The 56,362-nt window shown below is 64.0% G+C and carries 53 protein-coding genes (1 of these 53 cut by a window edge); 32 read left to right on the top strand and 21 right to left on the bottom strand.

What is annotated here, in order from left to right:
- A protein-coding gene (locus KBI52_RS20260) for an SCO family protein (RefSeq protein ID WP_173947788.1) crosses the window boundary here: on the top strand, positions 1-390 show its 3' portion. It extends 210 nt beyond the left edge of the window; 390 of the gene's 600 nt are visible here — the last part of the coding sequence; its start codon lies off the left edge, out of view; its stop codon occupies positions 388-390.
- A gap of 192 nt (positions 391-582) precedes the next feature.
- Here the strand turns inward: KBI52_RS20260 and KBI52_RS20255 are convergent, their stop codons facing one another.
- The 3 genes from KBI52_RS20255 to tesB all read right to left on the bottom strand — a co-directional run bounded on the left by KBI52_RS20255 (position 583) and on the right by tesB (position 3,370).
- Positions 583-1,926 (bottom strand): ammonium transporter, encoded by a 1,344-nt coding sequence (locus tag KBI52_RS20255; RefSeq protein ID WP_247654522.1) that lies wholly within the window; start codon positions 1,924-1,926, stop codon positions 583-585.
- 37 nt (positions 1,927-1,963) lie between these two features.
- Positions 1,964-2,302, bottom strand: a complete 339-nt coding sequence (locus KBI52_RS20250) for a P-II family nitrogen regulator (RefSeq protein ID WP_173947786.1) — start codon at positions 2,300-2,302, stop codon at positions 1,964-1,966.
- Between the two features lie 207 nt (positions 2,303-2,509).
- Positions 2,510-3,370, bottom strand: a complete 861-nt coding sequence (tesB, locus tag KBI52_RS20245; RefSeq protein WP_173947785.1) for an acyl-CoA thioesterase II — start codon at positions 3,368-3,370, stop codon at positions 2,510-2,512.
- A 125-nt stretch (positions 3,371-3,495) separates the two neighbouring features.
- Between tesB and KBI52_RS20240 the strand changes: the two genes are divergently transcribed.
- Positions 3,496-4,758, top strand: a complete 1,263-nt coding sequence (locus KBI52_RS20240; protein WP_210810981.1) for a ubiquinone biosynthesis hydroxylase — start codon at positions 3,496-3,498, stop codon at positions 4,756-4,758.
- Between the two features lie 25 nt (positions 4,759-4,783).
- On the opposite strand, the gene KBI52_RS20235 is transcribed toward KBI52_RS20240, so the two are convergent.
- A complete protein-coding gene (locus KBI52_RS20235; protein WP_173947783.1) occupies positions 4,784-5,215 on the bottom strand; it encodes a helix-turn-helix domain-containing protein in 432 nt (143 codons plus the stop codon).
- 68 nt (positions 5,216-5,283) lie between these two features.
- On the opposite strand from KBI52_RS20235, the gene KBI52_RS20230 reads away from it, so the two are divergent.
- Together KBI52_RS20230 and KBI52_RS34230 are read left to right on the top strand one after the other, a co-directional pair.
- Positions 5,284-6,027, top strand: a complete 744-nt coding sequence (locus KBI52_RS20230; RefSeq protein WP_210810975.1) for a cation transporter — start codon at positions 5,284-5,286, stop codon at positions 6,025-6,027.
- Positions 6,028-6,146: 119 nt separating this feature from the next.
- Positions 6,147-8,342 (top strand): M10 family metallopeptidase C-terminal domain-containing protein, encoded by a 2,196-nt coding sequence (locus tag KBI52_RS34230; protein WP_210810972.1) that lies wholly within the window; start codon positions 6,147-6,149, stop codon positions 8,340-8,342.
- Between the two features lie 84 nt (positions 8,343-8,426).
- Here the strand turns inward: KBI52_RS34230 and ppa are convergent, their stop codons facing one another.
- Both ppa and KBI52_RS20215 read right to left on the bottom strand, forming a co-directional pair.
- The gene (ppa, locus tag KBI52_RS20220) at positions 8,427-8,966 is read right to left on the bottom strand and encodes an inorganic diphosphatase (RefSeq protein ID WP_173947780.1); all 540 of its coding nucleotides are present in this window, start codon (positions 8,964-8,966) and stop codon (positions 8,427-8,429) included.
- 282 nt (positions 8,967-9,248) lie between these two features.
- A complete protein-coding gene (locus KBI52_RS20215; protein WP_210810969.1) occupies positions 9,249-9,755 on the bottom strand; it encodes a GNAT family N-acetyltransferase in 507 nt (168 codons plus the stop codon).
- A gap of 1,343 nt (positions 9,756-11,098) precedes the next feature.
- Here KBI52_RS20215 and KBI52_RS33080 point away from each other — a divergent pair.
- Positions 11,099-13,891, top strand: coding sequence for a calcium-binding protein (locus KBI52_RS33080; RefSeq protein WP_247654521.1), 2,793 nt, complete (start codon positions 11,099-11,101; stop codon positions 13,889-13,891).
- A 108-nt stretch (positions 13,892-13,999) separates the two neighbouring features.
- Entirely contained in the window at positions 14,000-15,751 is a 1,752-nt protein-coding gene (locus KBI52_RS20195; RefSeq protein ID WP_210810967.1) for a hypothetical protein, read from the top strand.
- A 128-nt stretch (positions 15,752-15,879) separates the two neighbouring features.
- Here KBI52_RS20195 and acnA read toward each other — a convergent pair whose 3' ends face one another.
- Positions 15,880-18,585: an aconitate hydratase AcnA gene (acnA, locus tag KBI52_RS20190; protein ID WP_173947776.1), complete on the bottom strand. Its 2,706-nt coding sequence runs from the start codon at positions 18,583-18,585 to the stop codon at positions 15,880-15,882.
- Between the two features lie 220 nt (positions 18,586-18,805).
- Between acnA and ccmA the strand changes: the two genes are divergently transcribed.
- Genes ccmA through KBI52_RS20175 form a run of 3 tightly spaced genes read left to right on the top strand, consistent with a single transcriptional unit; the run spans position 18,806 to position 20,603 of the window.
- Complete coding sequence (gene ccmA / locus KBI52_RS20185; RefSeq protein ID WP_173947775.1) at positions 18,806-19,441, top strand: heme ABC exporter ATP-binding protein CcmA; 636 nt, start codon at positions 18,806-18,808, stop codon at positions 19,439-19,441.
- On the top strand, positions 19,438-20,106 hold the full coding sequence (gene ccmB / locus KBI52_RS20180) for a heme exporter protein CcmB (RefSeq protein WP_173947774.1): 669 nt from the start codon (positions 19,438-19,440) through the stop codon (positions 20,104-20,106). Before ccmA ends, ccmB begins: the two co-directional genes overlap by 4 nt.
- Before the next feature lie 8 nt (positions 20,107-20,114).
- Positions 20,115-20,603: a GNAT family N-acetyltransferase gene (locus tag KBI52_RS20175; RefSeq protein ID WP_210810961.1), complete on the top strand. Its 489-nt coding sequence runs from the start codon at positions 20,115-20,117 to the stop codon at positions 20,601-20,603.
- Between the two features lie 3 nt (positions 20,604-20,606).
- On the opposite strand, the gene KBI52_RS20170 is transcribed toward KBI52_RS20175, so the two are convergent.
- On the bottom strand, positions 20,607-21,308 hold the full coding sequence (locus tag KBI52_RS20170) for a helix-turn-helix transcriptional regulator (protein ID WP_210810958.1): 702 nt from the start codon (positions 21,306-21,308) through the stop codon (positions 20,607-20,609).
- Positions 21,309-21,387: 79 nt separating this feature from the next.
- Here KBI52_RS20170 and KBI52_RS20165 point away from each other — a divergent pair, with 79 nt between their 5' ends.
- Together KBI52_RS20165 and KBI52_RS20160 are read left to right on the top strand one after the other, a co-directional pair.
- Positions 21,388-21,717 carry an NIPSNAP family protein gene (locus tag KBI52_RS20165; protein ID WP_173947771.1) on the top strand — a complete coding sequence of 110 codons (330 nt, stop codon included), beginning with the start codon at positions 21,388-21,390 and terminating at the stop codon, positions 21,715-21,717.
- Positions 21,714-22,079, top strand: coding sequence for an antibiotic biosynthesis monooxygenase (locus tag KBI52_RS20160; protein ID WP_173947770.1), 366 nt, complete (start codon positions 21,714-21,716; stop codon positions 22,077-22,079). The genes KBI52_RS20165 and KBI52_RS20160 overlap by 4 nt, the downstream gene beginning before the upstream one ends.
- Here the strand turns inward: KBI52_RS20160 and KBI52_RS20155 are convergent.
- The gene (locus KBI52_RS20155; protein ID WP_210810956.1) at positions 22,063-23,049 is read right to left on the bottom strand and encodes a M23 family metallopeptidase; all 987 of its coding nucleotides are present in this window, start codon (positions 23,047-23,049) and stop codon (positions 22,063-22,065) included. The genes KBI52_RS20160 and KBI52_RS20155 overlap by 17 nt on opposite strands.
- A gap of 255 nt (positions 23,050-23,304) precedes the next feature.
- Between KBI52_RS20155 and KBI52_RS20150 the strand changes: the two genes are divergently transcribed.
- From KBI52_RS20150 to KBI52_RS20140, 3 genes are read left to right on the top strand one after another with little or no spacing between them, the layout of a single operon-like run.
- The gene (locus tag KBI52_RS20150) at positions 23,305-24,045 is read left to right on the top strand and encodes a heme ABC transporter permease (protein ID WP_173947768.1); all 741 of its coding nucleotides are present in this window, start codon (positions 23,305-23,307) and stop codon (positions 24,043-24,045) included.
- Between the two features lie 5 nt (positions 24,046-24,050).
- Complete coding sequence (ccmD, locus tag KBI52_RS20145; protein WP_210810955.1) at positions 24,051-24,206, top strand: heme exporter protein CcmD; 156 nt, start codon at positions 24,051-24,053, stop codon at positions 24,204-24,206.
- The gene (locus tag KBI52_RS20140) at positions 24,199-24,777 is read left to right on the top strand and encodes a DsbE family thiol:disulfide interchange protein (RefSeq protein ID WP_210810948.1); all 579 of its coding nucleotides are present in this window, start codon (positions 24,199-24,201) and stop codon (positions 24,775-24,777) included. The genes ccmD and KBI52_RS20140 overlap by 8 nt, the downstream gene beginning before the upstream one ends.
- On the opposite strand, the gene KBI52_RS20135 is transcribed toward KBI52_RS20140, so the two are convergent.
- Positions 24,743-25,231 (bottom strand): YaiI/YqxD family protein, encoded by a 489-nt coding sequence (locus KBI52_RS20135; protein WP_173947765.1) that lies wholly within the window; start codon positions 25,229-25,231, stop codon positions 24,743-24,745. The genes KBI52_RS20140 and KBI52_RS20135 overlap by 35 nt on opposite strands.
- 136 nt (positions 25,232-25,367) lie before the next feature.
- On the opposite strand from KBI52_RS20135, the gene KBI52_RS34225 reads away from it, so the two are divergent.
- Entirely contained in the window at positions 25,368-26,711 is a 1,344-nt protein-coding gene (locus tag KBI52_RS34225) for an adenylate/guanylate cyclase domain-containing protein (RefSeq protein ID WP_173947764.1), read from the top strand.
- A 117-nt stretch (positions 26,712-26,828) separates the two neighbouring features.
- Here the strand turns inward: KBI52_RS34225 and KBI52_RS20125 are convergent, their stop codons facing one another.
- Together KBI52_RS20125 and ftsY are read right to left on the bottom strand one after the other, a co-directional pair.
- Positions 26,829-27,425 carry a septation protein A gene (locus tag KBI52_RS20125; protein WP_173947763.1) on the bottom strand — a complete coding sequence of 199 codons (597 nt, stop codon included), beginning with the start codon at positions 27,423-27,425 and terminating at the stop codon, positions 26,829-26,831.
- The gene (gene ftsY / locus KBI52_RS20120) at positions 27,422-28,786 is read right to left on the bottom strand and encodes a signal recognition particle-docking protein FtsY (RefSeq protein ID WP_210810945.1); all 1,365 of its coding nucleotides are present in this window, start codon (positions 28,784-28,786) and stop codon (positions 27,422-27,424) included. Before ftsY ends, KBI52_RS20125 begins: the two co-directional genes overlap by 4 nt.
- 181 nt (positions 28,787-28,967) lie before the next feature.
- On the opposite strand from ftsY, the gene KBI52_RS20115 reads away from it, so the two are divergent.
- Positions 28,968-29,666 (top strand): RluA family pseudouridine synthase, encoded by a 699-nt coding sequence (locus tag KBI52_RS20115; RefSeq protein WP_210810944.1) that lies wholly within the window; start codon positions 28,968-28,970, stop codon positions 29,664-29,666.
- A 124-nt stretch (positions 29,667-29,790) separates the two neighbouring features.
- Here the strand turns inward: KBI52_RS20115 and mtaB are convergent, their stop codons facing one another.
- The 3 genes from mtaB to KBI52_RS20100 form a co-directional block, all read right to left on the bottom strand.
- A complete protein-coding gene (gene mtaB / locus KBI52_RS20110; RefSeq protein ID WP_173947760.1) occupies positions 29,791-31,044 on the bottom strand; it encodes a tRNA (N(6)-L-threonylcarbamoyladenosine(37)-C(2))-methylthiotransferase MtaB in 1,254 nt (417 codons plus the stop codon).
- Positions 31,044-31,928 carry a diaminopimelate epimerase gene (gene dapF / locus KBI52_RS20105; RefSeq protein WP_173947759.1) on the bottom strand — a complete coding sequence of 295 codons (885 nt, stop codon included), beginning with the start codon at positions 31,926-31,928 and terminating at the stop codon, positions 31,044-31,046. Before dapF ends, mtaB begins: the two co-directional genes overlap by 1 nt.
- A 77-nt stretch (positions 31,929-32,005) precedes the next feature.
- Positions 32,006-32,743 (bottom strand): sulfite exporter TauE/SafE family protein, encoded by a 738-nt coding sequence (locus KBI52_RS20100; protein ID WP_173947758.1) that lies wholly within the window; start codon positions 32,741-32,743, stop codon positions 32,006-32,008.
- Positions 32,744-32,976: 233 nt separating this feature from the next.
- On the opposite strand from KBI52_RS20100, the gene KBI52_RS20095 reads away from it, so the two are divergent.
- Together KBI52_RS20095 and KBI52_RS20090 are read left to right on the top strand one after the other, a co-directional pair.
- A complete protein-coding gene (locus KBI52_RS20095; RefSeq protein ID WP_210810942.1) occupies positions 32,977-33,693 on the top strand; it encodes a GyrI-like domain-containing protein in 717 nt (238 codons plus the stop codon).
- The gene (locus tag KBI52_RS20090; RefSeq protein ID WP_210810937.1) at positions 33,690-34,361 is read left to right on the top strand and encodes an HAD family hydrolase; all 672 of its coding nucleotides are present in this window, start codon (positions 33,690-33,692) and stop codon (positions 34,359-34,361) included. The genes KBI52_RS20095 and KBI52_RS20090 overlap by 4 nt, the downstream gene beginning before the upstream one ends.
- Here KBI52_RS20090 and KBI52_RS20085 read toward each other — a convergent pair.
- On the bottom strand, positions 34,318-35,382 hold the full coding sequence (locus tag KBI52_RS20085; RefSeq protein WP_210810934.1) for an MBL fold metallo-hydrolase: 1,065 nt from the start codon (positions 35,380-35,382) through the stop codon (positions 34,318-34,320). The genes KBI52_RS20090 and KBI52_RS20085 overlap by 44 nt on opposite strands.
- 390 nt (positions 35,383-35,772) lie before the next feature.
- On the opposite strand from KBI52_RS20085, the gene KBI52_RS20080 reads away from it, so the two are divergent.
- The 7 genes from KBI52_RS20080 to KBI52_RS20050 all read left to right on the top strand — a co-directional run bounded on the left by KBI52_RS20080 (position 35,773) and on the right by KBI52_RS20050 (position 40,388).
- Positions 35,773-35,988 (top strand): glutathione S-transferase, encoded by a 216-nt coding sequence (locus KBI52_RS20080; protein ID WP_173947754.1) that lies wholly within the window; start codon positions 35,773-35,775, stop codon positions 35,986-35,988.
- 2 nt (positions 35,989-35,990) lie between these two features.
- Positions 35,991-37,538 (top strand): signal recognition particle protein, encoded by a 1,548-nt coding sequence (gene ffh / locus KBI52_RS20075; RefSeq protein WP_173947753.1) that lies wholly within the window; start codon positions 35,991-35,993, stop codon positions 37,536-37,538.
- A gap of 73 nt (positions 37,539-37,611) precedes the next feature.
- Complete coding sequence (rpsP, locus tag KBI52_RS20070; RefSeq protein WP_173947752.1) at positions 37,612-37,971, top strand: 30S ribosomal protein S16; 360 nt, start codon at positions 37,612-37,614, stop codon at positions 37,969-37,971.
- Between the two features lie 5 nt (positions 37,972-37,976).
- Entirely contained in the window at positions 37,977-38,681 is a 705-nt protein-coding gene (rimM, locus tag KBI52_RS20065; protein ID WP_173947751.1) for a ribosome maturation factor RimM, read from the top strand.
- Entirely contained in the window at positions 38,678-39,361 is a 684-nt protein-coding gene (trmD, locus tag KBI52_RS20060; protein WP_210810932.1) for a tRNA (guanosine(37)-N1)-methyltransferase TrmD, read from the top strand. Before rimM ends, trmD begins: the two co-directional genes overlap by 4 nt.
- A gap of 165 nt (positions 39,362-39,526) precedes the next feature.
- Complete coding sequence (locus KBI52_RS20055; protein ID WP_210810930.1) at positions 39,527-39,871, top strand: hypothetical protein; 345 nt, start codon at positions 39,527-39,529, stop codon at positions 39,869-39,871.
- A gap of 118 nt (positions 39,872-39,989) precedes the next feature.
- Complete coding sequence (locus tag KBI52_RS20050; protein ID WP_173947748.1) at positions 39,990-40,388, top strand: VOC family protein; 399 nt, start codon at positions 39,990-39,992, stop codon at positions 40,386-40,388.
- Positions 40,389-40,400: 12 nt separating this feature from the next.
- Here the strand turns inward: KBI52_RS20050 and KBI52_RS20045 are convergent, their stop codons facing one another.
- Positions 40,401-41,348 (bottom strand): PLP-dependent cysteine synthase family protein, encoded by a 948-nt coding sequence (locus KBI52_RS20045; protein WP_210810929.1) that lies wholly within the window; start codon positions 41,346-41,348, stop codon positions 40,401-40,403.
- A gap of 104 nt (positions 41,349-41,452) precedes the next feature.
- Here KBI52_RS20045 and KBI52_RS20040 point away from each other — a divergent pair, with 104 nt between their 5' ends.
- The 3 genes from KBI52_RS20040 (at position 41,453) to leuC (ending at position 44,410) form a co-directional block, all read left to right on the top strand.
- On the top strand, positions 41,453-42,124 hold the full coding sequence (locus KBI52_RS20040) for a helix-turn-helix domain-containing protein (protein ID WP_173947746.1): 672 nt from the start codon (positions 41,453-41,455) through the stop codon (positions 42,122-42,124).
- A 267-nt stretch (positions 42,125-42,391) separates the two neighbouring features.
- Entirely contained in the window at positions 42,392-42,775 is a 384-nt protein-coding gene (gene rplS / locus KBI52_RS20035) for a 50S ribosomal protein L19 (RefSeq protein WP_173947745.1), read from the top strand.
- A gap of 228 nt (positions 42,776-43,003) precedes the next feature.
- A complete protein-coding gene (leuC, locus tag KBI52_RS20030) occupies positions 43,004-44,410 on the top strand; it encodes a 3-isopropylmalate dehydratase large subunit (protein ID WP_210810926.1) in 1,407 nt (468 codons plus the stop codon).
- Positions 44,411-44,486: 76 nt separating this feature from the next.
- On the opposite strand, the gene KBI52_RS20025 is transcribed toward leuC, so the two are convergent.
- Positions 44,487-44,792: a hypothetical protein gene (locus KBI52_RS20025; protein WP_210810922.1), complete on the bottom strand. Its 306-nt coding sequence runs from the start codon at positions 44,790-44,792 to the stop codon at positions 44,487-44,489.
- Positions 44,793-44,915: 123 nt separating this feature from the next.
- On the opposite strand from KBI52_RS20025, the gene KBI52_RS20020 reads away from it, so the two are divergent.
- Complete coding sequence (locus tag KBI52_RS20020) at positions 44,916-45,191, top strand: hypothetical protein (RefSeq protein ID WP_210810919.1); 276 nt, start codon at positions 44,916-44,918, stop codon at positions 45,189-45,191.
- A gap of 3 nt (positions 45,192-45,194) precedes the next feature.
- Positions 45,195-45,602 (top strand): metallopeptidase family protein, encoded by a 408-nt coding sequence (locus KBI52_RS20015; RefSeq protein WP_173947741.1) that lies wholly within the window; start codon positions 45,195-45,197, stop codon positions 45,600-45,602.
- Between the two features lie 1,367 nt (positions 45,603-46,969).
- Here the strand turns inward: KBI52_RS20015 and KBI52_RS20010 are convergent.
- Complete coding sequence (locus KBI52_RS20010) at positions 46,970-47,299, bottom strand: hypothetical protein (protein WP_210810915.1); 330 nt, start codon at positions 47,297-47,299, stop codon at positions 46,970-46,972.
- 80 nt (positions 47,300-47,379) lie between these two features.
- Positions 47,380-47,460 (bottom strand): hypothetical protein, encoded by an 81-nt coding sequence (locus KBI52_RS34220; RefSeq protein WP_371823194.1) that lies wholly within the window; start codon positions 47,458-47,460, stop codon positions 47,380-47,382.
- Between the two features lie 550 nt (positions 47,461-48,010).
- Here KBI52_RS34220 and KBI52_RS20000 point away from each other — a divergent pair.
- Both KBI52_RS20000 and KBI52_RS33070 read left to right on the top strand, forming a co-directional pair.
- A complete protein-coding gene (locus KBI52_RS20000; RefSeq protein ID WP_210810911.1) occupies positions 48,011-48,643 on the top strand; it encodes a hypothetical protein in 633 nt (210 codons plus the stop codon).
- A gap of 20 nt (positions 48,644-48,663) precedes the next feature.
- Positions 48,664-55,611 (top strand): calcium-binding protein, encoded by a 6,948-nt coding sequence (locus KBI52_RS33070; protein ID WP_247654520.1) that lies wholly within the window; start codon positions 48,664-48,666, stop codon positions 55,609-55,611.
- Positions 55,612-55,886: 275 nt separating this feature from the next.
- Here KBI52_RS33070 and KBI52_RS19960 read toward each other — a convergent pair.
- Positions 55,887-56,362 (bottom strand): hypothetical protein (locus KBI52_RS19960; protein ID WP_210810907.1); only part of this gene is annotated, 476 nt, incomplete at its 5' end.

Raw genomic sequence — 56,362 nt, 5'->3', positions numbered from 1 at the left:
GGCTTCACCCATTGCCCGGAGGTCTGCCCGACCACGCTCTACGATCTCACCCAGGACATGGCGGCGCTCGGCCCGGATGCCGACAGGCTCCAGGCCGCCTTCATCACGGTCGATCCGGCCCGCGACACGCCGGAGCTGATGAAAACCTATCTCTCGTCCTTCGATCCGCGCATCGTCGGCCTGTCGGGAACCGAGGAGGAGATCGCGGCCGCGGCGCGCGCCTACAAGATCTATTACCGCAAGGTCCCGACCGATGACGGCTACACCATGGACCACTCGGCCACCCTGTTCCTGATGGACAGCAAGGGCGAGTTCTACGGCACGTCGAACTTCCAGGAGCCCGAGGAGACCCGCCGCGCCAAGCTGCGGCAGCTGATCAAGAACGGGTGAGGCGCATCCACGCTCCCTGCCATGGCATTCACCGGCCTCGTGCCGGTGATCTCGATCGGAAAAGCGCCGCGCTTCACATGATCCGGATGGCCGGGACAAGCCCGGCCATGACGCGGTGAGATCCTTTGACCGCGCATAAAAAAGCCCCGGCCTTTCGGTCCGGGGCTTTTCCGTTCGAGCGAGTGGCTCGTTTCAGTAGTTGTAGGCGCGCTCGCCGTGGTCCGCGAGGTCGAGGCCTTCGCGCTCCTGGTCCTGCGTGACGCGCAGGCCGACGATCATGTCGGTGATCTTGTACAGCACCACGGAGCCGATGCCGGTCCAGACCAGGGTGACCACCACGGCGATGATCTGGGTCCAGACCTGGCCGCCGATCGAGTACTCGCCGACCCCGTAACCGCCCAGCGACGGGGCCGCCACGACGCCGGTGCCGATGGCCCCGATGATGCCGCCGACGCCGTGGATGCCGAAGACGTCAAGGGCGTCGTCATAGCCGAGGGCGTTCTTCACGCTGGTCACGGCGAAGTAGCAGGCCGCGCCGGCCACCAGGCCGAGCACGATGGCCCCCATGGGGCCGGACAGGCCGGCGGCCGGCGTGATGGCCACGAGGCCGGCGACCGCGCCCGACGCGATGCCCAGCAGCGAGGCCTTGCCCTTCCCAAGAGCCTCCACGGTCATCCAGGCGAGACCGGCGGCGGCCGGAGCCAGGATGGTGTTGATCAGCGCGAGGGCCGCGCCGCCCGTCGCTTCCAGGTTCGAGCCGGCGTTGAAGCCGAACCAGCCGACCCACAGAAGGCACGCGCCCACGAAGGTGAGCGTCAGCGAGTGCGGGGCGAGCAGGTCGCGTCCGTAGCCGATGCGCTTGCCGATCAGCAGGGCGCCGACGAGGCCCGCCACGCCCGAATTGATGTGAACCACCGTGCCGCCCGCGAAGTCGAGGGCGCCGAGGCCGAACAGGTAGCCTTCCGAGAACCACACCATGTGGGCGATCGGGAGATACACGAAGGTCAGCCACAGGCCGGTGAACAGCATCACGGCGGAGAACTTGATGCGCTCGGCGAAGGCGCCGACGATCAGGGCCGGGGTGATGCACGCGAAGGTGAGCTGGAAGGCCGCGAACGTGAATTCAGGAATCGCCACGCCCTTGGTGAAGGTGTCGGCGGTGGAATCCGTGGTCACGCCGGCCAGGAACGCCTTGGAGAAGCCGCCGATGAACGCGCCGATGCCCTCGCCGCCGGACGTGAAGGCGAGCGAGTAGCCGTAGAAGGCCCACAGGATGGACACGAGGCTGAACACCGCGAAGACCTGCATGAGCACCGAGAGCATGTTCTTGGTGCGCACGAGGCCGCCATAGAACAGGGCGAGGCCCGGGATCGTCATGAGGATCACGAGGATGGTGGAGACGAGCATCCAGCTCGTGTCACCCTTGTTGACCGTGGGGGCGGCCGCGGCGGCGTCCTGCGCCAGGGCGGGATCGAGGGCCGCAAGGCCCAGTCCGAGCGCGGCGAGCGCCGGAAGGAGGAGAGGACGGAACTTCATCGGATCTGAACTCCGGAAAATCATTGAATGAATGGGATCAAAGGGCGTCGATGTCGGTCTCGCCCGTGCGGATGCGGACCGCCTTCTCGAGCGAGGTGACGAAGATCTTGCCGTCGCCGATCTGGCCCGTGCGGGCGGCCGCCGTGATCGCGTCGATCACCTGGCCGACCAGCTCGGTCGCCACCGCGACCTCGATCTTCAGCTTGGGCAGGAAGCTCACCGCGTATTCGGCCCCGCGATAGATCTCGGTATGGCCCTTCTGCCGTCCGTATCCCTTCACCTCGGTCACGGTGAGGCCGTGCACGCCGAGAGCGGTGAGCGCGTCGCGCACCTCTTCCAGCTTGAACGGCTTGATGACCGCCATCACGATTTTCATGGGTCTGGCCCCCTTTTTGAGACGTCTGCCCGACCAACCAGGCAGCGGTTTCCAATCGAACCCGGCCTGTCGGACGGGTGTCGGGGGCATCTACGCAAGAAACATGCCATGCTTTGTCGCCAGAGGCGCACGGGCGCTGCCTCTTTCCTAGGCAGGCTCAGCTGGGCTATAAAACGATCTTATTGATCAAATTTTAGGCAGAACTGGTCAGGTCCGACGTTCGCGGATGAGCCCTTCCTGGGCAACGGACGCGACCAGGGTGCCGTCCTGCTTAAAAATGAGTCCGCGCGAGAAGCCGCGCGCCCCGCCGGCGCTGGGGGTGTCCTGCGCGTAGAGCAGCCATTCGTCGGCCCGGAACGGCCGGTGGAACCACATGGCGTGGTCGAGGCTCGCCGGCTGGATCGCCGGGTCGAACACGGACCGGCCGTGCGGAAAGAGCGACGTGTCGAGGAGCGTCATGTCCGACGCATAGGCGAGGACGCATTGGTGGATCGCCGGATCGTCCGGCAGCCGGCCGGTGGTCTTGATCCAGACATGGAACCGCGGCTCTCCCGGCTCGCGGGAGGTGTAGCGCTTGATCTCCACGGGACGGATCTCGAGCGGCCGCTCGCGCTCGTAATAGGTGCGCATGGGTTCGGGCATCTGCAGGAGAAGCCGGCCCTTCACGTCCTCCTCGCTCGGGAGCTCGTCGGGTCCGGGCACCTTCGGCATCTCGGCCTGGTGCTCGAAGCCCTCCTCCTCGCGGTGGAACGAGGCCGACATGGCGAAGATCGCCTGCCCGTGCTGGATCGCGAGCACGCGCCGGGTGCTGAAGCTCTTGCCGTCGCGGATGCGCTCCACCTCGTAGATGATCGGGATCCTGGGATCGCCCGGCAGCATGAAGTAGCAGTGGAGCGAATGGGGCGGACGCCCGTCGACCGTGCGGGTCGCGGCCACCAGCGCCTGGCCGATCACCTGCCCGCCGAACACGCGCTGCCATCCGCTCTTCGGGCTCTGCCCGCGGAACAGGTTCACCTCGAGGGGTTCGAGGTCGAGAATGGACAGGAGATCGGAAACGGCACGGGACATGGGGTTCAAGGTCCTTCGATCGGCAACAGCCATCCATCGGTGAGAGGCGCAGGAAGGTCAAGCTTGACGCTGGTCGATGGATCGCTGACACCCACCTATAACGTCGAAGGCATGGAGAAAGACCGATGAGCGCAGCAACCGGGATGGAGCGACCGCGCATCGTCATCGCGGGCGGAGGACTCGCCGGGCTGTCCCTGGCCCTGGCGCTGAAGCGGGCGCTCGCCGAGGGAATCGACGTGGTCATGTGCGATCCGGCCCTCCGGCGCGATCCCCATGGCGACAAGCGCTCCTACGCCATCGCGGCGGCGGCGCGCCGGATGCTGGAGGCGCTCGGAATCTGGGCCGGGATCGCCGACAGGGCGCAGCCCATTCTCGACATGGTGATCACCGACAGCCGCCTGCAGGACCCGGTGCGCCCGACCTTCCTGACCTTCGCGGGCGAGGTCGACGGCCATGAGCCCTTCGCCCACATGGTCACGGCGGGCGATCTGACCGCCACCCTGCTGGAGGCCTGCCGCGACAGCGGCGTCGACCTGCGCGCCGAGGGCGTGAGGGGCTTTGCCGTTCAGGGCGCACGCACGGATGTCGCGCTGGCGGAGGGGGGCAGCCTGGCGGCCTCGCTCCTCGTCGCGGCCGACGGGGCACGCTCGCGCCTGCGCGAGCAGGCGGGCATCGGCTGGATCTCCTGGCCCTACCGCCAGTCCGGCATCGTCGCGACGATCGTCCATGAGCGTGACCACGAGGGCAGGGCGGTCGAGCACTTCCTGCCCTCCGGGCCCTTCGCGATCCTGCCGCTCAAACCGGAGCCGCAGGCCGATGGTTCGTTCCGGCACCGCTCCTCGATCGTCTGGACCGAGCGTGCGCAAAACGTGCCCGCCTTGCTCGAGTCGCACCCGGAAGACCTGCTCATCGAGCTCGAACGCCGCTTCGGCCTCCAGCTCGGCAAGCTCGCCTTCGAGACCCGGCCCCAGGCCTTTCCCCTGTCCTTCGGCGTGGCCCGGTCCTTCGTGGCCGAGCGCCTCGCGCTCTTAGGGGACGCCGCCCATGTGATCCATCCCATCGCCGGCCAGGGGCTCAATCTCGGCCTGCACGACGCGGCCGCACTGGCCGAGATCGTCACCGACGCCATGCGCCTCGGCATGGATCCGGGGGCGGCCGACGTGCTCGACCGGTACGAGCGGGCGCGCCGCGCCGACATCACCGCCATGGGCATGATGACCGACGGCCTCAACCGGCTGTTCTCCAACGACGCCCTGCCCGTGCGCCTGATCCGCGACCTGGGGCTGGGCCTCGTCGACCGGATGCCGGGCCTGAAGCGCTTCTTCATCCGCGAGGCGGCCGGCGTCAGCGAACGGCAGCCCAGGCTGCTGCGGGGCGAGGCGCTGTAGGACGGCGCCCGCCCTTACCCCGCCCTTACCCCGTCCTGCCGTGATCGTTCCGGCACAGGTCGTGATCGGCCAGTACCTGGATGATCCGGCACTCGCCCACCTGACCGTGCTGGCAATCGTCCAGCATGTGCCGCAGCTCGGACCGGAGCAGCTCGAGCTGGGCGATGCGGCGCTCGACGCCCTCCAGATGCCGGATGACGATCCGGTCCGCCGGCTCGCAGGGCTGCTCCGGCCTGGCGCTCAGGCTCAGGAGCTCGCGGATGGCCTCGACCTCGAAGCCGAGCTCCCGCGCATGCCGGATGAAGCCGAGCCGCGCCACGTGATCGGACCCGTAGCGGCGCTGCCGTCCCTCCGTGCGTGGCGGGGCCGGGAGAAGGCCGATCTGCTCGTAATAGCGGATGGTCGGTACTTTTACCGCGACCCGGCGCGCCAGTTCCCCGATCGACAGATCCGTCATTTTTCCCCTTGAACCTCTAGTCGCTAGAGATTGTACGGCTCTCCCGATCAGACGAAAAGGAGATTCGGATGAGCGATCGTCACGACCATCACGGAGCCTGCTGCTCCTCTCATGAGCACCATGAGCAAGAGTCCGCCGCTCATCCGGCGCGGGCGCACGAACATGCGGAGGCCGCCTGCGGCTGCCATGGCGGCGTGCCGGTCTTCGACGGGGTCGACCCCCGCTACAAGCGGATCCTCTGGACCGTGATCGCGATCAACGCCGCATTGTTCGTCACGGAGATCGTGGCCGGCCACCTCGCCCGTTCCCAGGCCCTGCAGGCCGACGCCCTCGACTTCCTCGGCGACACGGTCACCTATGGCCTGAGTCTCGCGGTCATCGGCGCGTCCCTGCGGGTTCGCGCCACCGCGGCCCTGTTCAAGGGGATGAGCCTGTCGCTCATGGGCGCCTGGGTGTTGGGCTCCACGATCTACCATGTGCTGATTCTTGGCCTTCCCCGGGCCGAGATCATGGGCGGGATCGGGATTCTGGCGCTCGCCGCGAACCTCGCCAGCGTGCTCCTGCTGATGCGCTACAAGGACGGGGACGCCAATGTGCGCTCGGTCTGGCTGTGCTCGCGCAACGATGCCATCGGCAATGGGGTGGTCATGGCGGCCGCCCTCGCGGTCTGGGGCACCGCGAGCGCCTGGCCCGATCTGATCGTGGCCGGCCTCATGGCCGGCCTGTTCCTGTCCTCGGCGGTGCAGATCCTGCGCCAAGCCTGGGCCGAGTACCGGGATGCCGGCGCGGTCGCCCCGGCTCCGGCCGAGTGAAATGAGGAGGGCCGGGCAGGCGGTCAGCGGAAGGCCACGGGACACCGGCCTTCCTTTTTTATACGTAATAACATAAACATATGCTCCAGGCCGCCATTTCAGACCGCCGGGGCACATTCATGACCAATCACATTTACGACTCGATCGACGATCTGCCGACACCTGGCACCGACGCGCTGATCCAGCTGACGGATACGATCACCGGGAGCACGATCATCGACATGACGCTCGAGGCCGTCACCGGAACCATCTTCCAGGCCGCGAGCAAGCAGCGCGTCACCATCGGGAGCAACGGCTCCATCCGCGGAGACATTTACGGCCTGAACCTCCAGGGGCTCGGCAGCACGGTGATCAACGACGGGGTGATCGGCCAGATCGCCACCCCGACAAGCGATTTCACGACCGATGTCGGCATCCGGTTTTCCGGCGCCGGACCGGGCTCGGTCACCAACCTCCAGGTCATCAAGGGCGCCATCGGCATCGAGATCGCTTCGACATCGACTGCGGCCAAGCTGGAGCTGATCAATTCCGGCATGATCGAGACAACGGGGCTTGCCGTTGTCGGCGGCCACGGAGGCGACCGGATCGTCAACACCGGCACCCTCAGGACCACCGCCACGAATGGGATCGCCCTTGACCTGGGAGCCGGCGATGACCTCTATGACGGCCGGTCCGGAACGGTGGGTGGGATCGTCAAGCTGGGAGACGACAACGACGTTGCCTATGGCGGGGCCGGAAACGAGACGATTTCCGGCGGAAAAGGAAGCAATGTCGTCGACGGTGGCGACGGTAACGACAGCTTTATCGTCGGGGACGGATACAACACCATCAATGGCGCCAGCGGCACAGACACGGTCGATTATTCGAACGCGACGTCGACCACGACTCCGCAGAGCGGCTTCACCATCAATCTGACGTCCGGTTCGTCCTACGGCAACGGGACTTCCGACGTGCTCAGCAGCATCGAGAATGTCATTGGAAGCGCTTTCGCCGACACGATCACGGGCAATTTTCTCGCCAACAGCATCATCGGGGGCAATGGCGACGATACGCTGGACGGAGGGACCGGCGACGATACCCTGGACGGCGGTGACGGCAACAACACCCTCCGGTTCACGGGGTCGACCGCGGTGACTGCAGACCTCTCGAAAGTGGATCCGCAGAATACTGGATACGGCAACGACAAGCTGATCAACATCCGAAACCTGGAAGGCGCCTCGGGCGGCGATCAGCTCACGGGCGACCAGCATGCCAACCGGCTCGACGGCAAAAGCGGCAACGATACGCTCGCGGGCAGGGAGGGCAACGACACGCTCCTGGGCGAAGCCGGCAACGACACGCTCGAGGGCGGCGCAGGCAACGACACGCTCGACGGCGGCAGCGGCACGGATACGGCGCAATTCTCCGGCGCAAGGGCCAGTTACAGCATCGTAACCGGCCCCGAAGGGGTCATAATCACCGACACGACCGGACAGGACGGTGCCGACCTCCTCAAGGACATCCGGTTCGCCAAGTTCGGTGACCAGACGGTTGCGCTCGTCAATGGCAGCCCGACGAGCATCTCGCCTTCCAGTGCCAGCGTCTCCGAAAGCGCTGTCATTGGCGCAACGGTGGCGACTTTGTTCGGCTCGGATCCAGACGGTGACAGCCTGACCTTCACCCTGTTGGCGGATGCAGGAGGCCTGTTCGGCATCAGCGACGGCAAGCTCGTCGTCAGAAATGCCCTCGACTACGAGACCGCGACGCAGCACGTCGTCACCGTCAAGGCTTCCGATGCCTGGGGCGGCGAGTTCACCAGGAGCCTGACGATTTCCGTCAGGAACAACACGACCGAGACGATGCCGATCACCAGGTCAGGTACGGCGGCAGCGGACCAGCTGACGGGAGAATCGGGCAACGATCGGCTCTCGGGCCTGGCGGGCAACGATACGCTCTTCGGCGAAATCGGCGCCGACACGCTCATCGGCGGCGCGGGCAACGACACCCTCGTCGGCGGAGACGGGAACGACGTCTTCCTGTTCGACAAGAAGCCGAACGTGAAGTCGAACCTCGACTACATCCAGGATTTCGTGCCGAAGGACGACGTCATTCACCTGTCGCGGCACGCCTTCTCCAAGATCTCCAAAGGCACCCTGTCGAAGAAGGCCTTTGTCGTCGGGGATCACTTCAAGGACAAGGACGACCGGGTCCTGTACCTCAAGAGCGCCGGCGCGCTCTTCTACGATCCGGACGGGTCGGGTCCCGCGAAGGCGGTTCAGTTCGCCACCATCACGAGGAAGATCTCGATCTCCCACAAGGATTTCTTCATCGTCTGAGGGCTGGCGACGAAAAAGCCCGGCTCACCCTGTGAGCCGGGCCCGATGCCTCACGACCGACGAAAGGGCCGGCGCTTGCGTGGATCAGCGCTTCGCGTCCGCCTTTGCGCGCTCGATTCCCTCGATGATCAGGCGGCGGGCCTCTTCGGCATCGCCCCAGCGGATGATCTTGGCCCATTTGCCGGGCTCGAGATCCTTGTAGTGCTCGAAGAAGTGCTCGATCTGCTTGATGGTGATCTCCGGCAGGTCCGTGTAGGTGGCCACCCGGTCGTAGCGCTGAGTCAGCTTGCTCGACGGAACCGCGATGATCTTCTCGTCCTGGCCGCCGTCGTCCTCCATCACGAGAACCCCCACGGGCCGCACGTTCATGACGGCGCCCGGCGCGATCGCGCGGGTGTTGGCGACGAGCACGTCGCAGGGGTCGCCGTCGCCCGAGAGCGTGTGGGGGATGAAGCCGTAATTCCCGGGATACCGCATCGACGTGTAGAGGAAGCGGTCGACGAAGAGCGTGCCGGATTCCTTGTCCATCTCGTACTTGATGGGTTCGCCGCCGAGCGGCACTTCGATCACGACGTTCACGTCGTCCGGCGGGTTCTTTCCAATCTTGATCGCATCAAGGCGCATAGAGCTGTTCTCCGGAACAAGGCTTGAAGCATCGTCCCGGTCGAGGCTCTCTCCCGGGGGAGGAGGCCGTCACGCCGGAACAACGCGGCAGAAGATCGTCTCGAGAGCGGCTTGAACCGATAGGCCGGACGACCGCTTTCTGGAGCCTGGATGCCTCACTAGAGCATTGGGTTCAAAAGGGGAACCCATTTTCAGGCGCGACGGGACGCGCCGCCTATCGCGGAACCAGGACTGGCCCTGAGATCCTGAAACAGAGTATCGGGACGGCGGCTTCGGACGTCGTCAGCGAAAGAGATACGCGACCTTGGCGAGCGGCTTTTGGCCGATGCGCTCCTCGACGCGGGCAACCGAGCGTCCGCCCATGCTCTCGTAGAACGCGCAGGCGCGCTCGTTGTCCTCGAGCGCCCAGACGACGACCCGGTCCAACCCCCGATCCTTGAGATCGTTGCGCACCGCGTTGAACAGGCGCCGGCCGAAGCCGATGCCCTGGTATTCGGGCAGCAGATAGAGCTCGTCGATCTCGCCGTTCGCCGGCAGCGACCGGTCGCGGCAGCGGCCGTAGGACGCGTAGCCCACCGCGCCATCGCCGATGTCGAGCACCACGAGCGGGCGCCCGCGCGACACGGTGGAACGCCACCAGCGCGGGCTGCGCCGGGAGAACATCTTGTCGAGCGTCACGCCCGGAATGATCCCGAGATAGGCCTCCCGCCAGGCCGCATCGAAGACCCGCGAGAGGGCCGGGGCGTCATCGGGCTTGGCGTGACGGATACTGACGAGAAGGTCGCTCATGGACACGAAGGCGGCGAGAGGAAGGTCGGGACCGAGTGTCCGCCCGGCAGGGTTAACGGGGCCTTAACGGCGGCTCCCGTCTGGCTACGAAACCTTGGCTTTATAGGCGATTGGCCGATTGTCTCGGGTAGGCAAAAGGACGCAAGGGGCCGGATTACGATAGGAAAGGTTTGCGCCCTTTATGAATCTTGAATATGGGTACTGCAACGTTATAAAGAATCCAAACATCGGATAGAGATAGGTTCTGGTGTGAAAAGCGTCTCCGCAACTATGTTTCGAAAAGTGTGCGGCCACACCGCGCCTGAGCCAACCAACCAGTAACACAAATACATTCTCATGTGAGGAGTGAGTTGATGACCTTTCCGGATTCGTGGGGCGAAACGCGCAATATCGCCAATATTACGAACATCCCTGAAGCGTTTGTCTCGAACCCAATAGTTCTGCGGGACGGATGGATTGTCCAGGTATGGCTACAACCGGCTTCCTCCACGAACCCTAGCAGGATCATGGGCCGCGTTCTTAACGCCGACGGGAGCGATGTTGGTTCTTATTTCTACGTCGGTGAACCCGGAGAAGCGGGTGGGGATCGTCCTTCCGTCGCCGCCACAGCCGACGGACGATTCATGGTCGTCTGGACCAAGTCTACCCCATCAGGATCGACACTCGTTCAGGAAACGTATGATGTTTTTAGCGGGCGTGTTGATACGAATCCGATAGCATCTACTTCTACTACTGGGTACAGATTTAAACCAGCCATCGACACCTTCGATGACGGTTCGTTTTATATTACTTATGAACGTTCGGGCGTATCATATTTCAAATACAATGGTGGAACCGCTAGTAGTGGAATACTGGATTCTACTTCAAATATTCAGCAGCTTGGGAAAATAGCGGCAAACCAAGATCACATTGCAAACCTACAATATGACGATGGCCATCTATACCTAGGCCTATCTGAACTCAATGGAACCGGACTGAATCGTGTTCCTATTGTAGTAGCTGGTTTCACAAGGTCGCTGACAAGTAGTATATCCACGCTCGAGAACGGAAATTTCGTCGTTTTACATCAAAACTACGATCCTGACGCTCGAAATCAACTATTGATAGCGAAAATTTACTCGCCTCAGGGGGCCATTCTTCAAACAATCGAGCTCTACAGGGGCAGTGCTACGGTAGGAAGCACGTCAGTCACATCCATATCCGGCTCCGACTTTGCGTTTGCAGTTCAGATCGGTGCTTCTTTCGAGCTCGGGACCTACCGTGATGGTGCAGTGGAGATGCAACAAATATCTGCGGACCGTCCGAGTAACATCAATCTAAAGACTCTCAAGGACGGGCGGTTCATGCTTGAGTGGACCGAGATGAGCGGTGCCACCAGCAACGGGATCATCCGCGCTCGGATATATGATTCACGCACAAATGCCATCGACTGGCATGGCGGCGATATCGGACAGCAATATGCGGGTACGAAATTCGGCGATGGCCTTCATGGCGGAGCCGGAAATGACACGTTGTTCGGCGGTGCCGGCGACGATGTTCTGGACGGCAATGGCGGCGCCGACATACTCGACGGCGGTGCGGGCTGGGACTTGGCTCGCTACATCGACACCCCCGAGGCGCAGGGCGGAGTGACCATCGATCTATCGAACTATAGAAATAACCGCGGCGCGGCCGCCGGCGACAAGCTGACCGACATCGAAAGCGTCCAAGGCACCAACCAAGGCGACACGCTCATTGCCGCCTCGGGTTCGACGGGCAATGGGTCGGAACTGCACGGCGCCGGCGGGAGTGATAGCCTCAAGGGCCAGAACGGCGGCGACCGGTTGTACGGCGAAGCCGGCAACGACGTTCTCGAAGGCGGCGCCGGCGGCGACACCCTGGACGGCGGCGACGATTGGGACGTCGCCACTTACATCAACGTCACCGGCCAGGGCGTGACGGTCGATCTGTCGAACAAGGATAACAATGCCGGCGGCGCGCAGGGCGACACCCTAGCCAACATCGAAGTGGTGCAGGGCACCAACCAGGCCGATACGCTGATCAGCATCGACCATGGTGGCGGCACCGGGGCCGAGCTGCACGGGGCAGGCGGCAACGATACCCTCGTCGGCAAGGGCGGCGGCGACCTGCTCTATGGCGAGGCGGGCAACGATATTCTCGAAGGCGGTGCCGGCGGCGACATCCTCGACGGCGGCGCCGATTGGGATATCGCCACCTATATCCACACCACCGGCCATGGCGTGACCGTCAACCTCTCCAACAGCGCCGACAACGCGGGCGGGGCGCTTGGCGACACGCTGTCCAACATCGAGGGGGTGCAGGGCTCGAACCAGGCGGACACTCTTACCGGCAGGGCCGGCGACGACCGGCTCTTCGGTGAATCGGGCGACGACATCCTGCGCGGCGCCGGCGGCGGCGACGTGCTCGACGGCGGCGCCGGCAGCGACACGGCCGTGTTCTCTGGCCAGCGGAGCGCCTACACGATCACCGACAACCGCGACGGCACCTTCACGGTCACGGGGATCGACGGCGCCGATTTGCTCACGAATATCGAGTTCGTGCAGTTCGACGACGTCACCGAGACCCTCACGGCCGGCACCGAGAACCATGATCCGGACCGTCTCAGCTTCCTGGACGACAGCACCACGGCGAGCGTCGACGCGGACGCCATAGCCCCGGTGCTCGGAGAGCTGAAGGGGCACGACCCGGATACCGGCCAGACCCTGACCTTCGCGATCGATCTGTCCGACGCGAACCAGGGCAGGTTCACGATCACGAACGGCAACAGGCTGTCGGTCGCCTCGGGCACGCTGGACGCCGGCACCTACACGGTGAAGGTGCGGGTGTCCGACGGCCACGGCGGCGCGCTGGTGAAGGATTTCACCATCGTCAGCAATCCCGTGGTGAACGGCAACCATGCCCCGTCGACGCTTCGCCTCAACGGCGGCACGGATGTTTCGATCAACGAGAACGCAGCCTTTGCCGGCACCTTGTCGGCGCAGGATTCGGACGGCGACAATCTGACCTGGAGCTTCGTCGACGGCATCGTCGGCAACGCCAACGGCCTGTTCGAGATCGACAACACGGGCACCGGCAACAAGCTTCTCAAACTGAAGGCCGGGATCGACTACGAGGCTCTGCCGGCCGGCCAGAAATACCTCATGGTCTACCTGAACGCGTCCGACGGCAAGCCGGGCGGGACCAGCGCCCTGCAAGGCTTCAAGATCGCCGTCGCCGATCTGGACGAGACGCCGCCGAACCAGGCGCCGACCGGCGTGACGCTGTCCGGACGCTCGGCTGCCGAATACGCCCCGGCCGGTCGCGAGGTCGGCACCCTGTCGGCCACGGACGCCAACGGCGATCGGGTGTCCTATGCGCTGATCGACGATGCCGGCGGCCGCTTCATGCTCTCCGGCAACCGGATCCTGGTGGCCGACGGGTTCCGGCTCGATTGGGAACAGGCTCGCTCGCACACGATCGCCGTGCAGGCATCGGACGGCCGGGGCGGCGTCGCGAGCCAAGCCTTCACCATCGAGGTCGGCAACGTCGATCCGGAATTCACCGCCGGCACGGCGCGCGACGACGTGTTCCACGGCGGTGCGTTGAACGACGTTCTGCTCGGCAATGCCGGCCACGACCGTCTGTTCGGCGGGGCGGGCAACGACACGCTCAAGGGCGAGGCCGGCAACGACACGATCGGGGGCGGCGCGGGGCTCGACAAGCTCACTGGCACGAAGGGCTCAGGCAGCCGGGACGCCTTTGTGTTCGATACCCGGCTCACCAGCAAGGGCGTGGCCGCCAGGAACAAGGACACGATCGTCGATTTCGGGCCGAAATACGATTCGATCTATCTCGACGATGCGGCCTTCTCCAACCGGACGATCGCCAATTACCTGAAAGGAAAAGGCGCGGCGCTCGACCATGCCTTCAAGATGAAGAGCAGCTTCTTCCGCGTCGGCGACAAGGCTCTCGACCGGGACGACTTCTTCATCGCCAAGAAGATCAAATCGACCGAATATAAGCTGTACTGGGATGCGGACGGTTCCGGCTCGAAGGCCATGCTGGAGATCGGCACCGTGAAGCTCCAGAAGGGCGAGGGCACCGCACTCACCTACAAGGACTTCTTCTTCATTTGAGCGAAGGAGACGTTCGCCGGGCCCTCATCCCGAGAAGCCGGCGATCTCCCCTTCGCCCGAACAAGGACGTGTCGAGGAAAAGCCCGCCCCCTCGCAGGGGCGGGCTCATTGGTTCGCGGTCGCTTACGGTGCTTCAAACTACAGCCCATGCAGGATCTAAAAGTGGTCCCCCATCATTTCCTGATCTCCAGCCTTGATCCGATGCCGCAGCATTATCTGCATGGGACCTGCTGGCAGGACGAGGATTTCATCCTCGCCGACGGCGGATACGCGCAGTACCGCGCTGTCAGGAACGCCACGATTCAGGCGGGCCAGGACGGCGCCTACATCGTCGCCAACAGCACGGAACGCGAGACCGTCATAGGGACCGACTTCAGCGGCTATCACAAGCTCTTTCTCTACCAGCATGCCGGCCATTGGATTCTCTCCAACTCGCTCATCGAAACGGCACGCTTCGCCGCAGCCAAAGGGTTGCCGGTCACCATCGACGAAAGCCATCTGGCCAGCTTCTTCATTAAGGGAGCGTTCGGAAATCAACTCACGTCCCTGCGCACCAGCGTGAAGGAAATCCGGCTGGTTCCCGCGACGATGGAAGTTGTCGTCCCTCGGGTCTCCCTCAAGAGCAACCCGACTGTGCGGCTAACGCCCGCCGCCCGGATGGCGCAAGGAGAGACCCGCTACGGTGCGGCGTTGCGCGAGTATCTAAGATTGTGGGTCGGCCGCATGGCCACGGTGCTCCAATCGGATTTGTCCATGAGCAGTGAACTGACGGGAGGCCAGGATTCACGGGCCGTACTGGCCCTGATGCTCGCGGCGGCCCGGCTGGTCGGGGTCGATTCGATCCGGCGGATCAATTTCACGAGCAACGAAGGTCAAACGAACGATTTTGCGGTCGCGCGCGAGATTGCGGAAAGATTTCACCTGCGCTTCATGACGTGGAGCGACGACCGGCGCAGCCCCCCACTGCTCGGACTCGTCGAAGCCTACGAAAAATGGAAGTCGCTCTGCCTCGGAGTCTATGCGCCTAGCTATTTCCCGCGAAGGCGCCCGGTTCCGACCTCAATCGTCTTCGGGGGCTCCGGCGGCGAGGGGCACCGGCGCTTTTACCCCGACATCGGATTGGACAGGTTCCTCGCGCTTCACCGAAACCATATTCCTTCCGCTGCTCATTTCAGGACGCTGAAGAACGCCATCGCGGAGGATCTCGCGTTCCTGCAACAAGGACCTGAGGTTTCTGTCGATCCCCTGGTCCTGCACTACCGGCATTTTCGGGATCGATGTCATGGCGGTCGCACGCCGCAATACACGAACCTGCTTTCGCCTCTCTCCAGCGCCTCCTTGAGGAGAGCGTCGTCCTTATGCACCCCTGATCAGCTCGACCGCAGACAGGTCGTCGCCGATATCCTCATCAATGCGAGCCGCGAACTCGCATCCATGCCTTTCGACACTCCGAAAAAGTCCTTCGTTGCGAGTCATTTTGACGAGGTGATCGACGCCTCGGATGCCATCGGCTCTGCCCGCACGAGCGGGCGGGTCTTCGCAGCGGCGTCAGAGCATGCGGCCAGTGGGGATTTCACGAAACAGAAAGCACTCCACCTGCTTCGGGATGATTTTCTCTCGCATTACGACACCATGGGCAGAACAGGCTTCTTTCCAAGAAGCTATCTGGAAGAGGCCAAGGCTGTCGTGGAAGAAGCGGCGCGGAAGGGGCGCTTCTCCCATCCTGTCGAAGGTTGCTCCGTATCGCACGTGATCCTTGCGGGGGAGCTGTCAGGCCTCGCTCGAGAGGATATCCGTCGACCATCCACCTTAGAGGCTTTCAGATCGGCCATTCTGCGGCGCCTGCCCGGGCGTATATGAGGGCGTCACCCCCGGGTTGTACCGATGCGCTTTCCCTGCACGGCGTGACGGATCTCTCTGGGACAGTCAGTAATGAAAAAGGCGCCCGCTCCTCATCCGAAGAGCGGGCGCCTTTTTCGTCGCGTATCTTACGCCGCGAGCTGGCGCAGGACGTAGTGCAGGATGCCGCCGTTGCGGAAGTACTCGACCTCCTCGAGCGTATCGATGCGGCAATGCACCGGCACCTTGCGCACCGAGCCGTCGGCCGAGGTGACTTCCATCTCCATGCGCTGGCGCGGCTTCAGCTCGCCGGCGAGACCCTTGATCGTGATGGTCTCGTCGCCCTTCAGGCCGAGCGTCTCCCAGGACGTGCCCTGCTCGAACACGAACGGGGCCACGCCCATGCCGACCAGGTTCGAGCGGTGGATGCGCTCGAAGCTCTCGGCGATCACCGCGCGCACGCCGAGCAGGACCGTGCCCTTGGCCGCCCAGTCGCGGGACGAGCCGGTGCCGTATTCCTTGCCGGCCAGAACGACGAGCGGAACGCCCTCGTCCTTGTAGCGCATGGCGGCGTCGTAGATGAACATCCGCTCGCCCGAGGGCTGGTGGATGGTGTAGCCGCCCTCGACCACGTGGCCGCTCTCGTCCTTCACCATCTGGTTCTTGATGCGGATGTTGGCGAAGGTGCCGCGCATCATGACTTCGTGGTTGCCGCGACGGGTGCCGTACTGGTTGAAGTCGGCGACGCGCACCTGGTGCGACTGCAGGTATTCACCGGCCGGCGAGGCCGCCCGGATGTTGCCCGCGGGCGAGATGTGGTCGGTGGTGATCGAGTCCTGGAAGAGGCCGAGGATGCGCGCGTTCACGATGTCCGTGACCGGCTTCGGATCCTTGGTCATGCCCTCGAAATAGGGCGGGTTCTGCACGTAGGTGGATCCCGCAGGCCACTCGTAGGTGAGGCCCGGCTCGAAGGTGACCTTCTTCCAGTTCTCGTCGCCCGAGAACACGTCGGCGTAGCGCGACTTGAACAGCTCGCTCGTGATCGTGCGGTCGATGAAATCCTGCACCTCGGCCGAGGAGGGCCAGATGTCCTTGAGGTAGACCGGCTGGCCGTCCGAACCCGTGCCGAGCGGATCCGTGGTGAGATCCACCAGCATGGAGCCGGCGAGAGCGTAGGCCACCACCAGCGGGGGCGAGGCGAGATAGTTCGCGCGCACGTCCGGGTTCACGCGGCCTTCGAAGTTACGGTTGCCCGAGAGCACCGACACGGCCACGAGGTCGTTGTCGTTGATCGCCTTCGAGACGTTCTCCGGCAGAGGGCCCGAATTGCCGATGCAGGTGGTGCAGCCGAAGCCGACGAGGTTGAAGCCCAGCGCATCGAGGTCGCCCTGGAGGCCGGCTTTCCTGAAGTATTCCTCGACGATCTGCGATCCGGGCGCGAGCGAGGTCTTCACCCATGGCTTGGAGGTCAGGCCCTTGGCGACCGCGTTGCGGGCGAGGAGGCCAGCGCCGATCATCACGCTCGGGTTCGAGGTGTTGGTGCAGGAGGTGATCGCCGCAATCACCACGTCGCCATGGCCGAGATCGTAGTTGGCGTCCTCCACCTTCACGCGCTTGCCGATCTCGCCGGCCTTGCGGAACTCCTTCTCCATGGCGCCGAGGAACTCGGTCTTGGAGGTGTCGAGCGTCACGCGGTCCTGCGGGCGCTTCGGGCCGGCCAGCGAGGGAACCACGTCGTTCAGGTCGAGCTCGAGGCTGTCGGTGAAGACCGGGTCCGGCGTCTCGGCCGTGCGCCACATGCCCTGCGCCTTGGCGTAGGCCTCGACGAGGGCGACGCGCTCGTCCGTGCGGCTGGTGGTGCGCAGATACGCGATGGTCTTGTCGTCGATCGGGAAGAACCCGCAGGTCGCGCCGTATTCGGGCGCCATGTTGCCGATGGTGGCGCGGTCGGCGACCGACATGTCGTTGAGGCCGGGGCCGTAGAATTCCACGAACTTGCCGACCACGCCCTTCTTGCGCAGCATCTGGGTGACCGTGAGCACCAGGTCGGTGGCGGTCACGCCTTCCTTGAGCCTGCCGGTGAGCTTGAAGCCGATCACCTCGGGGATCAGCATGGAGACCGGCTGGCCCAGCATGGCGGCCTCCGCCTCGATGCCGCCCACGCCCCAGCCCAGGACCGCGAGGCCGTTGACCATGGTGGTGTGCGAATCGGTGCCCACCAGGGTGTCCGGATAGGCGGTCTCCTCGCCGGTCGCCGTGTCCTTGCGGGTCCAGACGGCCTGCGACAGGAATTCCAGGTTCACCTGGTGGCAGATGCCGGTACCCGGGGGCACGACGGAGAAGTTCTCGAAGGCGGTCTGGCCCCACTTGAGGAAGCGGTAGCGCTCGCCGTTGCGCTGGTATTCCAGCTCCACGTTGCGGTCGAAGGCCTTCGGGGTGCCGAACTCGTCCACGATCACCGAATGGTCGATGACCAGGTCGACGGGCACGAGCGGGTTGATCTTGCGCGGGTCGCCGCCGAGGTTCTTCATGGCGTCGCGCATGGCGGCGAGATCCACCACGGCCGGAACGCCGGTGAAGTCCTGCATCAGGACGCGGGCCGGGCGGTAGGCGATTTCCTTCTCGTCCTTGCCCCGGTTGTCGAGCCAGGCGGCCACGGCCTCGATATCGGCCTTGGTGACCGTGCGGCCGTCCTCGTAGCGGAGCAGGTTCTCGAGCAGCACCTTCATGGAGAAGGGCAGCTTCGAGGCGCCCGTGAGGCCGTTCTTCTCGGCCTCCACGAGGGAGTAATAGGTGTAGGACTTGTCACCGACTTTGAGGGTCTGGCGAGCATTGAAGCTGTTGTTGAGCGTCACGGCGAATCCTCGCGTGCATTTGGGTTACGAACATGTGTTCGGCCGAAAGCGCGATAAGCGCGCGCCGCTCCGGGGGCGCCCGGACAGGGGAGAAAGCGCGCGAGGCGGATTGGACGCCTTGGCGCGCGGCGCAGCCAGGGGTGCTATAGATCATTTCGAACCATCCCGCTACACGGATTAGAACCATTCCGGGGTGCAATCAGGGCAGAGGTCTTCGGGTTTGCGTCTGAGCGTTAACAATTTGGCCTGCGAGCGGGGGGAGCGCCGGATCTTCGAGGGCGTCTCGTTCACCCTGCGGGCCGGCGAGGCCCTGGTGATCACCGGCCGCAACGGGGCCGGCAAGTCCTCGCTCCTCGAGATCCTGGCCGGCCGCCTGCGTCCGGCCGCCGGGGTGATTCTCCTCGAGCAGGCGGGCGAGCGGACCTTGGCCGAATGCCTGCACTACGTGGGGCATCGCGATGCCCTCAAGGCGGCGCTCACGGCCCAGGAGAACCTCGCCTTCGCCCGCGACTTTCTCGGCAGTCCCGCGATGAAGCCCCCCGAGGCCCTGGAGGCCGTGGGCCTCGCCCATGCGGCCCGCCTGCCGGTGGCCTATCTCTCGGCCGGGCAGCGCCGCCGGGTGGCGCTTGCCCGCCTCCTGGTGGCGCACCGGCCTCTCTGGCTCCTCGACGAGCCGACCTCGGCCCTCGACACCGCCTCCCAGGACATTCTGCGCCTCCTCCTCGAGCAGCATCGGGGAAGCGGCGGCATGATCGCGGCCACGACCCACTCGCCCCTGTTCCTGACGGATTCCAAGGAGATCCGGATCGAGCGCAGGTCTCCGCGCGTTGAAGAACTGGACGAGGAGCCCGCATGATTCGCTCCTTCCGCGCCCTCCTGGTCCGCGACCTGAAGCTCGCCGCGCGCGTGGGCGGGTCGGGCGTCATGGGCCTCATCTTCTTCCTGATGATCGTGACGCTCATCCCCTTCGCGCTCGGGCCCGATCTCAACCTGCTCTCGCGCATCGGCCCGGCGATTCTCTGGATCGCCGCCCTGCTCGCCACCCTGATCGGCCTCGACCGCCTGTTCCAGGCCGATCAGGAGGACGGATCCCTCGATCTCCTGCGCCTGTCGCATGCGCCCATGGAGGTGGTCGTGCTGGCGAAGGTCGTGGCCTATTGGCTCGTCACCGGCCTGCCGCTCGCGGTCGCCGCGCCCTTCCTCGGTCTCCTGGTCGCGCTCTCGCCGGAGGGTATGCTCGCCATGGTGGCGACCCTGCTGGTGGGGACGCCCGCGCTCACCTTCATCGGAGCGGTCGGTGCGGCTCTGACCGCCTCGTTGCGGCGCGGCGGCCTGATCCTGGCGATCCTGGTCGTGCCCTTCATGATCCCGACCCTCATCTTCGGGGTTTCGGCCGCCAATGCGGCGCTGGGCGGGACGATTCCCTTCGCGACCCCATTCCTGATCCTGATCGCCCTGTCGCTGATCGCGGCTGTCGTCGGCACGGTCGGGGCCGCCGCCGCCCTGCGCTCGGGGGAGTAGGCAGGCCGATGGGAGACCGTCTCGTCCTGCGCCTGCGCCGCGCTCTGACCGGGCCCCTGCCGGAGCCTGTCTGGCCGGCCGGGATCCGGCCGGTTCCGTTCGAGCCGGACCGTCATGCGAGGCAGGTTCACGCGCTGCTCGTGGAAGCCTATTCCCGCGGGGGCGGCTATGTGGAGCCCTTCACGATCTGGTGGCCGAGCCTGCGAGACGATTCCGAATACGATCCGGCCCTGGTCGTCGTCGCGGTGAACGCGCAGGACGAGATCGTCGGCGTGGCGCAGTGCTGGACGAGCGCTTTCGTGAAGGACCTCGCGGTCGCGCCGGCCATGCGCCGGCAGGGCCTGGGATCAGCCCTGCTGCGCCAGGCCTTCCGAGCCCTGCAGGGTCGCGGAGCCGCCTTCGTGGATCTCAAGGTCGACGCCGACAACCCCTCCGGGGCCCTGCGGCTTTACCGCTCGCTCGGGTTCGACGAAGTCGAGGCCTATCGGCTCTCCTGACCGTCAGGCAGCCCGTGTGTCCTCGTCGGGGACCCGCCCGAACAGGGCGTCGAACCCCTCGGCGCCCTCGCAGGTGAAGGTGAGGACGCGGCCCGCATCCCGCCGGACCCATTGCTTCTCGATCAGCCGGTCGAGGATTGCGGCGCCGAGCGCACCGCCGAGATGGCTGTGCCGCTCGCTCCAGTCGAGGCAGGCCCGGCACACGGGGCGGCGGCCTTTTTCCAGCTTGGTCAGATCGATGCCGAAATCCGCGAAGAAGGTGCGGCCCTTGTCCGTGAGCGCGAGATCCTGCCCGCCCGCGATCAGGCCCTGCCGCCGGGCACCATTCAGCAGCGCGACGCCGCGCTCGCCGGCGAGATGGTCGTAGCAGATCCGGGCCGAGCGCAAGGCCGCATCCTTCGGGCCGGTTCTGACCCGGGTCGCTCCCGTGCGCTGGGCCAGGCCCATCAGGGCTTCCAGGACCTGCGCCACATCGGGCCCCGAAAGCCGGAAATAGCGGTGCCGTCCCTGCTTTTCGGCGATCAGAAGGTTAGCCGCGTCGAGCTTGGCGAGATGGCCGCTCGCGGTCTGGAGGGTGACGCCGGCGGCTTGCGCGAGCTCGCTCACGGTCAATGCCCGGCCGTCCATCAGGGCGGTGAGGATGTTGGCACGGGCCGGATCGCCCAGCAGGGCGGCCACGGACGCGATGACGGGACCTTCTTTCATACTTCGATCATAGCCGAACCATTGGTGTCGATCAATCGGCTAAGAAGGACGGGTCTTCGGCAACAGGACGGCTGCAACCATGATCACCTGCTTCATCCGCTACGAGATCGATCCCTTCAGGAAGGAGGCGTTCAACGAATATGCCCGCAACTGGGGCCAGGCCATCCCCCGCTGCGGGGCGGATCTCATCGGCTACTACGCCCCGCACGAGGGCTCCGCCACCACGGCCTATGGGGTCTACACCATTCGGAGCCTCGCCGAATACGAGGCCTATCGCGAGCGCCTGCGCGATGATCCAATGGGACGGGCCAATTACGAGTTTGCGAAACGGGAACAATTCATCCGCCGGGAAGACCGGATCTTTCTCCGGTTGGCCTCGGCCCCTCACGCGGAGCTGATCAAGCCATGATTGCGGTGATCTTCGAGGTCTGGCCGGACGGAGAGGATGGACGGCAGCATTACCTCGGCCTTGCGGCCGCCCTGCGCTCCGACCTCACGGCCATGGACGGCTTCATCTCGGTCGAGCGCTTCCAGAGCCTGACCGAGCCGGGCAAGATGCTGTCGCTGTCGTTCTGGCGCGACGAGGAGGCGGTGCGGGCCTGGCGCAACCTGCCGTCCCATCGGGCGACTCAAGAGGCCGGCCGCGCCGGCACCTTCAGGGACTACCGCCTGCGCGTCGCCGCGGTGATCCGCGATTATGGCCTGAACGAACGCGCCGAGGCGCCGACGGACAGCCGCGCGGTTCATGACGGGCTCACGGCCGAAGGCTGATCCCGAAGGCCTGCTCGATGGCCGGCTTGCCGTCCCGCTCGACCCGGTAGACGGCGCGGTAGAGGCCCGGCCGGAAGCCGCCGGGCGGCTGCTTCACGCCCGAGAAGGCCATCCACTGGGCCTTGTCGCGGTCGAGGGGCGGCGCCTTGTTCTGGGCGAGCGGCTTGCCGTCGGGATCGAACAGGGTGAGGGTCTGGACATCGCCGCCTTTCAACCCGATGGCCCGCACATAGGCCACGAGCGCCGGCGACCGGGTCGTGGGCGTGTCCTGGTCGGCGGCGCCGGATTCGATCGCCTCCATGGTCACCGGCCCCGGGGCGAAGCCCTTGTTGAGGACGCTGCCGCCCTGATAGGCGAGCGCGCGCTGGAGCGAGGCCTCCCACAGCGACGTGCCGCCGCCGCAGGATTTCTCCGGCGCCCCGTACGCGAAGGGATCGACCGGCTTGCCGTCCTTGATCAGCGTGAAATGCAGATGCGGGAATTCGGTCAGTCCGGACAGGCCGATCCGGCCGATCCTGTCGCCGGCCTTCACCTCCTGGCCCGAGCGCACCGTGACGCTGCCTTTCGCCATGTGGCAATAGGCCGTGCGCCAGCCGTTGCCGTGATCGATCACCACCGCGTTGCCGCAGCCGATCCGGCTGATCGCCTCGCGGGTCTGCGGGGTCACGGCCACGTCGGCAACGCCCTCGCGGGTGCTGGCCACCTTTCCGTCGGCGGCCGCGACCACGTCGATCCCGGCCTTCTGCGCCGCCATGGTCGGCACGCGGATGTCGGTCCCGTCATGGGTGTCGTAGGTGAGGGTGCCGCATTGGTAGTCGCTCGCGGCCGGCGAGGGGTCCCGATCCACGTAATGCTGGATGAAGCAGGTACGTCCGATCTCGCAGGCGACCGGCAGGCGCAAGCTGATCTCCTGCGCGGCGGCGGGAAGAGCCAGGGCGAGGCCGACGAGGCTTGAAGGTCCCAGACGCATGATCGCTCCGCAACATCGATGCCGGGATATAGGTCGCCATGAAGGCTGATGAAGGGCGACAGGATCTCACGCTCACGTCATCACCGGCACGAGCCGGTAATGACGCCTAGGGACGATAATGCCAAGCTCCTACGCATATTTCCGGAATGGCGATGGAGCGCGAAGCCTCTAAAAGCCTGGTTCTGGCGAAAACGTTATGCGGCTTGCGGCGATGTCTCCGTTGCAGGCGCAGCCCTGGACCGCTAAATCGACACCATGATCCGAGACCTTGCCAATCCGACCCGCTTCATGAGCCTCAGCGGCACGCTGCTGCCGTGGGTGGGCGGTCTCACGGCGCTTCTCATGGCGGCCGGGCTCTACATGGTCTGGTTCACGGCGCCCGCCGATTACCAGCAGGGCGAGACGGTCAAGATCATGTACATCCATGTCCCGGCGGCCTGGCTGTCCCTGTTCTTCTACATGATCATGGCGTCCTCGGCGCTCGGCACGCTCGTCTGGCGCCATCCGCTGGCGGACGTGTCGCAGAAGGCGGCCGCGCCCATCGGGGCGGCGTTCACGCTGATCTGCCTCGTCACCGGGTCGCTCTGGGGCAAGCCCATGTGGGGCACCTACTGGCAATGGGACGCGCGGCTGACCTCCATGCTGGTGATGCTGCTGATCTATCTCGGCATTCTCGCGCTCTGGCGCGCCATCGAGGAGCCCAACCGGGCGGCCCGCGCGGTGTCGATCCTGACCCTGGTAGGGGCCGTGAACGTGCCGATCGTGAAATTCTCCGTCGACTGGTGGAACACCCTGCACCAGCCGGCCTCCGTGTTCCGCCTCGGCGGGCCGACGATCCATTCCTCCATGCTCGTGCCGCTCCTGGTCATGGCCGCGGCCTTCACCCTGCTGGGAATCGCCCTGCACCTGTCGGGCATGCGCACGGAGATCCTGCGCCGCCGGGTGCGCACGCTCACCATCCTCGAGGCCGAGCGCCTCGACGCACAGGCGGCCTGACGCCCATGTCGCACACGTTCTTCATCGCGTTCTCCTACATCCTGACGGCCCTCGTGGTGATCGGCCTGATCCTGCGCGCGGTCATCGATCACCGCATCCAGGTCCGCGCGCTGGCCGAGCTCGAAGCCCGCGGCATCGGCCGGAGGTCCCGCCGTGGCTGAAGCCGCCGAACGCCCGCGCTCCCGCTTCCTCTTCCTGCTGCCCGCCCTCATCTTCGTCGCCCTGGTGGGGCTGTTCGGTGTGCAGCTGATCTCCGGCCGCAACCCGGCCGAGGTTCCCTCGGTCCTGATCGACAAGCCCGTCCCGATTTTCGATCTGGCGCCGCTCGAAGGCCTTCAGGCCAATGGTCGGCCGGTACCCGGCTTCTCGAACCAGGATCTGAAGGGCCGCGTCACGGTGGTGAACGTCTGGGCGTCCTGGTGCGCGCCCTGCCGGCAGGAGCACCCGCTGCTGGTAGAGCTGGCGAAGGATCCCTCGGTCCGGGTGGTCGGGATCAACCAGAAGGACAATCCGGACAACGCCCGCCGCTTCCTCGGGGCGCTCGGCAACCCCTACGCGGCCGTGGGCGTCGATCCGAACGGCCGCGCCTCCATCGACTGGGGCGTCTACGGCGTTCCCGAGACCTTCATCGTCGGACCCGACGGCACCATCCGGTACAAGCATATCGGGCCGCTGACGCCCGAGAATTTTTCCGCCTTCAAGGAGCGCCTGGCACAAATCCCGCGCGCTTGAGCCGGTTGATCGCCACGTCGAGCGCCGACAGGAAGGCCGAGCGGTCCTTCTGCGAAAACGGCCTCGGCCCGCCCGTGACCTCGCCCATGGCGCGCAGATCCTCCATCAGGTTGCGGGTGGCGAGCGCCATGCCGACCGAGGACTCCGTGAAGGGTTTTCCGGTCGGGCCGATCACCTCGGCGCCGGCCTTGACGCAGCGGCTCGCCAGCGGGATGTCGGCCGTGATCACGATGGCGCCGCGCCCGGCGCGCTCGGCGATCCAGTTGTCGGCCGCGTCGAACCCGGCGCTCACCACGACCCGCTCGATCAGGGGATCCTGGGGGACCTGCAGGAAGGCGTTCGACACCACGAAGACCCTGACCCCGTGGCGCCCGGCGACCCGGTAGATCTCCGGCTTCACCGGGCAGGCATCCGCATCCACGTAGAGGATGATCGGTTGGAACGTCTCGCTCATGGTCCCTATATTCCTGTGGGATGCGGGGATGCCGCCGGGTCCTCCCGGCAGGCCGTGACGGCGTAACCATTTGGTCATCGGCGTTGAGGCACGTGTCGGCCTGCAAGATCAACCCCTCCGGGAGCAAAAAGAACCCGTGACCCCTCGATCCCGCATCCGTGCCGCCCTGGGCCTGATCGACTCCCTCCGCACGACCCCGGTGCTGAGCGATGCCACGCACCGGCTGATCCGCGAAGCCGATACCGGCGCCCTGCAACGGGCCGGGCTCGCGCGCATGGTCACGGCCGGGCTGCTGCTCATGGCCGTCCTGGTCACCACGGCGAGCGTCGAGCTCGCCAACCCGATGGCGCTCAAGCAGATCTGGGCCGCGGAGCTGACCCTGGTGCTGTTCGGCGCTCTCGGCTGGACCGGCGCCTGGCTCGCCTCGAAGCGCATCGCCATCGAGAGGCTGCCGGTCATCACGGCCATCCTCGATGCCTGCCTGGTTCTCGGAAACCTGGCCTACACCCATTGGGGCCTGGGGATCCCCGGCAGCCTCTTCTCGGTCTTTCCGGTCGCCTGGGTGGTGCCCATCACCATGGCGGCGGCGGCAATCCACTACCAGCCGCGGCTCCAGGCCTTCGTGGCTGCCATCTATGTGATCGGCCTGTCGCTCCTCGCCTTCGGCAGCGGATACTTGAGCCCCGCCGAGCGCCAGCAGGACCTGTCCGAGATCATCGGCGTGTTCTCCGCCCAGGCCAACATGGTCCGCCTCGTCATGGTCTTTGCCGCCGCCCTGATCCTGATCCTGGTGGCGCGCCAGGGACGGCTGATGCTGGAGCGGGCGGTGCGCGAGACCACCCTGCGGGTGACGCTGACCCGCTACCTGCCGCGCGAGCTCGCGCCAATCCTCACCGACCAGGCCTTCGCGTCCCTGCGCCAGGGACGGCGCATCCCCGTGACGCTGCTCTTCGTCGACATCCGCGCCTCGACCACCTTCGGCGAGACCATGGAGCCGGCGCAGCTCGCGGTCTTCATCACGTCGTTCCGGCGGCGGGTCCTGAGGGCGGCGAGCCGCCATGGCGGCGTCATCGACAAGTTCACCGGCGACGGAGCGCTCATCCTCTTCGGGGTGCCGGGCGCGCGCCCGGACGATGCCGGCCGGGCGCTCGCCTGCGGGCGCACGCTTCTCACCCTGATCGAGCGCTGGAACGCCAAGCGCGGCTTCAACCCGCCGGTGCGCCTGGGCATCGGCATCCATACGGGCGACGTGTTCTGCGGCGTGGTGGGCGACGAGAGCCGGCTCGAATTCACCGTGGTGGGCGAGACGGTCAACATCGCGTCCCGCATCGAGCAGGCGACGAAAGGCGCCGGCTGCGAGCTCCTGGCCTCGCAGGAAACCGTCACGGCGGCCGGCGAGGACGACAACTGGACCGAGGTCGCGTGCGATCCGCTGCCGGGCGTCACGCGCAAGATGGTGCTGATGAAGCCGGCCGGGTGAGGGGCGGCGGCACCTTGTCATCACCGGCCTTGGGCCGGTGATCGCGATTGGCGAGGCATGGCGCTTGAAGGCATTGGATGGCCGGGACAAGCCCGGCCATAACGGAAGAGCGTAGCGTTAGACCTCTTCCGCCTTCTTGATCTCGTGCCGCAGCAGCAGCGGCGTCTGCGCCAGCGCGAACGCGATGGTGAGCGGCATGATGCCGAAGACCTTGAAGCTGACCCAGAAATCCGTGGTCTGGGTGCGCCAGACGATCTCGTTCAGCGCGGCGAGCGCGAAGAAGAACAGGGCCCAGCGGAGCGTCAGCTTGCGCCAGCCCTCCTCGTCGAGCTCGAACACGCTGTCGAGCACGATCTGCAGCAGGGGCTTGCGGAAATAGAGGCCGCCGAGGAGCACCAGCCCGAACATGGTGTTCACGATCGTGGGCTTGAGCTTGATGAAGGTCTCGTCCTGCAGGAACAGGGTGAGCCCGCCGAACACCACCACGACGATGCCCGACACCATCGGCATGATCGGCAGCTTGCGGGTGAGCCCGTAGCTGATGCCGAGCGCGATCACGGTCGCCACGATGAAGACCCCCGTGGCGGCGAAGATGCGGTGGTCTTCCGGGAAGCCGAACCGGTCCCCATAGGCGTTGCCGAGGAAGAACAGGGCGAGCGGGCCGAGCTCGAGGGCGAGCTTGAGCAGGGGCGGGAGGCGCTTGTCGTCGGTCATGAGGTTGCTTCTAACCCGGCAATGGCTTTTGCGAAATCCCGTGCGGTGAAAGGCTCCAGGTCCTCGACTCCTTCGCCCACGCCGATGAAGTGGACGGGGAGGCGGAATTTTTCGGCGAGCGCCACCAGGATGCCGCCGCGGGCCGTGCCGTCGAGCTTGGTCATGACGAGGCCCGTCACGCCGGCCGCCTTCTGGAACAGCTCGACCTGGCTGATGGCGTTCTGGCCCACCGTCGCGTCGAGCACCAGGAGGGTGGCGTGGGGGGCGGTCGGGTCGAACTTCTTGACCACGCGAACGATCTTTTCCAGCTCCGCCATCAGCCCGGCCTTGTTCTGCAGGCGGCCCGCCGTGTCGATGAGGAGCACGTCGGAGCCGTTCGCCTTCGCCTCCTGCAGGGCGTCATAGGCAAGGCCCGCCGCATCGGCGCCCTGCGCGCGGGCAAGAACCGGCGCGCCGACCCGCTCGCCCCAGACCTTGAGCTGCTCGATGGCGGCGGCCCGGAAGGTGTCGCCGGCGGCGAGCATCACCTTGAGGCCCTGCTGGCGGAACTTCTGGCTCAGCTTGCCGATGGTCGTGGTCTTGCCCGCCCCGTTCACGCCGATCATGAGGATCACGAAGGGCTTCTTCGTCCGGTCGATGGCGAGCGCCTGGGCGACCGGCTGGAGCGCCTTCTCGACCTCGCCGGCGAGAATCGCCTTCACCTCCCCGGGCGAGATCTCCTTGTTGTAGCGGCCCGATGCGATCGCCGCCGTAATGCGCATGGCGGCCGGAACGCCGAGATCCGCCTGGACCAGGGCATCCTCGAGCTCCTCGAGGGTCGCGTCGTCGAGCTTGCGCTTGGTGAAGAGGCCGGTGACGCTGTCCGACAGGGACGAGGAGGTGCGGCGCATGCCGTCCGTCAGGCGCTGCCACCAGCCGCGCGGTGCTGCCGGCATAGCGTCGGGGACCGGATCAGGGAGCACCTCGGCGGGCGCCGGCTCGGGGGCCGGCAGGTCCGCGGCCGTGATGTCGGGCCGCAATTCGGGGCCCGTCTCGGTCAGGATGCGCGGCAGCGGCTCCTGCGGGTTGGTGCCTTCGGGATCGAGACCCTCCACGGGCTGGAGGTCCGCCCCGGCCAGTTCCGGCGCCGCCTTGGCCTCCTCGGGCGTATCAGGGGAGGCCTCCGTCACGGTCGGAGGAGCGGCCGTCAGGTCGTCCGCCGCGTTCGCCGGCGGGGAGGGCATCGTCTCGGGATGGCCTCCGGCCTGCGGCGTCTCCGGCGCCGGCTGCTGCGTCTCCGGCTGGGCCGCCGCAGGGGTTTCGGCCTTGCGCCCGAACAGACGGGAGAGGAATCCGGGCTTGTCGGGCTTGGTGTCAGCCATGGGTGCTGCTGTGCCTTTTCGTTCTTGTGCTTGATTGAGCGCTGCCGCCTCGATAGCGCATCGTGCGGAAAAGTGGAAAACGGTTTTCCGCACCAAACGATGCGTCTGCATGAAGCGTAAGCATCGGATCAATGCCAAAAGCGGGTTCCACTTTTGGAACCGATGCTCTAGTCGAGGCCTCATGAATGCGGAAGAGATAGTAAGCCGATTGCTGTATCGCGATGCCCTGATGCTCGTGATCGACAAGCCTGCCGGCCTGCCGGTGCATCCCGGGCCCAAGGGCGGCGAAACCCTGTTCCATCACCTCGACGCCCTCCGCTTCGGTCTGCCGCGCCGCCCGGAGGCCGCGCACCGCCTCGACAAGGACACATCGGGCTGCCTGGTGCTCGGCCGCCACCCCAAGGCCATCGCCCGCCTCAACGAGCTTTTCCGCATGAACGAGGTCGACAAGGTGTACTGGGCCGTGGTCGAGGGCGGACCGCACGACGAGGGCGAGATCGACCTGGCGCTCGCACCGAAATCGCCGGACCGCGGCTGGTGGATGAAGGTGGACCCCAAGGGCCAGCCCTCGCTGACCCGGTGGCGGGTGCTGGGGCGGGGCGAGGGCTTGGCTCTCCTGGAGCTGCGACCCGTCACCGGCCGGACCCATCAGCTGCGGGTCCATTGCGCGGCCATGAACTTCCCGATCCTGGGCGATCCCATCTACGGCTCTGCCCCGCGCTTCGGCGGCCCGGGCCTGCATTTGCACGCCCGCAGCGTGAGCGTGCCGCTCTATCCGAAGAAGACGCCGATCACCGTCGAGGCGCGGGTGCCGGAGCATATGCGGGAGCGGGTGGAGGCTTGCGGCATCTTGGTCGGCGGCGCGGGCCGTCCGACCTGACATCCTCCACGTGTCATCACCGGCCTCGTGCCGGTGATCCCGATGCGGTGAGACGCCCCGCTTCGAGCGATCGGGATGGCCGGGACAGGCCCGACCATGACGACGATCGGTCTGAACGGGAACCCTAGGCCGCCAGCAGGTCCTTGCCGTCGTGGCCGGCGATCGTGGTCGGCACGATCGCGCCCGGCGTCACGGGCCTGTCGAAGCGCACCAGGGTGAACCCTTCCGTGCGGCCGAGCTGGTTGGTCTCGATCAGCACGTTGCGGCGCGCCCCGATCTCGCTGCCGAGATGCCTCAGCAGGGCGGCCTCGCCCTTCTCGCGCAGGCGCCGTGCCCGGTCCTTCACCACGTCGCGCGCCACCTGCGGCATGCGTGCGGCCGGGGTGCCGGGACGGGGCGAGAACGGAAAGACGTGGAGGTGGGTGAGACCGCATTCGTCCACGATGGAGAGGGAGCGCGAGAACATCTCCTCGGTCTCGGTCGGGAACCCCGCGATGATGTCGGCGCCGAACACCATGTCGGGCCGAAGGCGCTTCACCTGTTCGCAGAACGCGATGGCGTCGTTGCGCAGATGGCGGCGCTTCATGCGCTTGAGCACCATGTCGTCGCCGGCCTGAAGCGACAGATGCAGATGCGGCATCAGGCGGCTCTCGCCGGCGATCACGTCAAGGAGATCGTCATCCGCCTCCACGGAATCGATCGACGAGATGCGCAGGCGCTCCAGCTCCGGCACGTGGCGCAGCAGGCCCTTCACCAGGGTGCCGAGCTTCGGCTCGCCGGGCAGGTCCCGGCCGTAGCTCGTGATGTCGACGCCGGTGAGCACCACCTCGCGGGAGCCGTGCTCCACGAGGGTGCGCACCTGCTCCACCACGGCTCCCATGGGCACGGAGCGGGAATTGCCGCGGCCGTACGGGATGATGCAAAAGGTGCAGCGGTGGTCGCAGCCGTTCTGCACCTGCACGAAGGCGCGCGTGCGCCCGCGCATGCCGTCGATGAGGTGCACGGCGGTTTCCTTCACGGCCATGATGTCGTTGACGAGGACCTTCTCGCTCGCGCCTAAGCCGAAGTCGCGCATTCCGGTCCAGGTCTCGGCCTTCATCTTCTCGTGGTTGCCGACGACCTGGCTGACCTCCGGCATGGCCGCGAAGGTTTCGGGCTCGACCTGGGCGGCGCAGCCCGTCACGATGATGCGGGCTTCCGGCTTCTCGCGGGCGAGCTTGCGGATCGACTGGCGCGCCTGGCGGGTCGCCTCGGCGGTCACCGCGCAGGTGTTGACGATCACGACCTCGCCGAGGCCCGCATCCTCCGCATGGCGCTGCATGGCCTCCGACTCGTAGGTGTTGAGCCGGCAGCCGAAGGTGACGACCTCGACCGCCATCAGGCCACCTCGGTGAACAGGGACGGGGAGAAGGTGCCCTCGTGTTCCAGCTCGGTCGGGCCGGTCATCAGGACATGGTCGTCGCTCTCCCGCCATTCGATGACGAGGTCGCCGCCGGGAAGCGCGATCACGGCCTTGCGGCCTGTCAGCCCCTTGCGGGAAGCCGCCACGAGGGTCGCGCAGGCCGCGGACCCGCAGGCCCGGGTGGCGCCCGCTCCCCGCTCCCAGACCCGCAAGCTGATGTGTTCCGGGCCGGTCACCTGGGCGAAGGAGATGTTGGCGCGCTCCGGGAAGGCCGGGTCGTGCTCGAACACCGGGCCGATGGCGGAAAGATCGTAGGCCTGGGCGTTCTCGACCCAGAAGATCGCGTGCGGATTGCCCATGCCGACCGCCGAGGGGGCCCGCAGCTCGGGTGCGTCGGGCAGGGTCGTGTCAACGGCGATCGTTCGGGTATCGGGGAAAGGATCCCGCAGGGGAATCTCGTTCCAGGCAAGGCGCGGCGGGCCCATGTCGACGGTGAAGACCGTGTCCGAGACGCGCTCCACCGGCAGCAGCCCGGCCTTGGTTTCCAGCACCAGGTCACCCTCGACCGGGCGGCTCATGATCGGATCCGTCGTCATCGCCCAGGCGACGCAGCGGGTGCCGTTGCCGCAGGCACCGGATTCCGAGCCGTCCGTGTTGTAGATCCGCATATAGGCGTCGGTGCCCGGCGTCACCGGATCGTGCAGCACCATCAGCTGATCGAAGCGCGAGCGCGGGTCGGCCGCGATGGCGCGCGCTTCCGACGCGCTCACGCGATGGGCGGAGCCGCGCAGGTCGAGCACGGTGATCTCGTTGCCGAGACCGTTCATTTTCAGGAAGCGGCTGTTCGAAAGGGCACTCATGGGGGCGTATATGGCTCAAAATGCCCGAAACCGCGAGAGGGGTCGCGCGCGTCTGGGCAATTCTGCGGCAATATCGTCTAGAAGGCCTGCACGATCCGGGGGATGCTGGTCGCCACGATGAGCAGGCCGACCGCGACCATCAGGGGCCGGGTCGGCACCCGGCTGACCACGAATCCGCCCAACGGGGCCGCCAGCACACCGCCCACGATGAGGCCTGCGGCCGAACTCAGCTCCGACCAGCCCAGGTTGAGGATGAAGGTGGCGGACACCACGGATGTGACGAGGAACTCCGTCAGGTTCGCGGAGCCGATCACCTGCCGGGGGGCATGGCCGCGCCCGATCAGCGAGCTCGTGACGACCGGCCCCCAGCCGCCGCCCCCCATGGCGTCGAGCAGACCACCGCCGGCGCCGATCCACGGCACCATCCAGTCCCGGACCTCCCGGGGCCAGAGCGGGCGGAACGCCTTGAACGTGATGTAGAGGCCGATCGCCATCAGGTAGGCGGACACCAGGGGCTGGATCGTCTTCGCGTCGATGCTGGACAGGATGAAGGCCCCGACGGCTCCGCCGAGCATGCCGGCCGGCGCGAGTCGGGCCACGAGGCGCCAGTTCACGTTGCGGTGGAGCACGTGCGAGGCGCCCGAGGCCGCGGTGGTGAAGATTTCCGTCACGTGAGTCACGGCACTGGCCGTGGCGGGCGGCACGCCGAAGGCGAGAAGGCTCGTGGTCGACAGCACCCCGAACGCCATGCCGAGCGCCCCGTCGACGAGCTGGGCTCCGAAGCCGATCAGCGCAAAGATCAGAAAGTCTTCCATTCCTGGAGCAGCCTCGACGGAGACGAACGGGGGCTTGAGCATAGGCCAAGGGCATGACGTTGCGAGAGTGACCGGGGCTCCCGGCCAGAGGATTTTTTGTGCAGCTTATGAGGGGATGGCCTGCTGCAATCCGTCCTCCATGGAAGCTCGCGGACAGCCTCGCCGCTGCAACAAAACACCCCTATGGTGCTGCACCGTCTCTCTTCTTGATTCGCGGGTAAGGCGTCCTTCTCATGCGGCTGCGCTCTTCAGGTCTTCTCCTCGTTTTCGCCCTTTGCTCAGGCGTCGCCCTCGCGCAGACGCCCCCGCCGGCAAGCCCCCCGGCCGCCACGGAGACGCCGGCCGCTCCTGCCGCTCCGGCCCCTTCTCCAGCTGTGCCGCAGGCGCAGGGCGCACAGACGCCGGTCACCCCCGCGCCCGCCACGCCTGCGCCCGCCCAGGAGGCGGGCCGCACGACCCTGTTCCCGAATCCGAGCGATCCGTCCGGTGTGGAGGAGGGCGTCCTGGTGTCGAAGCCCACGGTGGTGCTCTCGGGCACCAGCACCTGGGACGATGCCTTCACCAATCTGAAAAATGCCTTCGCCAAGATCGACGGTGAGCTGAAGAAGGCCGGGATCGCGCCGGCGGGCCGGCCGGTAACGATCTTCGTCGACACCGACGACGACGGTTTCAAGTACGACGCGATGGTGCCGATCGCCCGGGTGCCGGAGGGCAAGACCGAGCTCACGCCCGAGATCAAGTTCGGCAAGACGCCGGAGGGCAAGTCCTTCCGCTTCGTGCACAAGGACGCCTATGACGAGATCGACGGCACCTACGAGACGATCACGGCCTATCTCGACATCAAGGAGATCGTCGCCAAGGACGCGTTCATCGAGGAATACGTGAGCGATTTCACCGATTCGCAGGACACCAATTTCGAGGTGAACATCTACGTTCAGCCCAAGGAGTGATCGCGCTCTTCGACCTCGACGGGACTCTGACCGACCCGAAAACGGGCATCACCCGGTCGATCCAATACGCCCTCGAGCGGCTCGGACAGCCCATCCCGGCCGTCGACGACCTCACCTGGATGATCGGCCCGCCGCTGATCGCAAGCTTCGCCAAGCTGCTGGGCGGAGCGGGGGACGCCCCGGAGGCCCTGCGCCTCTACCGGGAGCGGTTCAGCGACGTCGGCCTGTTCGAGAACGAGGTCTATGCCGGCATCCCGGATCTGCTCCAGGATCTTCGGGAGAAGGATGTCCGCCTCTTCGTCGCGACCTCGAAGCCGCATGTCTATGCGCGGCGGATCCTCGACCATTTCGATCTCTCGCGGTTCTTGACCGCGATCTACGGCTCCGAGCTCGACAACCGGAATGCCGACAAGCGGGATCTCATCCGGCACCTCGTCGAGCAGGAGCGCTTCGATCCGGCTCGAGCCGTCATGATCGGCGACCGGGAGCACGACGTCTTCGGGGCCAGGGCCAATGGCATCACGGCCATCGGCGTCACCTGGGGTTACGGGTCCCGGCAAGAGCTGCTGGACGCGGGCGCGGCCTGCCTCGCGGAGGATCCGCAGGGGCTCGAAGCGCCGATCCTCAGGCTGACGGGGTCCACGCCTCGCCCGGCCGCAACGGCCTGAACCGGGCCTCCGGGATCTCGGCCACCTGGAGGGCGGCCGCCAGTTCCTGCGGCGGCTCGTCGACGCCTTCGTTGGTGAGCCGGAACGTGCCCCAATGGTGGCCCAGCGCCTGCTCGGCCTCGATGATCTCCAGCACCTTCACGGCATCCTCCGGGTTCATGTGCTGCGGCTCCATGAACCAGCGCGGCTCATAGGCCCCGATGGGCAGATGGGCGAGGCGTGGCCTGCCGAAGCGCTCGCGCACGGCCCGGAAGATTTTTCCGTCGCCGAAGCCGGTATCGCCGACGTGGTAGACCGTGCCGGCCGGCGTGGTCAGCACATAGGCGCACCAGAGCGCCATGCGCCGGTCGTTGATGCCCCGCGCCGACCAATGGTAGGCGGGCTCGACATGGGCCGTGACGCCGTTCCCCAGATCGAAGGATCCGCCCCAATCCCGGGTCTCCACGGGGATCTCCGGGTGCTCGGCCCGGATCACCGCATCGTTGCCGAGCGGCGCGACCACTGTCGGGCGGTACCGCTGCCAGAGGCGGCCGAGGGTGTCCGTGTCGAGATGGTCGTAATGGTTGTGCGTGATCAGCACCGCATGGATCTGCGGCAGGTCGTCGAAGGCGATGCCCGGCGGGTTGACCCGCTTGGGCCCGGCGAAGGAGACCGGGCTCGCGCGCTCCGAGAACACCGGATCGGTCAGGATGTTGAGCCCTGCTACCTGGATCAGGAACGAGGCGTGGCCGATCAGGGTCGAGCGCAGGTCCCGCACCTCGGCCGGGGGCTTGTCCCGGAACGGGCTCGGGAAGCTGTCCGGCCAGTCCTTGCGCCCGCCGCCGAGCTGCCAGCGGGCCAGCTCCAGGAAGCCTTTGTCCTGCGGCTGGTTCGCCAGGAAGAACCGGACCCCGTCGAAATGGTCGGTGACCGGCCCCTGGTAATAGCGGTTCGTCGCCCGGGCGGCGGTCATCCAGCCCAGGGCTCCGGTTGCGGCCACGACAGGAAGCCCAAGGACTTTGAGAAGGGTGCGGCGGTTCATGGAAGCAGGAATCCTCGGCGAAGCTTTAAGCGTGGGGACGGCGGGCCTGATCGGCAAGAGGTCCCGGTGCCGTTCCACCGGACCATCCGCCGCGTCATGGCCGGGCCCATGCTGGTGGCGAAGGGACACTCGCCTTCGCGTGATCCCGGAGGACAGCCGATCGAAGCCTCAAGATCCTCCATCGTCTGCCTTTTCCTTGACTTCTTGGTCTTTTCCCCTTAGGGGCTGACCGCAAATCTGTAGTGCGAGCCCTTCTGAGCCGCCGACCAGCCCGCGAGGCTGGAGGTCAACGTCCGACAGCGCGATGCGCCCTCGGGCGCGTTTCTCCTTGGGTTTGCTTTACGCCGTCATGACCGCACTCGCCGGATCACGACGCATGAGGATGAACGGATGTCGGACGACGCATTGCGCATCGAGGACGCGGTCAACGAGACCTGCCCGTGGTCGGGGAAGCCGATCGCGGCGGATTCGCTCACCCTCTATCGCGGCGAGGTGGTCGGATTCTGCAATCCCGGCTGCCGCGACAAGTTCAAGGCGGCGATCGACCACTTTGAAAAGGCCCTTGCGAAGAGCGATGTACCTCTCATCGCAAAAGGAATTGAGTGATCATGTTCGAAGGCCTTTCCGAGAAGCTTTCCACCATCCTCGACTCGCTGACGCGCCGCGGCGCGCTCACCGAGGAGGACGTCAACGCGGCCCTGCGTGAGGTCCGCCGCGCCCTGCTCGAGGCCGACGTGGCCCTCGAGGTGGTGCGCTCCTTCACCGACAAGGTGCGCTCCCGGGCGGTCGGCGCCGAGGTGGTCAAGTCCGTCTCTCCGGGCCAGCAGGTGGTCAAGATCGTCCACGACCAGCTCGTGGAGATGCTGGGCTCGGATGCGGAAATCATCGACCTCAACGCGGTTCCGCCCGTCGGCATCCTCATGGTCGGCCTCCAGGGCTCGGGCAAGACGACCACCACGGCCAAGATCGCACGGCGCCTGAAGGACCGCGAGAACCGTCGCGTGCTCATGGCCTCGCTCGACACCCGCCGCCCGGCCGCCATGGAACAGCTCGCCGTGCTCGGCAAGCAGGTCGACGTCGACACCCTGCCGATCGTGGCCGGCCAGTCGGCCGTGCAGATCGCCCGCCGCGCCATGGAGGCCGCCCGTCTCGGCGGCTACGACGTGGTGATGCTCGACACGGCCGGCCGCGTGACCGTCGACGAGGCGCTCATGGTGGAGGCCGCCGAGGTGCGCGCCGCCACCGGCCCGCACGAGGTTCTTCTCGTGGCCGACGCGCTCACCGGCCAGGACGCGGTCAACACCGCCCGTGCCTTCGATCAGCGCCTCGGCGTTACGGGCATCGTGCTCACCAGGATGGACGGCGACGCCCGCGGCGGCGCGGCCTTGTCCATGCGCGCCGTCACCGGCAAGCCGATCAAGCTCATCGGCACGGGCGAAAAGGTCGATGCACTCGAGGAATTCCACCCGAGCCGCGTCGCCAACCGCATCCTCGGCATGGGCGACATCGTCTCGCTGGTCGAAAAGGCCGCCGAGAACTTCGACCAGGCGCAGGCCCAGCGCATGGCCGAGAAGATGCGCAAGGGCAAGTTCGACCTGGAGGACCTGCGCGACCAGCTCGCCCAGATGGAGAAGATCGGCGGCCTGAACGGCATGCTCGGCATGCTGCCGGGCGTGGCCAAGATGAAGTCGCAGCTCGAGAACGCCAATCTCGACGACCGGATCATCAAGCGCCAGCGCGCCATCATCGATTCCATGACCCCGGCCGAGCGCCGCAACCCGGACATCCTCAAGGCCTCGCGCAAGAAGCGCATCGCGGCCGGCGCCGGCGCCAAGGTCGAGGAGATCAACAAGCTCCTGAAGATGCACCGCCAGATGGCCGACGTCATGAAGATGATGGGCGGCGGCAAGGGCAAGGGCATGGCGGGAGCGCTCGGCAAGATGTTCGGGCTCGGCGGAGGCGGCATGCCCCAGCCGACGCCGGAGCAGATCGAGGCGCTGCAGAAGCAGATGGGCGGCAAGCTGCCCGATTTCCCGGGCGGCGCCGGCGGCCTTCCGGCCATGCCCAAGGGCATGCCCGGCCTGCCGGGTCTGGGCGGGGCTAAGATCCCGGGCCTGCCCGGCATCGGCGGCTTCCCGTTCGGGAAGAAGAAATAGGTTTCGTCAGCCCCGCCCAGGCGGGAATGGCATCGGAAGAAGTTTGATCACAGGACACCAAAAGGAGTTTCCCATGTCCCTGAAGATCCGTCTCACCCGTGGTGGTGCGAAGAAGCGTCCCTACTACCGCATCGTCGTCGCCGACTCGCGCTCCCCGCGCGATGGCCGCTTCATCGAGAAGGTCGGCACCTACGACCCGATGAAGCCGAAGGACGATGCCGGCCGCGTCGTTCTCGAGACCGAGAAGGTCCAGGCCTGGCTCGCCAAGGGCGCCCAGCCGACCGACCGCGTCCTGCGCTTCCTCGATGCCGCCGGCCTCCTGAAGCGTCCGGCCCGCAACAACCCGCAGAAGGCCGTCCCGGGCAAGAAGGCCCAGGAGCGCGCCGACGCCAAGGCGGCCGCGGCTGCCGCCGGCGAAGGCGAGGCTGCGTAAGCACCATGAAGAAGGAGCGCTCCAACCAGCGCTCCACTTCGCCTTTTTCCGGACTGGAAAAAGACCGGGGTGGGGGTGCCGGCGTCAACCGAGCCAAGGTCGCGCAGGCTCCCTCGTCCAAACCTCTTCCCCGCCGCGAAGAGCCGAAACCTGCGCCCGTTCGGGACGATCTCGTCCTCGTGGGCGAGTTCGGTCGCGCCCATGGCCTGAAAGGCGAGGTGCGGCTGAAATCCCATACGGGCGCCCCGCAGGCGATCGCCGGCTACAGGCCCCTGATCGCCGGCGACGGCCAAACCTTCTCTCTCAAGTCCGTGCGGCCCGCCCCCGGCGGCGCGCCCGATCTTCTCATCGCGGTCGTCGACCGGGTGACCACGCGCGAGGCCGCCGAGGCGCTCAACCGCGTGCAGCTTTTCGTCGAGCGCGACAAGCTTCCGCCGCCCGATGAGGACGACGAATTCCTGCTCGCCGACCTGATTGGTCTGTCGGTCCAAACCGAAGCGGGCGACGTGATCGGCACCGTGATCGACGTGCCCAATTACGGCGGCGGCGATCTTCTCGAGATCGCACCGGCGCACAAGGGTCCGACCGCTTTCCTGCCGTTCACCAAGGCCTTCGTGCCGGTGGTGGACGTCGCGGGCAAGCGTATCGTGGCCGTGCCGCCGGACGACCTGTTCGAGCCGGCCAAATCCGCACCCGAGGACGAGGCGTGAGTTTTTCCGCCACCGTCCTGACTCTCTATCCCGACATGTTCCCTGGCCCCCTCGGGATGTCCCTGTCGGGCGATGCGCTCGCGCGCGGCGTCTGGTCGCTTGCGGCGAGGAACATCCGCGACCACGGCCTCGGCCGTCATCGCACGGTCGACGACAGCCCGGCCGGCGGCGGTCCCGGGATGGTGATCCGCTGCGACGTGCTGGCCGCCGCGATCGACGCCAACGTTCCGGCCGACGATCCGCGCCCGAAGCTGCTCATGAGCCCACGCGGCCGGCCTCTGACGCAATCCCATGTCCGTGAGCTCGCGGCCGGTCCCGGCGTCGTCGTCGTGTGCGGGCGCTTCGAGGGCGTGGACGAGCGCGTGATCGAGGCCCGCGGCCTGACGGAAGTCTCCATCGGCGACTACGTGCTCTCCGGCGGCGAGATGGCCGCGATGATCGTGCTCGACGCCTGCGTGCGGCTGTTGCCCGGCGTCATGGGCAAGGAGGCTTCCGGCACCGAGGAGAGCTTCGAGTCGAATCGTCTCGAATATCCGCATTACACGCGGCCTCGCGAGTGGGAGGGACGGCCGATTCCGGACGTGCTGCTCTCCGGCAACCACGCCCTGATCGAGCGCTGGCGTCGCGAGGAATCGGAGCGGATCACGCGCGAGCGCCGGCCGGATCTACTGGAGCGCTAGCGCGTCGTGCGGTCCCGGACGATGCGCTCTTCGAGGTGCAGAGCATCGGATGGATCCCAAAAGTGCATTCCACTTTCGGGGCCGATGCTCCAGCATCGGCCCGATGCGGAACGCCGGACACGGCCGGGGGTTTAAAGGGCGGCACCTCGATCAAAGGAGGTCGATATGGTCAGCCGCCTTCTCCTCAGCACGACCTTTGCCGTCATCCTCGCCGGTCCCGTCTTCGCGGGACCCTGCACGCAGCGGCTCGCCGATCTGGAGAAATCCATCTCGGCCAGGCAGGAGGGCGCAGGCCCGACCCTGGACGCGCCCGCGACCACAGGGTCCGCCACGCAGGGCTCAACCCCGGGCCAAGGGCCGGGGGCGAACGTCACGGGACAGAGCCAGAGCCATAACCAGTCCATGCAGATGATCCAACAGGCCAAGCAGCTCGATCAGCAGGGCAAAGAGGCCGAATGCATGGACATGGTCGGCCGGATCGGCGCCACGGCTCCGCCGGCCACCAAGTAGAGCCACGCGCTCACTTTTCCGCATGCGGCCGGGTCGCGGCACGGTCGCATTGCAACCGCGCACCATCTGTGCTCCGCTTCGCCCGAAGTCCTTCAGGCGATGAACGGGAGACGCGGGCGTGGTGCAGGGTTTCGAGCATGTCGGGATGACGAGCAGCGATCTCGACAGGACCATCGCGTTCTATAGCGGGCTGCTCGGCCTGAAGGAGATTCTTATCAAGCGCACCGGGGAGGGCGGACGCATCGCGTTTCTCGAGACCGGCGGCGTCATGCTCGAGATCGTCGAGCCGGCCGCATCGATCGAGACGCCGGCGCGCGAGGTGCCCGTCACGGAGGCCGGCATCCGCCACATCACGTTCCGGGTCGAGGACGTCGAGGCGGTCTACGAGACGCTCCGCGCGGCCGGCGTGGCGTTCACCGTCGCGCCGCGCAAGGCGGCGAATGCGGAACTGATCCGCAAGGTGGCGTTCTGCAAAGACCCCGATGGCATCATCGTGGAGTTCCTGGAGCGCGTGTGATCGCCGCGCGCGTCAGGCATCCGCCGCAAGCGCCGCCCCAAAGGTCTTCAGATACTTCATCCCGGTGTCGCACATCACGGTGACCACCGTGGCGTCGGGGCCCAGCCGTTCGGCGAGGCGCAGGGCCGCGATGACGTTGGCGCCCGTGGACGTTCCGGCGAACAGGCCCTCCTCGCGGGCGAGCCGGAACGCCATGGCGGTGGCCTCCTCGGTCGAGACGCGGTCGATCTCGTCGGCAATGCCGTCCTGCCAGAGCGGCACCACGTAGCCGGCGCCGATCCCGTCAATCCTGTGCGCCCCGGACGGGCCGCCCGACAGGACGGGCGATTCCGCCGGCTCCACTGCCACGATGGTCAGAGCATCGGAATGGTGCCGAAGGCGTTCCGCGATGCCGCGCAGGGACGCGGCCGTTCCGACGCTCTGGACGAAGCCGTCGATCCGGCCGTCCGTCTGCCGCCAGATCTCGTCGGCCATCCGGTGATAGGCGGCAATCTGGTCCCGGTTCTTCATCTGGTCGGTCCAGAACGAGCCCTTCGCCTGCGCGATGATTCCGGCCTGGGCGATCATGGCCTTCGTCAGCGCCTCGGTCATGCGCCCGCCATCGCTTTCGACAATGTGCAGGGCCGCCCCGAGAAGCCGCATGTGATCGAGCTTCTCCCTGCTGAACGCATCGGACGTCACGATGTCGAGCGGGTAGCCCTTCACGGCGCAGACCAGCGACAGCGAGACGCCCGTGCTGCCCCCGGTATATTCGACCACCGGGCCGCCCGGCTTCAGGCGCCCGTCGGCTTCCGCCGCCTCAATCATGGCGAGCGCCATCCGGTCCTTCATGCTGCCCGTGGGGTTCTCGTTTTCCAGCTTCAGGAGGATGCGGGCGCCGCGGGCGGGCCTGACATGCCGCAGGGCGATCAAGGACGTGTTGCCGATGCGGTCGAGGATGGTGCGGGGTGGTGCGGTCATGGGATCATCCGGGAAACTCCCGCCTCGATAGGTCAGGCTGGGCATTGTGTCAGGTCCGGAATCCGGACTTCTGCCGCGTGCCCGGGCATGGTAGCGCTTCACCCATGGCAGATTACGGTCAATTCTGTTCCGTGGCGCGAGCCCATGAGGCCATCGGCGGGCGCTGGACCCTTCTCGTGGTGCGCGAACTCCTGTGCGGCAGCCGGCGCTTCAACGACATCCGCCGGGGCATCCCGCGTATTTCCCGCACCATGCTGTCCGAGCGCCTGCAGGATCTGGTGCATGTCGGAGCGGTCTCGCGCGTCGAGGGCGAGCACGGACCGGAATATGCGCTCACCGATTCGGGCCGCGAGCTGATGGGGATCGTCGGCGCGCTCGGCACCTGGGGCCAGCGCTGGCTGCCGCGGCGGGCCGAGGACGAGGATCTCGACCTCGAACCGCTCCTCGTCGACATGCAGCGGCGGGTCCGCATCCATGCTCTCCCGCCCGAGCCCCTCGTCGTCCGCTTCGAGATCGAGGGGCAGCGCCAGCCGCGCTTCCTGCTCCTGAAGGAGGCCGAGGTCTCGTTCTGCACCCAGAATCCGGGCTTTCCGGAGCCTCTCTGCGTCCGAGCCCGCCTGCCGGCGCTGATCGCCTGGTGGCGGGGTGACGCGACATTCGCCGAGGCGCAGAGAATGGGGTTCCAGGTGGAAGGGCCGAAGGCTCTGGTGCGGACGTTTCCCAACTGGTTCGAGCGATATCTGTTCGCCGGGGTCGCGCCTGCTCCATCGGTTTGAGCCCTTGGTGCGCGTGCTTTTCCATCACGTCATGGCCGGGCTTGTCCCGGCCATCTCGATCGGAACATCGCGGCGCTTCTCGGATCAGGATCACCGGGACGAGCCCGTGATGTCGGGGAGAGTGGAACGGGAGCCCCGGCCGCCGATGCGAGAGGCTCGACAATCCCGCGAAACTCCTGTATAGGCGCGGCCTCAACTTAAAACAGGACGCCGAAATCCCGCGGGTTTTGAGATCGCTCAGGGCCACGCAACGGCAGGAGTATTACGATGAACCTCATTCAGCAGCTCGAGCAGGAGCAGATCGCCAAGCTCGCCAAGACTATTCCGGACTTCCAGCCCGGCGACACGGTGATCGTCAACGTGAAGGTGAAGGAAGGCGAGCGCACCCGCGTGCAGGCCTATGAGGGCGTCTGCATCGCCCGCTCCGGCGGCGGCCTCCACGAGAGCTTCACGGTCCGCAAGATCTCCTACGGCGAAGGTGTCGAGCGCGTGTTCCCGCTCTACTCGCCGCTGGTCGAGTCCATCAAGGTCGTGCGCCGCGGCGCCGTCCGTCGCGCCAAGCTGTACTACCTGCGCGACCGTCGCGGCAAGTCGGCCCGTATCGCCGAGCGCGTCGAGAAGAAGACCGAGACCCCGGCTGCGGCCGAGTAAGGCTCTCGCCTCCCTCTTCGGAATTTGCAAAGGCGCGGCTCAACCCGCGCCTTTTTGCTGACGATCCAGGCTTGGCGGCAGGCCAACACGACAAAAATATAATTGCGTCATGAATGCCGTCTGCTATGCGATCGTTTCAAGGCGGTGTGCGCTCAGGACATCTTCCCGTCCGGGCGCCGGCCCGCTAAACACGCCGAACCGTTATTTTTCGACCGCTGGAAGAGAACCATGGCCAAAGCCCGCACCCTCTACGACAAGATCTGGGACGACCACGTCGTCGATCAGCAGGATGACGGAACGTGCCTTCTCTACATCGACCGCCACCTGGTCCATGAAGTGACGAGCCCGCAGGCCTTCGAGGGTCTGCGCATGACCGGCCGCGCGGTGCGCCAGCCGCAGAAGACCCTGGCGGTGGTCGATCACAACGTGCCGACCTCCGACCGCTCGCACGGCATCGAGGATCCCGAAGCCGCCACCCAGGTGGCGGCGCTGGCCCAGAACGCCAAGGATTTCGGCGTCGAGTACTACAACGAGCTCGACACCCGTCAGGGCATCGTCCACGTGGTGGGCCCGGAACAGGGCTTCACCCTGCCCGGCATGACCATCGTGTGCGGCGACAGCCACACCTCCACCCACGGGGCCTTCGGGTCGCTCGCCCACGGCATCGGCACCTCGGAGGTCGAGCACGTGCTCGCCACCCAGACGCTGATCCAGAAGAAGGCCAAGAACATGCGCGTGACCGTGGACGGGCAGCTGCCCGCAGGCGTCACCGCGAAGGACATCATCCTGGCCATCATCGGCGAGATCGGCACCGCCGGCGGCACCGGCCACGTGATCGAATATGCCGGCGAGGCCATCCGGTCCCTGTCGATGGAAGGCCGCATGACGATCTGCAACATGTCGATCGAGGGCGGGGCCCGGGCCGGCATGGTGGCGCCCGACGAGAAGACCTATGCCTACCTGAAGGACCGCCCCAAGGCCCCCAAGGGCGAGGCCTGGGACGCGGCCGTGCGGTACTGGGATTCCCTGCGCACCGACGAGGGCGCGTTCTTCGACACCGAGATCCGTCTCGACGCGGCGAACCTGCCGCCCATCGTCACCTGGGGCACGAGCCCGGAGGACGTGGTGTCGATCGCCGGCGTGGTGCCGAACCCGGACGACATCCAGGACGAGAACAAGCGCCGCTCCAAGTGGCGGGCGCTCGAATATATGGGCCTGACGCCGGGAACGAAGATCACCGACATCGCCCTCGACCGGGTCTTCATCGGCTCCTGCACCAACGGCCGCATCGAGGATCTGCGCGAAGTGGCCAAGGTGGTCGAGGGCCGGCGCGTGGCCGAGAGCGTCAGCGCCATGATCGTGCCCGGCTCCGGCATCGTGAAGATGCAGGCGGAGGCCGAAGGGCTCGACAGGATCTTCAGGGAGGCCGGCTTCGACTGGCGCGAGCCCGGCTGCTCCATGTGCCTGGCCATGAACGCCGACCGGCTCGCGCCCCACGAGCGCTGCGCCTCCACGTCGAACCGCAACTTCGAGGGGCGCCAGGGCTTCAAGGGCCGCACCCACCTGGTCTCGCCCGCCATGGCGGCGGCGGCGGCGATCGCGGGCCGGTTCGTGGACATCCGCACCTTCGGCTGATTGGCAGCCTCAGACGCATGAAAAAGGCCGCGGCTCCTGCAAGCCGCGGCCTTTTTCATGCTAAGGGCGTGTGGGCTTAGTCCACATAGACCCGGCGGCCGCCGGCCACGATCTGGCGGCAGCGCTCGACCGGACGGCGGACCACCACGCCGCTCGGGCGGACGCGCTCCTCCATCACCGTGCGGCACACGGTCCGGGTCCGGGCCGGGCGCACCACGCGGCGCTCGACCACGCGCTCGCGATAGCCGTGGCCGTAATGCCGCTCCTGCGCCACGCGCACGCCCGACGGGCCGATCCGCACGTCGACGCCCTGCGCCGACGCCGCACCGGCGCCGAGAACCACCAGCCCGGCCGCAGCCAGGATACCAAACACTTTACGCATTGTTGCCTCGTGAGCTTGTGTTGTTCCGGGCCTGTTAACGGCCAAGCGGGCCAGGCGTTCCGTTGCGAAGTCGCCATTGAGTCGCCATGGTAAAGCAACGGTAAAGGCTGCGAGGAGGGTTTCATGACCGATCGGGACCGGGAAGCCCGCGACGCCGACGCGGCGCGCGAGGCGCTGGAGCGCGTCCAGCGGGATTCGGACACCCTCGGCGCGTCGGCGCTCGCCCGCATGGGCCGCCGGGCGGGCGACCATTTCGGCGGCAAGGACGCTATCGGGACGGCCGAGGACGGCGGCACCGACCCGGTCGAGCTCTGGGGCCGGCGCATCGGCCGCACCCTGTCGCTCGTGGGCGTCGTCGTTCTGGCCATCTGGCTCCTGGTCCAGCTGAGGATCCTCTGACCCATGACGGCCCTGGCCAATCTCCAAGCCCCCAGCCTCGACGATCTCGAAGCCCTGGCGCAGGACGCCTATGCGCGCCTGCCGGAGGCGTTCCGGCGGCTCTGCGAGGGCGTGGTGATCCGGGTCGAGGATTTCCCCGACGACGAGACGATGACCGAGATGGGTTGCGAGACGCCCTTCGATCTCCTCGGCCTCTTCCGCGGCATCGGCCTCGCGCAGGGGGGCGGCCAGATGCAGACCGGCCAGTTCCCCAACATGGTCTGGCTGTATCGACGGCCGATCCTCGATTATTGGGCCGAGCACGAGGAGAGCCTCGGGCACATCGTCACCCATGTGCTGGTCCACGAGATCGGCCACCATGTCGGCCTCTCCGACGAGGACATGGAGGCCATCGAAGCGGCCGCTGGGTGAGCCTTGCAGGTGTGAAACTGCAGAAAACTTGCGCCGAAAGCAGATTAATTGAGTCTGTATTTAATTGAGAGATCCATCCGCGAACGCAGTGTTAAACTTGATCCGATGCGAACTACCGCATATATATATGGCGATATATCGGTGAGACTAAAGTTGATGGAAAAGCACTTAAGAGTAGAGAACCAAAAGTTCTGAGCCTATTGGCCAGCAGAACTGCGGGTTTTGCTTACGGCACTATGGCAAAGTCTCTGTGAGAGCCAAGGCGGCTGAGACGTATGCTGTCAGCTTCGCTCTGACGGTGAGTTTTTTGCTTGTAACCGCTGTAACCCTTGTAACCGCAATAAAATCAATAAGTTAGTGGTTACATCGCTTTGTAATGTGTGTAACCGCCCTTTTAGATGCTGTCTCGCTACTTCGTTCAATAGTGCGAAGAGTGCCCCTGGCTACAGTGGGCAAGCTTCAAAGGTTAAGAGACTGTTGCCGCAGTGAAACCAGCCTAGTCACCTGACAACACTATGCGGTGTTGCTGGTGCGAGGTCCCACTCACCACCTAGCACCGATGGTCGCGAGGATTGAAATGCTCGCACTGAGTCACACGTAAGCTCAGCCATATAATCGCAGGTGAGGGATCAAATGGCGTTCGCGACGCGAACCACCAAACACTGGCATGACGCCAGAAATGTAGAGCGGGAGCTTGTGAACCAGCTTGAGGAAGCGAAGGCTCGAATGGATTTGGACTGCGCTCAGATCCGACCGATGAAGCCACATTCCATAGGGAATACAGTCACGGTTTCCGTCCTGATCGATTGCAGTAAGTGTGAGAACCCGACATCGGCCGAGGTAGCCCTTCTCCTCGACGTCGTGTGAGGACAAGCGGCCTTTCAAGGGTCGTAGCATCAAAGGGAAACCACTACGGCACTCCTTCCAACCCGCCGCAATGCGTCATGGCATTGTCACTCGGAGCCGATAGATCCACGACTGTGGCCGCATGGCCAAAGGGACAGGGACGGGCACGGATGTACTGCCCTCTCCCTAGCCTCACCCAATCCCTCAACAGCCCAGCAGATCAACCGTCAGATATGTTGTAGGGAGATTGAGATTATTGGACACCAGCAGGGAGTAGGGGAACACCCCGGAGCTCTCGAGACGGCTTTCCTCCGCCGCTTGGCGAAGGTGAAACCATCCCCCGAGGCAGCCGTTATCCAGACGTGGAGGGATCCCCGCATTCCCCTTGTGCATCCCTATCTTGCACCACCTCCACCCCCTTAGACCCCCGTTCAGATCAATCCGGACGGGGCTTTTTCATGGGTGAGACTCCCAACTATTTGCCTGCTATCACAAAGCGACCCAATCCATTTCACCGTTGCCTATCTTGTCGCGGGCGGTGCCATGGCACCGACTTTCTGTGCCACATCCATGCACTCGGCTTCCTTGCCCTGCTGATCAAGCTGCTTCGCCTGCTGGATCATTTGCATGGCCTGGTTCGCATCATGCATGTGAGCGGTGACATTGGCACCTGAGCCAGGTTCGGTCGTCGATCCCGTGGCCTTTGGATCAGCCAGAGGCGGTCCGGCTCCCTCCTGCCGTGCAGTGATAGCCTTCTCCAGTTCAGCCAGCCGCTGGGTGCACGGCCCAGCTAATACCGGGGTGGTGAGAAGAGCTAGTAAGGCGGAACTCAAGATGACAAGGCCAACCATGCTGACCTCCTATGTCAAAGCCCCTCCAGCCAACCTCGTCGTTTAGTGAGCAGTTCCAATCTGCTCTTTCATCGCAGTACTTAGGCTTGCCCCATTACCCGCATCACCTGCGTGGGCGTCCAGTCCTTGCCCCGGGACGTCTTGATGTGTCTCTCATTCAGGGCGGCCGCAATCTGCCGGAGGGATATGATGTCCTTGGTCTGGAGATCGGCAACTATAGGCTTTTGATGTCAGCCGCTGGCTTTGAAGCATCTCGATCGGACCATCAGCAGCGACATCCGCTCCTTTCCTAGCTACGAGATGGATCCTGCCTCGGGTTCTGGCAAACTACCCTCCACGAGCCTTGGCAGTCATCCTTGGCGCACGCAGGAACCGTTTTCCGCTCGTGCTTGGCCACGGCCGCTCTTTTGTGAATTGTCGGCATGTGTCCCGGAGACGTCGACGGGGCGCTCAATACCACTTTAAATCGGGTTGAAGATGAAGTCGCGTGCCATGCACTCAAGCACCGCCAAGTCACACGACCTGCACGACTCCAAAGCATTTAACCTAAAGACTAATGTCCTAGATGTGTTGAAAAAGCGTCAACGATGTGGCGAGATGTGATGCCTCTAAGAATCGACTCCTCTGATCGTTAGACCGCAATGAATTTGCCTGAGGAATATAAATTGAACGGAAGCAATCAAAACCATCAAATTATAGGATGTAGATCCAATGAATAATATCGAGACAATAAAGTTAAGTCCATCGGAGATGCAAGCAGCTTTAGGTGTAAAGCGAGCTCTTCGGCTCGTAATGCCTTTAATTATATTATCTTACGTTACAACTATCCTTTTATCTTATTTCGCCGCAAGCTATATGGATGGCAGCGGAAGCTACCTATACAATTCTGGTTTGAGCTTGATTGGGTTCTTTTCTCTGCCAATAAAGAATTTGGTAAATCATCTAGTAATGTCAATGAGTGAATTCAGGGCAGCATATGTATATTTCGGAACCTTGAGTTCATTAACATTTTCTCTGATTTTAGCTGTGCTTGGTTTGATTACTGTTAAGAAGCTTACACTGGACTACTATATTTATTTGTCGCAGGGGAAGGGTAGCTCTTACTTCAAAGGAATAGCTGCTGATATTGTAGCTAGTCTTATATGCATCTTCTTCGCATTTCTGCTGATCGTCATTGTAAAAAATGTCGACCTTGTGCGCATCTACGAGCAACAAAGTTATAGATCGCGTGGTATATACTTAGTACTGCCAGCATTTTATCAAGTATGCGTCTTGCTTTTCTTAGTGTTCCTGATGCAGTCGAAGAAAGTGCTTCTTTTGCTGCGAGATGAGCGTTTCCGTTGAGGCAAATACTGGGGGCGAATATGCTGAACGACTATGATCCGACACAGGATGATATGACTGATGGCGACACTATCGGCGGCGGCTCTGGCGACGATGATATTGGCGGAGATGTAGGTGGCGACACCATTGGTGGAGGGGACACTGGAGGTGGTGGAGATTCAGAGCATGACCCTTCCAATCCCGATCTTGGATCGCTCGGTATCGGCACGATAGGTATATCTGGTCTAGAGGCCTTTGATTTCGACTTCAGCTACGATGAGACCGACTATTCTAACATTGGAAGTTTCCTCGGCAATGTAGGGGAATTTGTCGAGTACAGTGGCTATGCCTGGGATCTTGGCGCGGTAGGATTTACAGGCCTAGCGGTCACTGCTGGCGAGCTTAGCGGGGTACAGGGCCTTAACACTGCTGCTAAAACTTTTGGCGATATGTTTGGCCGGTACGGCAATACATTAGGCGTCGTTGAAATTGCAGCGAAAACTGCGGCAGCATATACGGAAGGCGAAGCCGTTCCAACGGCGATAAGCGAGACCATCGGGTTCTCCCTTTCTTGGGGAGCTGGCTCTGCGGTCGCATGGGCAGTTGGACTATCAGGTATCGGTGGGGCTGCACTCGTCGCAGGTGTCGTTGTCGGCGTGGCCGTATCCTGGGGTTACGACGAGCTCGTCGACGAAAGCGTGAAAGGAGCTATCAAGGATTGGTTCGGAGGGCTTAGCACCGAGTCCACCATTTGGAGCGGATTCGATATCGCTCCGCCTATGCCCTCGGGAAAAGATATCCCACCGGTCATTTTCGATTTGGACGGAGATGGAGTCGAAATCCACCCACTCTCCGGGAAGCCAATGTTCCTTGATGTGGATGGCGATGGTTACGCAGGCTCTGCTGCGTGGGTCGGCAAAGACGATGGAATCCTTGTAGTCGACTTAAACAATGACGGAAAAGTCACCCATACTGGGGAGTTTGCTTTCTCAGGCTGGACCGAGGCAAAGGACACCGACCTTGAGGCTTTAGCGACTCTGTATGATAGCAACCGCGATGGAAAGATCAGTAGCGCGGACACAAAATTCAACCAACTGAAGATTTGGCGCGATACCGATGGCGACACGATCACTGATACCGGTGAGCTTAAAACGTTATCTGAGTGGGGTATCAAATCCTTCTCACTTACGCGTACCAAGCCAGGCGCAACGCTATTCGATGGTTCTAAAGTCCACGGGTATGCGAGCTATACAAAAAATGACGGTACGAAGCGCGACCTTGCGGATGTCACGCTGAAACTTGCTTCCAACGAATGGCGGGTCGTCGCGACAGCAACTGGCTTTAGGATCGACCAACTTATCGGCGAAGATCGAGAATTCTTTGTCAATTCTACAGCCGGTGGTAGCAGCTCGCTTCGTCTCGACCACGGTAACTATTCCGGTGCATTAGGATCCGCAGGAACAGACTGGTTCGATGCTAGTTACAGCAGCAACAATGTCCTGCTCTCTGGTGCAGACGGAAGCGATAACCTGATCGGCGGCACGGGCGATGACCGACTAATTGGTGGCGGCGGCGTCGATACAATGAGCGGAGGCGCCGGAGACGACACGGTAGTGGCCGAGGCTCAAGATGTCGTCCAAGGCGGCGGTGGGAATGACACTTTGATCTTGGAGGGCAGTACAGGTGTCTCGCTAACCCTTACTTCTTCGGGCTTTGAGTCAGTCGTTGGCACACAGTATGCGGACCGGCTGACTTCATTGTCGTCAAGAAATCTCATCTTCATGGCGGGTGAAGGATCAGACACAATTGAGACAGGAGGTGGCCATGACCATGTCACAGGCGGTACTGGGAACGATGTTATAGAAACCAATGCGGGCAAAGATGTCGTTCAAGGTGGTGCGGGAGCTGATCGAATCGACGGCGGCCTGTCGAGCGACATGCTGTTTGGCGACGCCGGCAACGATACACTTCGAGGCGGTGACGGCAACGATGTACTTTCCAGCGGTGACGGCAATGACACGGTCTTCGGTGATAGTGGGGCTGACACCGTTACTGGTGGGAAGGGAGCAGATCACCTTAATGGCGGTGATGGAAATGACAGCCTTTCGGGAGCCATAGGAAACGATAGCATTTGGGGCGGCAACGACTCGGACACACTGACCGGGAGCAGCGGACTAGACGCACTTTATGGCGATGCCGGCAATGACCTGCTGTTGGGAGGAAGCGAGGAAGACATCCTCACTGGCGGCGACGGCAACGATACTCTGCAGGGTGATGAAGGCAATGATATCCTCAATGGCGGGGAAGGAGATGACGTTCTGGATGGCGGTCAAGGCTTTGACACCTTGGCAGGAGGAATAGGTAATGACCTATACTACTACGATGGGTCACCTGACCTAATTAGCGAATCCGTAGGGGAAGGGCTCGATGCCATCTATTCGTCAGTTGACTATGCCCTCATTGCGAATATTGAGACCCTCGTTCTGACTGGCAACGCATACTATGGCGCTGGAAACGAGCTTAATAATCAAATCCATGGGAACAACCTGAGCAACATCATCGATGGTGGTGCAGGTGTCGATAGCCTCTATGGAGGCGCAGGAGATGATGTCTACTACGTCGATAGTGCTGCTGATTATGTTGGAGAGGCGCAAGGGCAGGGCACTGACACGGTCTACTCAAGCGCGGACTGGACTCTTACTGCCGACGTCGAGCATCTTACACTGATAGGAGCGGCAATTGCTGGCACTGGTAATGCTCTCGGTAACAGAATTGTCGGCAACGAACATAACAATCGTTTGTATGGCCAAGAAGGCAACGACGAAATTTTTGCTGGGTATGGGACGGACTTTGTCGACGGCGGATATGGTCTTGATGTCGTCCACGGCGAGGATGGGAGTGACACCCTTCTAGGTGGTGCTGGCTTCGATAGACTTTACGGCGGCTTCGGAAATGACTCCCTCGATGGCGGAGACGACAGCGACGCACTGAGTGGCGGCAATGGTGCAGACACGCTTGTCGGTGGCACTGGTGCCGATACGTTGCGAGGCGGCGTAGACGTCGATCTCCTCGACGGCGGTGACGGCGATGATGACCTCGATGGCGAGGATGGAAATGACACTATCACTGGTGGTGTCGGGAACGATGCGCTTCTTGGCGGTCTCGGAGACGATCAGATCGACGGCGGCGATGGCAGAGACACTCTGGTAGGTGGTGCAGGCACTGATACTCTTCTCGGAGATGATGGATCCGACTCACTAGATGGCGGCGACGGTTCGGACAATCTCCATGGGAGTCTCGGCAGTGACACCCTTATTGGCGGCAACGGAAATGATAGTCTCTTCGGCGCAGAGGACAACGATCGACTATATGGTGACGCTGGACTGGACACACTAAGTGGCGGCCAAGGCGAAGACTTCCTCAGGGGTGGCGCCGACGACGACCAGCTTGATGGCGAGCTTGGCGCCGATGACTTGGACGGCGAGGATGGTAATGACACGCTGTTAGGCGGCGAAGGTAACGACGCCCTGCAGGGAGGAAACGGCAATGACAGCCTTAATGCCGGAGCTGGCATCGACATTCTGAGGGGCGGGCTCGGCAGCGACATACTCGAAGGAGGATCAGACGATGACACCCTCCATGGAAATGAAGACGGCGACCACCTTTATGGCGGGGACGGAAATGATCTTCTCTGGGGCGGTTCCGGCGATGGCACGAACTCGGGTGGCGACGTTCTCTTAGGCGGGACTGGCGACGACGAACTGCTAGGGGAAGATGGTAACGATACACTTGATGGAGGCGAAGGTTCGGACCGCCTCCACGGCGGAACTGGTGACGATTACCTGACCGGCGGTCTCGGTGGAGACGAGCTCAACGGCGGGGACGGTAACGACACGCTTGATGGCGGACAAGGCCTCGATACGCTCAAGGGTGGCAGCGGCGACGACCTCCTGATTGGCGGCCCCGATGTCGATGTGCTTGATGGCGAGGATGGTACAGATACAGTTCGGCTGTCGGGCAATCGAACCGACTACGAAATAATTCTATGGAGCCAGCTAACATCGGATACCGGTGCGCAGTACTACACCATCGATGATCTTCGGTCCGGCGCGCCTGATGGGTTTGATTTCGCCAACGTCGAAATTTTCGAGTTTGCCGACATGACTGTCCATCAGTCGGAGCTCGACGCGGTTGTCCGCGACGATAGGGAAATGACAAAGGAGTTGATCGGGATTGATGGTACTAAGACGCGATTAGGATTCATCGTCGACACCTCCACCAACAACTGGAATTTCTACGTCAATAGTTTTGACTCAGCTGACCGGCTTATCAGCAAGTCCGTCTTCAAAAAGGATGGGTCACGGACTATTCAAGTCTGGGATACCGATAGCTCAAAAAATTGGTTGTCCTATGAAGAAGCCTACAACCAGCAGGGACAGAGGCTACTTCGCGATTACCACAATGATGACGTAAACACAGACACAACCATTGAATGGATCTATGCCGCGCCGACCCAGCAAGAATGGTCATCACGGATTACTCGAAACTCCGTGCTTATGAACGGCGAGATGAGGCTTTCGAGCGAACTTCAGGAGTTCAGTGACAACCGTAGTATTCTAACTGCGTGGGATCTTGCAAACAGCGAGACCTGGGCCCGTCGAGAGATCTACAAGGACAGCCTCAGCCGCCAAGTGAAAGAGATCCTCGCCAATGACGATGGCTCGACCGTTGAAAGGGGCTGGGATCCTGGCGACGCAGAGATTTGGGCACGCTATCAAATCAATAAGAATGCCTCAGGGAGCCTCACTTGGCAGAAGTACTACTATGACCAGAGGACGCTGACCGAGAACGATGACACGAGTGTCGAGGAGGGTTGGGACTATGGTCAAGCTAATTGGACGAGCTACAAACGGATCAACGACTGGCGTGAAAGCACAACTTGGAAAGAACGTCCGGTTTGGCAAGAATATCGGTATGATGATGGTACAAGGACTGAGTGGGGCTGGGATTATGGAGCAGCCTCATGGTCAACTTGGGAGCGCCGGTTTGACACGCAAGGAAGGATGTACTGGGAGCGAACCGTTTATGACGACAGCAACTCAGTTGAAATAACGTGGGATCATGCTGGCGTCCAAACTTGGTGGACTGTTCAGAACAACTTCGATTTTGCAAATCGACTGTATTGGCAACGCATCACTTGGGACGATCGGACATTCACAGATACGTCTTGGGACCATACGGGGTCTCAGACATGGTGGACGGTCCAGACCGTCCATAACGCAGCGGCTCAACCCACTTGGCAACGTATCACATGGGACGACGGCTCATTGAGCGACACTTCCTGGGATCGCGCCGGCACTGCCGATTGGACTACTGCCCAGACCAACTACGATGCTGCTGGCCGCCCGACTTGGCAGCGCTATGTCTATGACAATGGTACCCGGATCGATTGGGGTTGGGACTACACGGCCTATGAACTCAGCCATTGGTGGCAGATCTTCGATGCCGCTGGGCGCCAAACGTCGCAAACGTACCTGTATGACAATGGCACCAAGATTGATTGGGGGTGGGACTATACGGCCTATGAGCTCAGCCACTGGCAGGTCAACTATGACGCGGCTGGCCGCCAAACCAACCAAACTTACCTCTATGATAACGGGACCAGGAAGGTTTGGGCGTGGGATTACACCAGTGGCGTGAACTGGAGCAACTACCGCATCGACTACGATACGGCCGGCCGTCAGACCTATCGCGTCAATACCTATGACGACGGCACCAAGCGGGTCTACGACTGGGATTACACCAGCGGCGTGACCTGGACAGACAAACGCGTGGACTATGACGCGGCAGGTCGGGAGACCTACAAGATCGTAAACTACGACAACGGCAGAAAGACCGTCGTGGACTACGACTACACGAGTGGGGTCAATTGGAAGATCCTGGAGCGTAAATACACCAGCTCAGGCAAGCTGTACGAGCAGACTTATACGTATGACAACAACACAAGGACGACTGAGAAGTGGGATCACGATGATGAATATTATTTCTGGTACGAAATACGAAATTACAATTCTGCCGGAACGCTGACCAGCGGACGCGTTCAGCTGGCGTCCGGTCAATGGGGAACGATTGTAGCTCCTGTTGTGATTGACTTGGCTGGAGACGGCATTGATCTTATTGAACTGTCCAAGAGCAACGCCACCTTCGATTGGGAAGGCAATGACGGCATCCGAGAGCGTACCGCTTGGGTTGACAGCAATGATGGATTCCTTGTCATCGATCTCGCCTCGAATGGAGCCTCTGGTCCCGATGGCGTTATCGATCAGGACAAGGAGTTAGCCTTCACCAGCTGGGCCCCAGGCACTACGTCGGACATGGAAGCCCTTGCGGCCGCCTTCGACACCAACACAGATGGTGTAATCGATAGCCGCGACACACGCTGGAGTGAGTTCCGGATCTGGCAGGACGTCAACCAGAACGGCCGGACGGATCAAGGTGAGCTGCGTACGCTGGAGAGTTGGGGCATTGCCTCGATCGGTCTCGATCTCACCAAAGAGGTGCAAGGTCTTCCAGACGCCTCGGCGATCACGGGGACGGGCGTTGTCAAGTGGAGCGATGGCCGTCAGACTAAAGCTGGCGACGCCTCTCTTGCATATGCGCCAAGCCCCCTTGACGATCTCTACGGACCTGACGCGCGAATCGCGATGGGCACGTCACTGAGCGAGGCGTTTGAGGTCAGTGAAAAGACGGATGGGTTCTTCTTCGGCCAGCAGTTCGGACACGACACCGTTCTTGGGTTCGATGCCTCCGGCACAAGCGATCTCATCATCTTCAGCAAGTCGACGTTCATCGACTTTTCCGACGTGATGGCGTCAGCCAAGCAATCTGGGAGCGATACCGTGATCGAGGCCGACTCCGAAAACTCGCTCACGTTAAAGAACGTGACGCTAGCTAGTCTTCAGGCCGACGACTTCCGCTTCATAATCTAATGTAGGGCGGACACTTCAGCATGAGCAGCGGGACCCAACTGCCCGCTGCACATACCTGCCATTAACAAGTCATAAACCCCGAGCGTGCTTAGATAAGGCTATGGTGTGAGCAAATCAGCTGTCGCTGTCAGCCTCGACCTGATGAACATTGCCGATGTAGGTGTGTCATTGGCTGTCACTCTCCCCATCCGGCTTACCCTTATCGAAACAGGTCCAGCTCGTCCCCAGCCAGGTATCGTCAGGCCAAGCCTCAGAGGTTCTCATCCAATACATCTTCATACACCCGTTGCGGAGCCTTGGCCTTCATCCCCTTCTTCGGACAGGTTGATGGAGTAGAGAGCAGACCATAGCTGAACCACGTAAAGAGAAAATTTGTCTCGGGCTTCCAGCTTGCCGATATCCCTCGGCCGCTCAGAGTTGGGCATCTTCTTGTATGCTCGCGAATAGCTTTGGTGCATGATGCTCTTCATTTCAGCATCGAAGACTCGGAACAGAAAACCAACGTTGTGTTCCGCCAGTGTCGCATCAAGATTGTGGGCGAATGCATTCCGGATCTCACCTAGTCTCTTCAAGGCACCCTTGAAATCGGACGGCAGACCAAGAGCCATAGCGAGTGTTATCTTCTTCTCGTATTCGAACCTGACGCTTTTCAGGGCCTCGAAGGCGTCTATGGGGAGCCGGGACTTAGAGCCCGTCCCGAAAAGGGTTGAGTGGCCGAGGCCGCTATGATTCCAAGAGGGTGCTGATGCCT

The organism is Microvirga sp. HBU67558 (assembly GCF_018069605.1).
Lineage (GTDB): Bacteria > Pseudomonadota > Alphaproteobacteria > Rhizobiales > Beijerinckiaceae > Microvirga > Microvirga terrae.
This window is presented reverse-complemented; position numbering and strand designations above follow the sequence as displayed.

What these genes read in the sequence shown, in the direction of transcription:
- KBI52_RS20255 (WP_247654522.1), bottom strand. Translation starts at nt 1,926, where the DNA reads ATGAAGTTCCGTCCTCTCCTCCTTCCGGCGCTCGCCGCGCTCGGACTG.
- KBI52_RS20250 (WP_173947786.1), bottom strand. Translation starts at nt 2,302, where the DNA reads ATGAAAATCGTGATGGCGGTCATCAAGCCGTTCAAGCTGGAAGAGGTG.
- tesB (WP_173947785.1), bottom strand. Translation starts at nt 3,370, where the DNA reads ATGTCCCGTGCCGTTTCCGATCTCCTGTCCATTCTCGACCTCGAACCC.
- KBI52_RS20240 (WP_210810981.1), top strand. Translation starts at nt 3,496, where the DNA reads ATGAGCGCAGCAACCGGGATGGAGCGACCGCGCATCGTCATCGCGGGC.
- KBI52_RS20235 (WP_173947783.1), bottom strand. Translation starts at nt 5,215, where the DNA reads ATGACGGATCTGTCGATCGGGGAACTGGCGCGCCGGGTCGCGGTAAAA.
- KBI52_RS20230 (WP_210810975.1), top strand. Translation starts at nt 5,284, where the DNA reads ATGAGCGATCGTCACGACCATCACGGAGCCTGCTGCTCCTCTCATGAG.
- KBI52_RS34230 (WP_210810972.1), top strand. Translation starts at nt 6,147, where the DNA reads ATGACCAATCACATTTACGACTCGATCGACGATCTGCCGACACCTGGC.
- ppa (WP_173947780.1), bottom strand. Translation starts at nt 8,966, where the DNA reads ATGCGCCTTGATGCGATCAAGATTGGAAAGAACCCGCCGGACGACGTG.
- KBI52_RS20215 (WP_210810969.1), bottom strand. Translation starts at nt 9,755, where the DNA reads ATGAGCGACCTTCTCGTCAGTATCCGTCACGCCAAGCCCGATGACGCC.
- KBI52_RS33080 (WP_247654521.1), top strand. Translation starts at nt 11,099, where the DNA reads ATGCTTGAGTGGACCGAGATGAGCGGTGCCACCAGCAACGGGATCATC.
- ccmB (WP_173947774.1), top strand. Translation starts at nt 19,438, where the DNA reads ATGATTCGCTCCTTCCGCGCCCTCCTGGTCCGCGACCTGAAGCTCGCC.
- KBI52_RS20175 (WP_210810961.1), top strand. Translation starts at nt 20,115, where the DNA reads ATGGGAGACCGTCTCGTCCTGCGCCTGCGCCGCGCTCTGACCGGGCCC.
- KBI52_RS20170 (WP_210810958.1), bottom strand. Translation starts at nt 21,308, where the DNA reads ATGAAAGAAGGTCCCGTCATCGCGTCCGTGGCCGCCCTGCTGGGCGAT.
- KBI52_RS20165 (WP_173947771.1), top strand. Translation starts at nt 21,388, where the DNA reads ATGATCACCTGCTTCATCCGCTACGAGATCGATCCCTTCAGGAAGGAG.
- KBI52_RS20160 (WP_173947770.1), top strand. Translation starts at nt 21,714, where the DNA reads ATGATTGCGGTGATCTTCGAGGTCTGGCCGGACGGAGAGGATGGACGG.
- KBI52_RS20155 (WP_210810956.1), bottom strand. Translation starts at nt 23,049, where the DNA reads ATGCGTCTGGGACCTTCAAGCCTCGTCGGCCTCGCCCTGGCTCTTCCC.
- KBI52_RS20150 (WP_173947768.1), top strand. Translation starts at nt 23,305, where the DNA reads ATGATCCGAGACCTTGCCAATCCGACCCGCTTCATGAGCCTCAGCGGC.
- ccmD (WP_210810955.1), top strand. Translation starts at nt 24,051, where the DNA reads ATGTCGCACACGTTCTTCATCGCGTTCTCCTACATCCTGACGGCCCTC.
- KBI52_RS20135 (WP_173947765.1), bottom strand. Translation starts at nt 25,231, where the DNA reads ATGAGCGAGACGTTCCAACCGATCATCCTCTACGTGGATGCGGATGCC.
- KBI52_RS20125 (WP_173947763.1), bottom strand. Translation starts at nt 27,425, where the DNA reads ATGACCGACGACAAGCGCCTCCCGCCCCTGCTCAAGCTCGCCCTCGAG.
- ftsY (WP_210810945.1), bottom strand. Translation starts at nt 28,786, where the DNA reads ATGGCTGACACCAAGCCCGACAAGCCCGGATTCCTCTCCCGTCTGTTC.
- KBI52_RS20115 (WP_210810944.1), top strand. Translation starts at nt 28,968, where the DNA reads ATGAATGCGGAAGAGATAGTAAGCCGATTGCTGTATCGCGATGCCCTG.
- mtaB (WP_173947760.1), bottom strand. Translation starts at nt 31,044, where the DNA reads ATGGCGGTCGAGGTCGTCACCTTCGGCTGCCGGCTCAACACCTACGAG.
- dapF (WP_173947759.1), bottom strand. Translation starts at nt 31,928, where the DNA reads ATGAGTGCCCTTTCGAACAGCCGCTTCCTGAAAATGAACGGTCTCGGC.
- KBI52_RS20100 (WP_173947758.1), bottom strand. Translation starts at nt 32,743, where the DNA reads ATGGAAGACTTTCTGATCTTTGCGCTGATCGGCTTCGGAGCCCAGCTC.
- KBI52_RS20095 (WP_210810942.1), top strand. Translation starts at nt 32,977, where the DNA reads ATGCGGCTGCGCTCTTCAGGTCTTCTCCTCGTTTTCGCCCTTTGCTCA.
- KBI52_RS20085 (WP_210810934.1), bottom strand. Translation starts at nt 35,382, where the DNA reads ATGAACCGCCGCACCCTTCTCAAAGTCCTTGGGCTTCCTGTCGTGGCC.
- KBI52_RS20080 (WP_173947754.1), top strand. Translation starts at nt 35,773, where the DNA reads ATGTCGGACGACGCATTGCGCATCGAGGACGCGGTCAACGAGACCTGC.
- ffh (WP_173947753.1), top strand. Translation starts at nt 35,991, where the DNA reads ATGTTCGAAGGCCTTTCCGAGAAGCTTTCCACCATCCTCGACTCGCTG.
- rpsP (WP_173947752.1), top strand. Translation starts at nt 37,612, where the DNA reads ATGTCCCTGAAGATCCGTCTCACCCGTGGTGGTGCGAAGAAGCGTCCC.
- rimM (WP_173947751.1), top strand. Translation starts at nt 37,977, where the DNA reads ATGAAGAAGGAGCGCTCCAACCAGCGCTCCACTTCGCCTTTTTCCGGA.
- KBI52_RS20055 (WP_210810930.1), top strand. Translation starts at nt 39,527, where the DNA reads ATGGTCAGCCGCCTTCTCCTCAGCACGACCTTTGCCGTCATCCTCGCC.
- KBI52_RS20045 (WP_210810929.1), bottom strand. Translation starts at nt 41,348, where the DNA reads ATGACCGCACCACCCCGCACCATCCTCGACCGCATCGGCAACACGTCC.
- KBI52_RS20040 (WP_173947746.1), top strand. Translation starts at nt 41,453, where the DNA reads ATGGCAGATTACGGTCAATTCTGTTCCGTGGCGCGAGCCCATGAGGCC.
- rplS (WP_173947745.1), top strand. Translation starts at nt 42,392, where the DNA reads ATGAACCTCATTCAGCAGCTCGAGCAGGAGCAGATCGCCAAGCTCGCC.
- leuC (WP_210810926.1), top strand. Translation starts at nt 43,004, where the DNA reads ATGGCCAAAGCCCGCACCCTCTACGACAAGATCTGGGACGACCACGTC.
- KBI52_RS20025 (WP_210810922.1), bottom strand. Translation starts at nt 44,792, where the DNA reads ATGCGTAAAGTGTTTGGTATCCTGGCTGCGGCCGGGCTGGTGGTTCTC.
- KBI52_RS20020 (WP_210810919.1), top strand. Translation starts at nt 44,916, where the DNA reads ATGACCGATCGGGACCGGGAAGCCCGCGACGCCGACGCGGCGCGCGAG.
- KBI52_RS20015 (WP_173947741.1), top strand. Translation starts at nt 45,195, where the DNA reads ATGACGGCCCTGGCCAATCTCCAAGCCCCCAGCCTCGACGATCTCGAA.
- KBI52_RS20010 (WP_210810915.1), bottom strand. Translation starts at nt 47,299, where the DNA reads ATGGTTGGCCTTGTCATCTTGAGTTCCGCCTTACTAGCTCTTCTCACC.
- KBI52_RS20000 (WP_210810911.1), top strand. Translation starts at nt 48,011, where the DNA reads ATGAATAATATCGAGACAATAAAGTTAAGTCCATCGGAGATGCAAGCA.
- KBI52_RS33070 (WP_247654520.1), top strand. Translation starts at nt 48,664, where the DNA reads ATGCTGAACGACTATGATCCGACACAGGATGATATGACTGATGGCGAC.